The organism is Synechococcus sp. W65.1 (genome assembly GCF_047461615.1).
In the GTDB taxonomy this organism is placed as follows: domain Bacteria; phylum Cyanobacteriota; class Cyanobacteriia; order Thermostichales; family Thermostichaceae; genus Thermostichus.
In genome coordinates, this window is sequence record NZ_JANSHI010000009.1 from 57,282 (window position 1) to 103,227 (window position 45,946).

The window sequence follows — 45,946 nt, forward strand, 5'->3', positions numbered from 1 at the left end:
CCCTGAAGAAGGGATCCCAGCCCCAGGCAAACCAGGTGGCTGCCCCGCCCTCCTAGGGCGAAGCGGTGGGGGTTGGCGTTCCTTCCTCTGCCCCTTTCTCCTCCAGAAGACGCTTGACTTCTGTTTCAATGCTGTTGAAGGTGCTAAGGTCAAGCACGGCGATATCGGGCTGGCGGCTGCTGCGAGCGTAGGCCCGCAGGCCAGCAGAGCTTAGGCTCAGGGTCAAAGGCTCCTGCTCCGTCTCAGGCTTGGGTGCAATGTCAAGGGTAAGGTCGGGAGCAGCTAGGGCCTTTTGAGCCTCGGGATCGGTTGCGGGCACGAACTCCTTGGCGCGGGCAGCGTTGAGGCTGGCAAAGAGGGAGCTGAGGTTGACTACCTGGCCGGGCCGTTCTGGGTTTTCCCAGCGCACCTCCAGGGATCCCTTCTCCTGGGGCAGAGGGTTGAGGGTAACTCGCTCCTCCAGCAACTCCAGGGTAACTTGACCTACCTGGTTGGGGTTGAGGCGGGCGAGGCGGTGATCCCGCAGCTCCTCTAGGTCAGCGCGGAGGATGTCGGCAGTGCTGGTGAGAAGGGTAGCCACCGCCGGGTGCTCAGAGGTGATGACGTACACTTGGCCCTCTTTTTCCGAGCCCAAGGCTACGCTCAGGGTTTTGCCGTCCTTAAGCTCAACGGTTAGCTGGGCAGAAGGCTGCTCCAGACCATAGGAAGCTAGCTCCGTCTTGGTTTCAGCCGGAAACTCCACCGCTTGCAGGCGAGACAGCGTACTGAGCAGACGGTCGACATTGAGGTCATCAGCAGGCAGCACCCGGGGCTCGACGATCTGCCAAGTCTCTTCCTGCCGCTGCAAACGGACAACCTCTGCCTCGGCTAGTTGCACTTGGAGAGACTTCACCGCTGCCCTATCAAAGCTCAGCAGGGTTTTGTCCCGCAAAGCCAAGAGGGAAGGCAGCAGGGATCCCTTTTGGCTGCTGGCAAGAAGCACTACTTTTCCCCCTTCGGGCTGGGCGTAGAAGCCGGAGCCGTCGAAGTTGTCATTGCCGATGGCCAGCCGGTAGGGCTCCCCTTCTTTGGGGAAGAGGGCAATCTGCTGGCGCGGCTGATCCAGGCCAAAAGCAGCTAGATCGTTAGCTTCCTCCAAGGTTAGCTGAGGCGTGAGGCGGGAGAAGGTGTTGAGCAACTGCTCCACCGGGAAGTCCAGCGCCGCTGACTGGATAGGCTGGCGGATGCGCCAACGGGATCCCTTTTCTCCTTCCGGGGTCCGCTCCAGGAGGATAACTTCTGGCTGGCTGTCTTTCTGCTGGCGGATCTCGATGCGGGCAATGGTGTCGGGGGCAAAGTGGAAGAGCCGCGCCCGCTCCGCCTGCTGCTGCTGGCGCAGTTGCTGAAAGCTGTCAAGGAGGAAATACCCCAGAAGAGCAGCCACTGCCAAGCCCAAGAGAATCCAAGTGCTGCGCTTGAACATGCTTGTCCTCCTCCCGCTCTACCGCCTTTGCCACCAGAGCACAGCTCCCGATCCCAACGCCACCAGCGGCAGCAGCACTGTTGATCCCAGGATCAGCCAGCGGAAGTTTTGTTCCGTCAACGTGAGACGGCGGTCGGTAATGGACTTGGGGCGGATGGAGATTTGTTCCGTTCGCTCAGCAAGCCAGTTGAGGGTGTTGAGGAAAAGATCGCGGTTGCCCTGCTGCCGCAAGTTGCCGTTGAGGGCAAAGTTGACATTGCCAACCACCACCAAGCGGGCCTCTGGCGGCGCCCCCTGGGATTCTGACTCCTTCTTCTCGCTATCTAGGCGGCGGGTCAAGGCTACGCCCAAGGTAAGGGGGCCGGGCTTGTCTTGATCTGGCTCAAACTGCAGCGGGCCGCCTTCCAGATTGGGGCTGGTTTCCCCCCAACTCTGGGGGCTGCTGCGCAGCAGAGGGGTGGCTTGGATCCCTTGCCGCTCCTGGGTTTCCACCGAGCGAGCTAGAGGGAAAAGGGTCATCAGCCGCTGGGCAGCTAGCGGGGCAGTGATGGGGTGATCCCCGTAGTCCGTAACCAAGGCTACAGCTGGCCCTGTCCCCAGAAGCTGGCTGATGCTGCTGACCTCCAGGATGAGGTCATCCTTTAGAACCACGCCCCACTCTTGCAGCAAGGGATCCAGGCCGGCATCCACCCGCGGCCCAATCAAGACCAGCAGCCGCCCTCCCTTGGCCAGGTAGTTTTGCAGCTTCTCCACCTCGCCAGGAAACAGAGCCCGCTGCGGCCCCGCCAACACCAGTACATCTGCCTCCTCGGGGATCTCGGCCTGGACAAGGTTCAAGGTCTCTACTCGATAGCCCTCCTGCTTGAGAGCTGCCACCGCCTGGGCCAGGGTTGGGGTGCCCTCTCGAGCTTCCAGGCTTACTTCCCCATGTCCCTGGACAAAATAGGCCACCACCTCGCCGCGGTTGACCACCTTGGCCAGCACCGGGGTGAGCTTACTCTCCAACTCAGGGGCGGGTGGCTGGGGCAGTTGCTGGCGGCTGTTTCCAGCTTCCACCACCAGCGTGTTGTTTTGGGTTACCTGCAGCCGCTGGACGGTGAGAGGATCGCGGTTGGGATCGACAAACTCAAACTGGAAGCGGTCGGGGTTGAGGCGGCGGTAGCGCTCCAGCTGTTCCCGCAGGTTGGGATCGGGAGCGGTGGTTACCGCCCAGACTTTAACAGGTTGCGCCAGTCCCTGCACCAGCTGTCGGGTCTGAGGCGACAGGGTAAACAGGCCTTCCTCGGTGAGATCCAGGCGCAGGTCGTAGCGCACCGCCACCACATTCACCAGCACCAGAATGACGGCCATAGCCGTCACCGCCACCAGGATGTTGGCGTTGGTTTGAGTAGAGCGCAGGCCCAGGAAGACGCCGACTTCCCGTTGGTGGGTGAGGCCCCACACCACCACTAGGGCCAGGCCTGCTACCAGCAGGCTCAGCGGCACAGCCGTCCAGCCCGTGAGGATAGCCCCCACCACTAGCCCAATGGCGATGACGCCCAGCCCAAGGATCCCCGTCCAATCTGCAAGTACCCGCCAATCCTTCATCAGCACACGTCTCCCACGACAACCCTAGCCTTGCTGCCAGCGCAGGCTTTCCACCGCTTGCACCGTGGCAAACAACCCCAGCAGGATGATGCTGAGGAAAAGGACGATGCTACTGCTGCTGAGGATCCCTTGCACCCAGTTGCTGTACTGCTGCAGCAGCGAGACATGCCGCAGGGTAGCGGCAATCCACGTGTTTTCCTGGCCCGCTGCAGCGTCGATGACCCAGAGCAGCAGGATGAGCCCAAAGGTGGCCACTGCAGCAATGAGGGTGCTGTCGGTTAGGGAAGAGATGAACAACCCCAAAGCCATGACGCTGCCGGCCAGCAAAGCAAGCCCCACATAGCCCATCAGGGTTAGGCGGTAGTCCACTGCTGGGTTAGAACTGCTCAGCACCAGCACGTGGTAAACCAGCGGCGGCAGCAGCAAGGTAATGAAGAACACCCACACCGCCAGCCACTTGCCCAGGGCCACCTCCAGGTTGGTAATGGGGGAAGTGGCCAGCAGCTCCATGGTGCCCCGCCGCCGCTCTTCGGCATAGGAGCTCATGGTGAAGATGGGCAATAGAAATAAGGAAAGGGTGCCCAGCAGATTGAGAAACTGCTGCGACAGGATGGTGGCAGCATCAAAAGGGTTCTCCTGGCCAAACTGGGCAAACAGATCCACCTGCTGGGAAAAATTGATGACCCGCACCAAGATGTTGACAAAGAAAAACCCCGCCAGCCCCCAAAACACTGCCGCCACCACATAGGCAATGGGGGAGGTGAAGTAGCCGCGCAGCTCTTTGCGGAAAATGGCAACCACGCCGTTCATGCCGCTTCCTCCAACGCGCCTGCTGCTTCCTCTTGGGTGGTGAGCTGCAGGAAAATTTCTTCCAGAGAAGCCTGAGGACGGCCAATCTCGTAGAGGTCGATCCCTGCCTGCACCAGAGCCCTGGCCACCTCTGGGATCCAGCCCTCTGCGGAAGCATTGCTCTTGAGCTGCAGCTGCCAGCGAGGGGGATCCGCGGCCAAGGGCTGTACACTTACCACCTCCACGTGCAGCAGGTTCTGCAGAGCTGCTCGAATGGCCGCTTCCTCGGCTGCCCCCACCACCAGCTTTGCCTGCTGCCGATCCTGCAGCTGAGCCGTCAGCTCAGCGGGCGTGCCGACAGCTGCCACCTGGCCGCGGTTGATAATCACCACCCGGTCGCAGGTCATGCTTACCTCCGGCAGGATGTGGGTGGAGAGGATAATGGTGTGCTCTCCTGCCAGGCTTTTGATTAGGTTGCGCACTTCGATAATCTGCTTGGGATCCAGCCCAATGGTGGGCTCGTCGAGGATGATCACCGGCGGGTCGTGCACCAGAGCTTGGGCCAGGCCCACCCGCTGCTTGTACCCCTTGGAGAGCTTGCGGATAAGGGTGTGGCGCCTGTCTTCCAGACTGCAGCGGCGGATGACCTCGTCTACTCGCCTAGGTCGGTCACCGGCACTGACCCGCTTGATCTGGGCCACAAAGTGCAGATAGGCCTCCACCGTCATATCGGGGTAGAGGGGCGGGTTTTCCGGCAAATATCCAATGCGCTGCCGCACCGCCATCGGGTTTTCGTGCACATCAAACCCAGCCACCCGCGCCGTTCCTTCCGTAGCAGGTAGATACCCTGCCAAAATGCGCATCGAGGTGGTCTTGCCGGCGCCGTTGGGCCCCAAAAACCCCATGATCTCGCCGGCATTGACCTGGAAAGAAATATCGCGGATGGCGGTAAAGCGGCCGTAGGTTTTGCTGAGGTGCTCCACTTCAATGGCAGCTCTGGCTACTGGAGCCGTGGGTAAACTGGTCATTGGCGCTTCCTCGCCTAGAGAGTTAGCGGCAGTTGCTGGCCTAGAAGGCCTAAGGCAGACGCCGAGGCCATCTGCAAACTTAGCATAGCGACGCTCAGCAGGAGCACAGGGGATCCCCATCCCCCTTTTGGTGGGGACTCAAGGCGCTAGGGATCCCCACTCCTCCAGCCCCAAGACCCGGCTCTCCCCAGGGCGGGCCGCTACCACCTCCCCAATGGGGAAGGCTTCGGGGAGCAAGGATCTCACCCGATTCTCCTCCTCAGGAGGGATCACCAGCACGTAGCCCACCCCCAAGTTGAAGGTGTTGAACATCTCCAAGGTTTCCACCTGGCCCTGTTCCTGCAGCCAGAGAAACTCCGGCGGAACTTGCCAACTGTGGGGCTCTATCCGCGCCGCCTGGTCAGGAGCCAAACAACGGGGCAGGTTTTCCGGGATGCCGCCGCCGGTGATGTGGGCCATGCCGTGGAGCTTGACCCCTGCTGCCTGGAGTTTCTGCACTGCCTGGACATAGATGCGGGTGGGGGTGAGAAACACCTCTGCCAACGGTCGATCCCAGCCAGGGGGTTGGTAATCCCAAGGCCAGCGCCGCTCGGCCACAATGTGCCGCACCAGGCTAAAGCCGTTGCTGTGGAGGCCGCTGCTGGGCAAGGCCCACAGCCGATCCCCCAACTGCACCCGCGCCGTGTCTAGGATATCTGCCTTGTCCACGATCCCGACACAAAATCCTGCCAGGTCGTACTTTCCAGGCAGGTAAAATCCCGGCATCTCCGCCGTCTCCCCTCCCAGCAGTTGGCATCCGGCTTCCTGGCAGCCCGCTAAGATGCCATCGATGACTTGCCAAAGGGCTTCCAGCTCCAGCTTGCCAGTGGCAATGTAGTCCAGGAAAAACAGCGGCCTGGCTCCCACCGTCAGCACATCGTTGACACACATGGCCACCAGGTCGATGCCGACGCCGCGGTGCTGCCCCCACTGCTGGGCAATCTCCAGCTTGGTCCCCACTCCATCGGCAGCGGCAACCAGCACCGGAGCAAGGTAGCTCTTTGGCAACTCAAACAAGCCGGCAAAGCCGCCAATGCCCCCCAAAAGTCCTGGGGAACCTGCACCAAACCGCTCAACGCGCTCCCGAATCCCTTGGACAAAAGCGCGTCCGCGAGCGATGTCAACCCCTGCTGAGCGGTAGTCCAAGATGCCGAAAGGCCTTGTGATAACTGGGCTTGGGCTTTTGCGCCTGGGCGGGCAAACCCGTCACCTCAAAAATCCATGGTACATTAACTTCCGTTGTTTTAACCCTCGCGTTGGAAGTTGGACGAGTTGAAGAGGAGCGCGGCCTCATGCGAACTCAAAAATGGCTCGGACAGGGACTGGCTCCTGCCCCCAAGCTGGGCTTGGTTAGCTGTCTCTGTGTCACAGCCTTGAGCTGGCCCGTGGGCCTGCTGAGTGAGGCAAGGGCCCAAGCGGCAGCCCGCAGGGGATCCGCCCCCACCCACGCAACAGAGTTACCGCTGGAAAATCCTTCGCTCTCTCCTGCCGCCGATCTGGTCTTTGCTCCCCAGTCCAAGTCTTCCCTTCCCGCAAAACTTGGCACCTTGAACGTGCAGGACTTTTCCCCTCAGGCAAGTTTCTCCCCGCTACCTGCAGAGCCTATCCTCAAGATTGGCGAACAGCGGCAGTCTGCTCTTCAACCCATTGCCACCCTCTACTCCTACGCAATGGACGGGCGGCAGGCAGTAACCGTCTATGTGCGGGACTTGCCCATCGTCACCTTTATCGAGCACCCTCGCTTGGAGCCGCCGCTGCTCCGGGCCAGTTCTCTTGTGGCCCAGCTCAACCAAATGGCGCAGGGATCCTTGAAAGACACCACCATCACCCTAGCTTGGACGGAGTTCCAAGGCGGGGATCCCCTCTATGCCGTTCAGGTCAACGACCAGGAACTGTTGCGCATTGACGAGGGCGTGCTGCTGGTGGATAGCCAACGCCCAGTGGATACCGCCCTTTTGGCCGCCAATAGGCTGCGCCGGCTGTTGCTGGATGCCCCTCCTCTCCCCGCTCCCGCCTTGCCGCAGCTTGCCACTCTACCTGCCAAGGCCGCTGCTCAGCCGCCGCAAAGGACAGCTCAGCAGGGTCCCCTTTTCACGGTCGAGCGAGTGCAGGAAGGGATCGCCTCCTGGTACGACCTGCACCCCACTCGGCAGGAGATGACGGCAGCCCACCCTACTCTGCCCTTCGGGACCGAGGTGCGGGTAACCAACCTGAAAAATGGCCGCCAGGCAGTGGTGCGCATCAACGATCGCGGCCCCTTTATCCCAGGTCGGATCATCGACCTCTCCTTGCGGGCGGCAGAAGCCCTAGGCATGGTCCGCGCAGGACTTGCCCCAGTGCGCCTGGAAGTGCTACGGCGCCGCTAGTTAGTGGAACATGCTGCTGACGGAGCTATCTTCGTGGATACGCCAGATGGCTTCCCCTAGGACACTGGCCACCGAAAGGATGGTGAGGCCGGGAAACTGCTTCTCTGGAGGAACAGGAATGGTGTTGGTGACAATCACCTCTTCAAAGAGGCCACCCCGCAGGCGTTCAATAGCGGGATCGGAAAAGACGGGATGGATGGCACAGGCGTAAACTGCCTTGGCTCCTGCCTTGCGCAGCAACTTTGCCCCTTCAGAGATAGTGCCCGCCGTGTCGATCATGTCATCCACAAGGATGGCAATCTTGCCCCGCACGTCGCCGATGAGGTTCATGACCTCCACATCGTTGTGGGCCTGGCGGCGCTTGTCAATGATGGCTAGCGGAGCTTCCTTGAGTTTTTTGGCAAAAGCCCGAGCCCGGGCTACGCCGCCCACGTCAGGAGACACAACCACAATGTCTTCCTCCAGCAGGCCCTTTTCCTTGAGGTAGGCCTGAAGAACCGGCTGGGCATAGACGTGGTCAAGGGGGATGTCGAAGTAGCCCTGGATCTGGGCCGAGTGCAGATCCATGGCCAGCACCCGGTGGGCTCCCGCCTGAGTAATCATGTTGGCCACCAGCTTGGCGGTGATGGCTTCCCGCCCTGCAGTCTTGCGGTCGGCGCGGGCGTAGCCGTAGTAGGGCAAAACGGCAGTGATCTGGCGGGCAGAGGCGCGGCGGCAGGCGTCAATGATCACCAACAGCTCCATGAGGTGATCGTTGACTGGGCGGCAGGTGGGTTGGATTAAGTAAACATCAGCGCCGCGAATTGACTCCTGGATTTGAATGTACAGCTCGCCATCGGCAAAGCGCTTGCGCAGGATTGGCCCCAGATCCAAGCCCAAATATCGAGCTACCTCCTGGGCCAGGGCTGGATTGGCACTGCCGGAAAATATCTTCAGTCGGTTGCTCTCAGAAACAGGCGGCAGCGGGGAGGGACGAAGAAAGGGGGCAGAGCGAACCACAGATCGGTGTTGAACTCGTCCGTAGTAGCGCCCGAAGGCATGCTTCGCTATCGTAGCATCAGCTTTTCCCCCCTCAGCAACTAGGTTGAAGTCCCTCTAGGATGGAGAAAGTTTGCAGGGAGGAAAGCCATGCCTTCACTTGCCAATCAGGTGGTGCTGATTACGGGGGCCTCTGCCGGCATTGGGAAGGCCGTCGCCCTGGAAGCAGCCAAACGCGGAGCTTGCCTGGTGCTAGCGGCCCGCCGCGCGAAGCTGCTGCAAGAGGTCAAAACCTTGGTGGAGAAGTACGGAGTAGAGGCGCTGGCAGTGCCCACCGACATGGCCGATACCGCCCAGGTGGAGGCGCTGGCCCAAAAGGCCCTAGAGCACTTTGGCCGAGTGGACATCTTGATCAACAACGCCGGCTACGGCCAAATGGGGCCCGTGGAAGAGGTGGATGTGGCGGCGATGCGGCGCCAGTTTGAGGTCAATGTGTTTGGCCTGCACGCCCTTACCCGCGCCCTCTTGCCCCAAATGCGGGAACGGGGCAGCGGCCGCATCCTTAACCTCAGCTCCGTGGCTGGCCGGATCTCAATGCCCTTCAGCGGCGTCTACAACGCCACCAAGTTTGCCGTGGAGGCCCTCAGCGATGCCTTGCGGGTGGAAGTAGCTCCCTTCGGCATCAAGGTTATCGTGATCGAGCCGGGGCCGGTGGCCACCGAGTTTAGCCGCGTGGCCGAAGAGACCTTTGCTGCCGTTGTCAATCCCAACGGCCCCTACAAGACCATCTTGGGCAAAGCTGCCGAGCTGGCCCGCTCTTTTAACAGAATGGCCTGGCCAGTGGAAAAGGTGGTAGAGCCGATCCTACGGGCCATGACCGACCCTCATCCTTCCGACCGCTACACTGCTTTTACAGGCGGCAAGTTGGCTCTGGGGCTGATGCGGCTAATGCCGGCCGCTCTGGCTGACGCTATGTGGCGGCGCGTCTATGGCCTCCCTATCTCGGCCCCGGTGCCCGCTAGGGCAAAGGAACCTACTGCCGCCGGGATCCCCTAGCCTCTGTGGGGTTGTGCCTGGTAGGAGCAAGAGGTTAAGTTTGTTAAAGGACTTTTAATGATGGGGTGTCCTTCTTCCTTATGAACAAGCTGCTTTCCCCCCAGCGCTGGTTGATGGCTCTTGTGCTGGGCTTTTGTCTCTGGCAGGGCTTTAGCCTAGATCCTGCTCACGCCGCCTTGGCCTCTGCCCTTACCTACGACCGCTTCTTGCGCTATGTCGAGGAGGGGCGCGTTACCGATGTGCGCCTTCTAGACAACAACCTGGTGGCAGAAGTTACGGCTATTGATCCCCAGACGCAGCACTCCACCCGCTATCGGGTCAACCTACTGCCTACTACTGTGCCGCAACTGGTAGACCGCCTTACTGAGAAGGGGATCGAGGTGACGGTGGTGCCTAGCCGCGATGGCAGCGCCTTCTGGGCCATTCTAGGCAACCTGGTGATTCCCCTGATGCTTCTAGGGGGCCTGTTCTTACTCCTGCGCCGGGCAGGTGGGGGAGTGGGTGGCCCTGGGCAGGCCATCAACTTTGGCAAGTCGCGGGCACGCTTCCAAATGGAAGCCAAAACTGGCGTTACGTTCGACGACGTAGCCGGGATCGATGAGGCCAAAGAGGAGCTGCAGGAGGTGGTCACCTTCCTGAAGAAGCCGGAGCGCTTCACGGCCGTGGGGGCAAAGATCCCCAAAGGCGTGTTGTTGGTGGGGCCCCCGGGGACGGGGAAGACCCTCTTGGCCAAGGCGATTGCCGGCGAGGCAGGAGTGCCCTTTTTCAGCCTTTCCGGCTCCGAGTTTGTGGAGATGTTCGTCGGCGTGGGGGCCTCGCGGGTGCGAGATCTCTTCAGGAAAGCCAAGGAAAACGCCCCCTGCATCGTTTTCATTGACGAGATCGACGCCGTGGGTCGGCAGCGGGGAGCTGGCATTGGTGGCGGCAACGACGAGCGCGAGCAAACCCTTAACCAGTTGCTGACGGAAATGGATGGGTTTGAGGGCAACTCGGGTGTCATCGTTATTGCCGCAACCAACCGTCCGGATGTGCTGGATGCGGCTCTCCTGCGGCCTGGACGCTTCGACCGCCAGATCACCGTGGATCGACCCAGCTTTAAGGGCCGCTACGAGATCTTGCGCGTGCATGCCCGCAACAAGAAGCTGGCGGAAGAGGTCAGCCTCGAAGCTATTGCCCGCCGTACCCCTGGTTTTGCCGGCGCTGATCTGGCCAACCTGCTCAACGAGGCGGCCATCCTGGCGGCCCGTCGCCAGCATAAGGCCATCACCAACCAGGACATCGACGACGCCTTCGACCGCATCACCATCGGCCTGACCAAGCCGCCGCTGTTGGACGGGAAGAGCAAGCGCCTGATTGCTTACCACGAGTGCGGCCACGCCCTGTTGATGACCCTCTTGCCCCATGCGGATCCGTTGAACAAGGTGACCATCATCCCTCGTTCTGGGGGTGCCGGCGGTTTTGCCCAGCAACTGCCCAACGAGGAGCAGATTGACTCCGGCATGTACAGCCGCGCCTGGCTGTTGGATCGGGTGGTGGTCGGTTTTGGCGGTCGGGCAGCGGAGGAGATTGTCTTTGGCTACTCGGAAGTGACGACGGGGGCCAGCAACGACCTGCAGCAAAACACCAACCTGGTGCGGCAAATGGTGACCCGCTTTGGGATGTCCGAGTTGGGGCCGCTGATGTGGGATCCACCCAACAACGAAGTCTTTTTGGGCGGCGGCTGGATGAACCGCGTCGAGTACTCCGAAGATGTGGCGGCTAAGATCGATCGGCAGGTGCGGCAAATCCTGGAAAGCTGCTACCAGAAAGCCAAGCAGATCCTGCTCGAGCACCGCGCCCTGCTGGATCGTCTGGCCGACACCTTGGTGGAGCGGGAAACCCTGGATGGAGACGAGTTTCGGGCCATTGTGGCAGAGTACGTTCCCATTCCCGAGAAGATTGGCTTGCCCAGCCCAAAGACAGCCTAGGGATCCCCTCTGACTGCCGAATGGACTAGCTTAAGGGGGTAGTTGTCGGGGTCGTGGCCTGGCAACTGCCCTTTTGAGTCGGGTTCTCTCATGCGCTCTTTTCCGTCTGCTCTGCCAGCTCATCTTTACCGCTGCCTCAGCTGTGGTCAGGAAGGGCTGAGCCTACCGCCAGCGCGGGAGCCAGGATTTGCTGTGGATCGGGTTTACTGTCCTCGCTGTGGCCAGGTTTACCCCATCCTCCCTTCCGGGGCAGTGGATTTTCTAGCCACCTCGCCAGCGCTGTCCCTCACTCCAGCCCAAGCCATTGCCCATCTGCCCGGCTTTGCCTGGGGCTACGACCGCCTCTGGCGGCCCTGGGCCCTGTCGCTGTTGTCGGGGGAAAGCTTTGGCAGCGAGCGAGAAGGCCAATTGCTGGCCGAGCTGGTGGGAGAGGCAGATCCGGTCTTGGACCTAGGCACGGCAGGAGGGTACTGGAGCCGCCTCCTCCTAGCCAGGGATCCGCAGCGGACGGTGATTGGTCTGGACAATGCGGCGGGGGTGCTGGCAGAGGCAGCCCAACAAGCCCAGCCCCAATGGCAGCACTACAGCCTGGTGCGGGCGCGGGCGGAGCAGCTTCCCCTGGCCTCTGGAGCCTTTGGGGCAGTAATTAGCGGCGCCACCTTAAACGAGGTGCCGTTGGATCCCTGTCTGGAGGAAGTGGCTCGCATCTTGCGTCCCGGAGGCGTCCTGGTGTCCATGCACAGTCAGCAGGTTCAGGGGTGGGGGCAGGTGGTGCAGCGCTGGCTGGAGACGACAGGACTCCGCTTTTTCTCTGCCGATGAGCTGCGCCAGCACCTGGAAGCAGCAGGGCTGCAGCTGGAGCGCTATCTCAGTTTTGGCTGGGTGGCTTTTGTGCAGGCGGTGCGCCGCTAAGGGATCCACTCCAGGCCAACTCCAAAGCTGGATTCCCGCGCTAGGGTGGAGTGGCGCAGGCTGTAGCGGGCAGCAAGACGAAAGGAAGGGCTGATAGCGTAGGCAGCTGTAAGCTCCGCCAGGGTGACCTGGACTTCTCCTGGGTCCTGAGGGGTCAGCCAGGTGTAGCTGGCGGTTAAGTCGGCAGCTTGGAGAGCTAGGGACAAGACAACAAAGGCCCCATAGCTCACACCCCTGAGGCGGCGGTTCTCTTGTTCCAATTCCAAGGCGCGGTAGCCCAGTTGGGGGGCTAGATTGAAGCGGGATCCCATAGGGGCAAGAAAGTAGCGCACCTCTAAGCCGTACTGGCGGACTACTGGGTTCTCAGAAGATTGGCGATAGTCGCCGCTGAGGGTGAGGCGATCCCCCAAGCGCAAGTCCTGCAAGGCAATTCGCCACGCAGAAGCCGACTCAAAACCCGCCTGCAAACGGGTGGGCAAAGCGGGAGTATTGCGGATTTCTTCCAGGAGATTGGGCGGGCCTTGCAGCCAGCGGCGCAACACGGGGCTATCGATTTGGCCCTCCAGCCCCAAAGTATCTCCCTGGGCGGTTGAGGTCAAATTGGCCCAGGCTGGCCACCGGGGCATCAGTCCAGCTCCAAGGAGCAACACACCCAAGCAAAGCCCTCTGCCCACTTCCCCCCTCCCTGCCAGCCCCACCTGGCCGAAAACTATTTGTTTCGGCTGTTGGCCATGATCCGCAGCCGCTGCGACAGGTTTTGCAGTTGCCGCTCAAGTTGCAAATCTTCCCGCTGCAACTGACTAATTTTTTCACAGCTATAGAGAACGGTGGTGTGATCTTTTCCACCAAAGTAGTCGCCAATTTTGGGCAAGCTGAGACGGGTATGTTGGCGCATCAAAAACATGGCGATTTGACGTGCATGACTGACGTCCCGCCTGCGGGAAGATCCCAATAAGCTCTCTCGGTCGATGCCAAATTCCTCACAGACTACATCAACAATCATATCGGGAGTAATTTCCTTGGGTTCGCTGGGAGGGTTGAGGATGGGCCGAATCGTCTCTACACTCATCGGCAAGCCAGAAATGGAGACGTAGGCAACGGCCCGGATGAGGGCACCCTCCAGCTCGCGGATGTTGCTGGTGTAGGTGGTGGCAATATATTCGATGACCTCCAGCGGCAAGCTCATCCCCTCATACTCAGCTTTTTTCTTGAGGATGGCCATACGGGTCTCGATGTCGGGCGGCTGAATTTCTGCAATCAAGCCCATTGAAAACCGAGAACAGAGCCGCTCCTGCAGCCGCGGGATTAGATGAGGGGAGCGGTCGGCGGCCAGCACAATCTGCTTGCCCGATTCATGGAGGGTATTAAAGGTGTGAAAAAACTCCTCCTGGGTGTACTCTTTGCCCTCAATAAATTGGATGTCGTCCACCAACAAAATATCCACATCTCGGTACTGCTCCCGAAAAGACTGCATACTGTCTCGCCGGATGGCGTCGATGAGATCGTTGGTAAAGCGCTCGGTGGACACGTAGAAGACCTTAGCCCGGGGATTGGCCTCTAGCTGGTAGTGGCCGATTGCCTGCATCAGGTGAGTTTTGCCTAGCCCTACGCCACCGCAGAGAAACAGAGGGTTGTAGGCCCGCCCCGGCTTGTCAGCCACGGCCAGGGCTGCAGCATGGGCCATGCGGTTGTTGGGGCCGACCACAAACTGCGAGAAGGAATACTTGGGGTTGAGCTCTGGTGCCCGCATAGGTAAGCTGCTGCCCCCCTCCAGCCCCCGAGGAACAGAATCCGGGAAACTGCCAGCGCAGTAGGAGCTTGGCCTCTCAACTGTCGAAGGAGGCTCTTCCGCAGCCAAGGCTTGGGGAGCAACGGAAAACTCTACCTGCAAAGGGATCCCTGCTACCCGCTGCACCACCTCGGTGATGGTAGAGGCATAGTGCTTCTGCAGCCAGCCTCGTGCCCATTCGCTGGGAGTGGAGATGGTGAGGCGGTTGCCCACTAACGACTCAGGCCGTGCTGTTTTGATCCAAGCCTCAAAGGTTGGCCGGCTGAGCTGCACTTGTAGATGGCCCAGAGCCTGATCCCAGAGCTGATCTAGGGAGATATCCACGCCACACACCCAGAGCGACACACCACAAACCCCGAGAGCTAAGCAGTGCCTCCACTCTCGGGATTCCCAATTTAACTGCTTGGCGTGGGGCCTCCAATCTACCCATTTTCCGATAGGTTTGCTAGCATGGCTTCTCAGTGACTGTCTTTAGGTGAACTGGATTGCCCCCTCGCCAGCCGCGGTGGGCTGTGTTGAAGTTGGGAGTTAGTTTCTCACCATGCCTCAGCGTACCCTTCGTGGCACCAATCGCAGACGCATTCGTGTTTCTGGGTTTCGAGCCAGAATGCGCACCCCAGGTGGGCGGCGAGTCTTGAAGCGGCGGCGGGCCAAGGGGCGTTATCGCCTGGCTGCTTGCTGAGGCACCCAACTCCCCTGCTAGAGGCACAAGCAAGTGTTAACTTGGGGTGGGATCTGGGAGCCGCCACTATGCTACCTGCTCCTTATCGCTTGCGGGATCGGCGGGCATTTCAGGCACTTTACCAGGCAGGTCAGCGGCGTTCCACGGCGGGCTTGACCCTGCTGTTTCAGCCAATGCCGGCAGGAGGTGAAGGGATCCCTAGCCAGGTGGGGCTGGCGGTTAGCAAAAAGGTAGACAAGTCGGCGGTACGGCGAAATCGGCTGCGACGTCGCTTACGGGAGGCCATACGGCTTCTCTGTCCCCAGCTAAAGCCCGGCTATCAGCTGCTGTTTATCCCCAAGCCCAATTTGCTTACCTACAAGTGGCCGGAGCTGCAAGCAGAGGTGCGCTACCTTCTCCTGAAGGCCGATTTACTCGCTAGCCCAGAGGCGAATTCCTAGGGGCTTGGGTGGGCAGGCTGGGCTACCCATGCTAGCCTGAGGTCATCCTTTGCTTGCTATCGAGGAAGTCGGGCCACACCAGCGCTAATTCCCGGCTCGATGCTACACTCTGAGGGTTGCCAAAAGCGGTGGGCAATGGGCAGAAACAGGCCCTGGTTATCGCCGTACAGTTCTACTCGTTTGGGCACTTCTGCAAAAAACTTCGCTTCAAGTGTAGATTCCAGAAACTTGGCAGGGCAAACCATTTCCAGGAGACTTTGGGGAAAATGCAAGCTCTTCTATTGCAAAGTTGCCGACCGGGCCTGAGGAAAGTCTCATCAGCATTGTCGATAGCACCAACGCTACTACTTTTGGGCGGCAATGTCTTTTCTCCAACAGCGCAATTCCTGGACAAGGGTGGATCCAAGGCAGAAGCTCCTACAGCTTCCCTTCAAGTTTTGTCGGCTTTGCCAGCTGCCACAGCGAGAACTTGGGTCGCGCAAACCTTGCCAAACCCCGGCAGCTCTGGTGATCGCACTGCCATAAGGCAAGCTGTGCTCACCGACCCATTGATCAACGAGTATCTCCGACAAGCAGCAGCTCGATCTCCCGGTGTGCCGGTTCATCCTCTGGAAACCGGAGCAATCGCCATTGCCGAAAACTATGCTCTGGTTGAAGTCTCTGCCGGAGTTGGCGACCTTCCGGTAATTGATGGCTGCTATTTGCTTAAAAAACACAGTGGTCAGTGGGTAGTGGTGGCTCAGGCGGGCTGGGAGCCAGGGCTAAGCATTAATCAAAGTTGGCTCTCGACAGTGCTAGATGTGCCCAAAGATGTTGTCAGTCGGCTAATTGATACACTTCGCAGTGCCGGCAAGGAGGTTGAGATCGACGACACCTTGTACACAGATGTCCCCCTGCCCTGCATTACTCAGATAGAGGATCCCAATCCGCCGACTAATGTACGATCGACACCCGCTGTAGCCGCAGGCAATGTTATCGGTCAACTGCCCAATGGAACCGAAGTGCGGGTCATGGAAGTACTCAACGGCTGGCTCAAGATTCGGCAGCCATTGGTGGTCTGGGTATCGATGGGTCTGACACGGGTATCCTGTGGCAACTCCCTGGCAGAAGTGGAAAAGAATCTAGAAGCTCTGCATTCTCTGGAGGGGGAATTGGCCAGAGAGGCCGCCGATACCCTGGTGCGATACCTCTATCGGGGTGCAGAGGGATCCCTTGCCGAAGCAGCGCTGGCCCACTTCAACAAGCTTGCCATCAACCGGTTTTATGCTCTGAAAATGGTGCTTGACAGGCACACTGAAGAGGTGCGTCGTCAGGTATTGCAGCAAGCCATCGCAGCAGGGATCCATCCTCAAGCCCGGACACACTTCGAGCAGGAAATTGCCCAGAGCAAGACTCTCTCCCCTACTCTCAAGACCTGGAAAACGTTGAATCAGAGCCAAACCAGACTGAGACTTTATAAACTAGAGCCAGGGCTCCCAATTGCTTCCTATTGCCCTTCAGCAGGGGGTTATTCTGGAATCCAGTTTTGCATGGGAATGTCCAGTTCATGCCATGACGGCCTTGACGCTCAATCTCAGCCCCTTGATGACTCTGACGCGAGAGGATTTCATCCGGCTATGTGCGGCCAATCCTGAGCTAAAGCTAGAGCGCACTGCCCGAGGAGAGCTGGTGATCATGTCCCCCACTGGCGGTGAAGTTGGCCACTGGAATGCAGAGATCACCACAGAGCTAACCCTCTGGAATCGCCAATCAGGCCGAGGCAAAACCTTTGATTCTTCCACGGGGTTTTCTCTGCCTTCAGGCAGCGACCGCTCTCCTGACCTGGCCTGGATCCCGCTGGAAAAGTGGGAGGCTCTGGATCCCCAGACCCGCCGGGGATTCTTGCCCCTGTGTCCTGACTTTGTGGTGGAGATCCTCTCGCCCACCGATTCTTGGGTTCAAGCCCAGGCCAAGATGCAGGAGTACTTGGACAACGGCTGTCGCTTGGGGTGGCTTTTGGATCCCAAGGCCAAGCGGGTGATGATCTACCGGGCAGGACAGGCGCCGGAGCTAGTGGAAGACCCAGAAACCTTGTCGGGAGAAGACGTGCTCCCCGGCTTCACCCTGCCCATCCGCAAAATTTGGTCTGCCGAGAGCTAAGGGATCCGCAAAAGGGGAAACAACTGGTAGTGTCTTAATGGCTTAAAAAACAAGCATTTGGCCCTGCCGACAGGGTGGAGCAGATTGCCCAGGGTTTATCCTATTCACAGCATCTGCAAACAAGGGCAGGCCACCATGAAGGGGTTTACGCGGGCAATTCGGGTGTGGGGCACGGTCGTGGCGCTCAGCGGAGCCCTTCCTGGCAAAGTGATGGGACAGCCAGGCTTGCCGCCGGTGCCGGTCGTCCCCTCTGTTGAGGAGCCGAGAGTCGATCCAGTTCCTCCGTCCCCAGAGGTGTCCCCTGCTTCCAGGATCCCGGCCGCTTCCCCGCCAATGGGCCAGGATCTGCGCTACCTGGTGAAGTTGTTCATCAACGAGTCTTGGCAAGCGGGCAAGCAAGCTGCTGCGGTCAACTACAACGACCTCTACAGCCGCCTGTTGACCCGCACCTACAGGGATCCCCGCCCGCCTATCGAAGTCGAGTACGAGCTGATTCGAGAGATCCTGCGCGAATACGGGGATCCCGCCGATCGCTTCTGGGATCCGCAAAGCTTTAGGGACCTGCTCAGCCGTCCTCGCCCACCTCTCCAGGCACGTCAGATTGGCCCGCGCCAGGTTTACTTAGCGGTGCCGGAGCTCACCCCTGCCACTGCCCAGCAGATCCGCCAAGCCCTCTACACTCAGGATTACAGCCAGGGCATTGTCCTCGACCTGCGCGGGTCGGTGGGCTATGACCCGCAAGTGATAGCGGATGTGGCGCGCCTATTTTTGCCTCGCTCCGTGCAACCGCTGCTGGTTACTGAAGACCGCTTTGGTCAGTCCACCCGCTGGAACAGCGAAAACCTGCCGCTAGCTGCCGGGATCCCCTTGGTCGTTCTTGTCGACGGCAACACCCGCCAGGGGGCCACCCTCCTGGCAGCTCAGTTGGGAGCTAGCGGCAACACCGTTATTGTGGGACAGACCGCCCAAGGCAGCGAGCGCCAGACCCGCTTCTTTGCCCTTCCTTCCGGCGCAGCGGTGGAGCTGGCCGTGGCCACCTGGAAGACCGGCGATGGACGCTCCTTAGCCCAGGGCTTGGTGCCCCTGCAAAAGGTAGAGGGAGATGAGGACGCTTGGCTAAAGGCCGCTCTAGAGGCCCTGGCCCTACCCCCCCGCCAGCCCAGCCCCCCGCCCCGCCCCACCGTCCTGGTTCAAGAGGGCCGCGTCGGTCGCTTTGTCCTGGGCATGGATACCCGCAACGTCGACACCCACCTTTTGGGCAACGTGGATCTCATCCCCGCCGAGTCACGGGCCAACGTCTTTCAGCCCAACAGCGACCTGAAGATCTTCTACTTGCAGGACTACATCCTCTTTGCCTACCGCCGTCCGGGCGTCCTCAATAGCTTTTTTGCCGACCGCATCTACACCACCCACCCCGAAGCCATGACTGGCGAAGGGATCCGCATCGGCTCCACCTACTCGGAAGTCATTGCCACCTACGGCGGCCCCGGGGAAAATGGCTACAACGAGGTCGTGCCCTATCCCAAAGGGAGCCGGGAATACCTGCGCGACGACCGCTACTATGTCAACTACGACGCCCTCGGCCTGTCTTTTGCCTTTGCGGTGGGCTCTAACCGGGTTACCGCCATTGGCCTGTTCAAGCCGGGGAGTTGAGAGAGCAAAAAGTTAATCGATTGTTAACCTTTTTGTCAAAGGCCCTCAACACCAGCCGGAGCAATGGGGTAAATTAGTGCAGCGGCCCCGGAAGAGGGGTTTTTGTGCTGTTTACATTACCGACTGGGGGAGAAGCCTTTGGCAAACGTTGTAGTTGTTGGTGCCCAGTGGGGCGACGAGGGAAAAGGGAAAATTACCGACCTCCTCAGTGAAAAAGCTCATGTAGTCGTCCGCTACCAAGGCGGCGTCAACGCCGGTCACACCGTGGTGGTGGGGGGCCAGACCTTTAAGTTGCACCTCATTCCCTCTGGCATTCTCTATCCCGATAAGCGCTGTGTCATCGCCAGCGGCACAGTGATCGATCCCGAAGTCTTGCTGGCCGAGATCGACCAGCTGCACCAATTGGGGATCTCCACCCACAACCTCTACATTGCCGAAACGGCCCACGTAACCTTGCCCTACCACCGCCTCATCGACGTGGCCGAAGAAGAGCGGCGCGGCATCTACAAGCTGGGCACCACCGGGCGAGGCATTGGCCCCACCTATGCCGACAAGGCCGAGCGCATGGGCATCCGCGTCGTGGACTTGATGTACCCCGACCAACTGCGGGAGCGCCTCAGTTGGGCCATTCCCTACAAGAATGTTTTGCTGGAGAAGATCTACAACCTGCCCCCCTTAGATCCCGAGCCGATTATCGAGCAATACCTGGCCTATGCCGAGCGGCTGCGCCCCTATGTTACCGACGCCGCCCTGCTTCTCACCCAAGCCATCGAGGAGCGGCAGAACATCCTCTTTGAAGGGGCGCAGGGTACGCTGCTGGACATTGACTATGGCACCTACCCCTACGTCACCTCCTCCCATCCCATTGCCGGCGGCGCCTGCGTGGGGGCTGGAGTTGGCCCCACCAGCATCGACCGGGTGATCGGGGTAGCCAAGGCTTACACCACCCGCGTCGGCGAAGGCCCCTTCCCCACCGAACTGAAAGACGAGATTGGCGCCTATTTGCAATCTGCCGGCGGCGAAGTCGGCACCACTACCGGGCGGCAGCGGCGCTGTGGGTGGTTTGATGGCGTCATCGGGCGCTACGCTGTGCGCATCAACGGCCTCGACTGCCTGGCCATCACCAAGCTGGATGTCCTGGATGCTCTGGACGAAATCAAGGTGTGTGTGGCCTACGAGTACCAGGGCCGTGAGATCCACCACTTTCCCAGTGACGCTCGGGTCTTTGCCCAGTGCAAACCCATCTACAAAACCCTGCCCGGCTGGAGGTGCTCCACCAAAGGCTGCCGCTCCGTTGAGGACTTGCCCCCCGAAGCCTACGACTACCTGAAGTTTTTGGCCCAGTTGATGCAGGTGCCGATTGCCATTGTCTCGCTGGGGGCCAGCCGCGACGAGACCATCATTGTCGAGGATCCCATCCACGGCCCTAAGCGCGCCCTGCTCTACCCCAACGGCAGCAAGCAGGTTCACGCCCTCATGCCGGACTGAGGCTCGGCGGCTAGTCCCCTGGGGAGCACTGCTTTGGCAAAGCCAGCCCCAGCTTGGGCCGCCCCGAGGGGTCGAGGGAACCCTTGGAGTTGCCGCTACTGCCCCACCAGGATCCGCTAAGCTCAAAGGTAGAGATTGCTTGCCCTGTCTTCCGGTCTTCCCATGGCTGCTCCCACCTACTCCATCATCACCTTTGGCTGTCAAATGAACCGGGCTGACAGCGAGCGCATGGCCGGGATCCTGGAGTCGCTGGGGTATGTGCGCGCCGAAGACGCGCTGCAGGCGGACTTGGTTCTCTTTAATACTTGCACCATCCGCGACAACGCTGAGCAAAAGGTGTATTCCTACCTAGGCATCCAGGCGCAGCGCAAGCGGAAAAACCCCGCTATCAAGCTCATCGTGGCCGGCTGCGTGGCCCAGCAGGAGGGAGAGCGGCTGCTGCGCCGCGTCCCCGAGCTCGATCTAGTCATGGGCCCTCAGTACGTCAACCGCCTTGGGGATCTGCTGGCCCAGGTGGAGGCCGGCAACCAAGTGGTGGCCACTGAGCCCGTCGAGATCCCAGAAGACATCACCAAACCCCGCCGCGACAGCCGGGTAACAGCCTGGATTAACGTTATCTACGGCTGCAACGAGCGCTGCACCTACTGCATTGTGCCGCTGGTGCGGGGACGGGAGCAATCGCGCCAACCCCAGGCCATCCGCGCCGAGATGGAGGACGTAGCCCGAGCTGGCTACCGCGAGGTAACCCTACTGGGGCAAAACATCGACGCCTACGGGCGGGATCTGGATCCCAAGACCAACTTGGCCAGCTTGCTGCGCTTTGTCCACTCAGTGGAAGGGATCGAGCGGATCCGCTTTGCCACCAGCCACCCGCGCTACTTCACGGAAGAGCTCATTGCCACCTGTGCCGAGCTGCCTAAGGTGTGCGAGCACTTCCACATTCCCTTCCAGGCCGGCAGCGACGAAGTCCTCAGGCGGATGCGGCGCGGCTATACCCAGGAGCGCTACCGCCAGCTCATCCAGCTCATCCGCCAGTACATACCTGAAGCCACCATTAGCGCCGATGCCATCGTTGGCTTCCCCGGCGAAACAGAGGCCCAGTTCCAGGAAACCCTGCAACTGGTGAAGGATATCGGCTTCGATTTCCTCAATACCGCTGCCTACTCCCCCCGCCCTGGCACGCCAGCAGCCGAGTGGCCCGACCAAGTGCCGGAAGAGGAAAAAAGCGATCGCCTGCAACGACTCAACCGCCTGGTAGCCGAGGTGGCTGCCGCCCGCAGCGCTCGCCTGCTGGGCCAGGTGCAGGAGGTGCTGGTGGAGGGCCCCAACCCCAAAAATCCTCGCCAAGCTATGGGACGTACCCGCGGCAACCGCATCGTTTTCTTCGACGGCGATCCTGAACAACTGCTGGGATCCCTGGTGCCAGTGCGCATCACCGCCACGCGGGCCTTTTCCCTCAGCGGCGAGATTGCCAAGCCTGGGGAAGAGAAACCCCAAGCCGCAGAACTTGGGGCTTGCGCCTAAGCCCACGACGAGGATTGAACTCGTGACCTCCCCCTTACCAAGGGGGTGCTCTGCCACTGAGCTACGTGGGCGGCATGGTGGGCCGAGTTGGATTCGAACCAACGTAGGCGTAAGCCAGCGGATTTACAGTCCGCCCCCTTTAACCACTCGGGCATCGACCCATAGACGCTGGTCCTCCATGGTAGCAGAAAAAAGAGACTAATGCCCAGGAGCAATCTCTGCCCAGGGGGGTAGAGGGGATCTCCCCGAGGCCAAACTGGAGAGAAAACTTGGTAGGGTGGAAGACAGTCTTTTAGCTGGCAACTATGGTTTCAACCCTCGGCACGCCCCCTTCTGTGGTTTCTCCCAACCAGTCGCTGCAGCCGTTAACCAGCCGCGTCAACAGCCAGGGCCACCTGGAAATTGGCGGCTGTGACGTGGTGGAGCTCGTGCGCCAGTTTGGCTCCCCCCTCTACATCCTGGACGAATGGACCCTGCGGCAGGCCTGCCGTCTCTATCGCGACAGCTGGGCCCGCTGCTACGCCGGCAGCTATCGGGTGTTGTATGCCACCAAAGCCTGGAGCTGCCTGGCCATCTGCGCCTTGGCGCTGCAAGAAGGGCTAGGTCTGGACGTGGCCTCTGGCGGCGAGCTGTACACCGCCCTGCAAGCAGGGGCCAAGGGGGAAGATCTCTACCTGCACGGCAACGCCAAGTCGGCAGAGGAGCTAGCCATGGCCCTTGAGGTAGGCTGCACTCTGGTGGCAGATAGCCTCCACGAGCTGCAGCAGCTGGCCGCTCTGGCCACCCCTGACCGGCCGGCCCGTCTGTTGGTGCGGGTTAACCCTGGTATTGACGTCCACACCCACGAGTACATCCGCACCGGCCAAACCGACAGCAAATTCGGCATTGGCCAATGGCAACTGCCGGAGGTGTTTGATTTTCTGGCAGCCCATCCCCAACTGCACTGCGTCGGGCTCCACGCCCACATTGGGTCTCAGATTTTTGACCTGCAAGGACACCGGGATCTGGCAGGCGTGCTGGCCCGCATTTGGCAGCAAGGGCTAGACAGAGGTCTGCCCCTTCAGGAGCTCAATGTGGGCGGCGGCCTGGGGATCCGCTACGTCGAGTCCGACGATCCCCCATCCATCTCCGAGTGGGTGGAAGCGGTGGCCACGGCAGTGCAGCAGAGTTTCACCGCCGCCGGGATCCCACTGCCCAAGGTGCTCTGCGAGCCTGGGCGCTCTGTGGTTGGGCCAGCGGCGGTAACCGCCTATACCTTGGGGGGCAAGAAGTGGATCCCGCCCAGCGACGACCTTCCCGAAGGCCGCCTCTACGTCACCATCGACGGCGGCATGTCCGACAACCCTCGGCCTATCACCTACGGGGCCCGCTACACCGCCCTCTTGGCCAACCGCCCCGAGGCCGAGGCCACCCAGCGGGTGACAGTGGCCGGCAAACACTGCGAGTCGGGAGATGTGCTCTTGAAAGATGTGCTTTTGCCCAACCCAGCGCCCGGCGAAGTCCTAGTTGTGTTGGCCACTGGGGCCTACAACTACAGCATGGCCTCCAACTACAACCGCTTTCCTCGGCCAGCAGCGGTGCTGGTTAACCAAGGGAAGGCCCAGTTAATCCTGCGGCGGGAAACTTATGCCGATTTAATCCGTCTGGATATCCTACCAGAGCAGTTACGGCGCTAGGGGGCTGCCCCAACCTGCCAAGGGGGATCTAGGCCGCTGGTCTCAACAGGGAAGAGCTGGAGGCCAGGGAGGAGAGCAATGGTAGGCTGGTCAGGGAACCAAAGTCCAGCAAGATTCTCACTGCAGGACAGCGCAGGCAGAAGGTCTGGAGCACGAGGGGAGCGTGAACGGGGTTTTTCGGCATGCGGGCGGCCTTATGGGCTTGGCTACAGCAATTTAACCCTCTCAGCCTCTTGGACGGGGCTCTGGCTGTCCTGCTCTTGGCTTTGGCCCTCTATTCCACCCGCAAGAGCCGGGCTGGTGTCCTACTGCGGGGATTTACGGTACTGTTGGTACTTTACCTGGCCTCAGCCTCGCTGCCGCTGGTGCACCTCATCTTGGATCGCCTGCTCCTGGCTGCAGCCGTGGCCATGGGGGTGCTCTTTCAGCCGGAGCTTCGGCAGCTCTTGGAGCAGTTGGCAAAGACCATTCCCCTGGAGTGGTCAGATTCGCCAGACGAGGAGGAGGAAGATTCTGAGGAGGGCTTGGTGGAGGAGGTGGTGCAAGCGGTGCGGGAGCTCTCCCAAAGTCGAACGGGGGCTCTGATTGTGATTGAGCCGGATCAGCCCATTGACTCGCGGGTGTTTACGGACAAGGGGGTCTCCCTTCAGGCACGAGTATCGCGGGAACTCTTGCAGACGATTTTTCAGACCTCGACCTTGCTCCACGACGGGGCAGTTCTTATCCATCGGGATCGCATTCGGGCAGCAGGGGTAATCCTGCCAGTCTCAGAGCGGCCTGCTGGGAGGCACCTGGGCACACGACACCGCGCCGCCATGGGGATTACCGAGCAAGCCAATTGCTTGTGTATCGTGGTTTCAGAGGAAACTGGCTCCATTTCTCTAGCAGAGGGTGGACGCATCGAGCGCCCCCTGACCAGTGCCAGGTTACAGGAGCTGCTGCTGGAGCGGCTGCGCCATTCCCGCCAAGCCAAAAAACGAGAGGCTCCTCTGGGGAAACTGGGAATCCACCCTTGGGTTTGTAACGGACTGTTGGGCTGGGGGAGATCCCTGATTGAACTGGCAAAACGCTTTCGCAAACCTAAGAAAACGCTTCCCAAAGGATAACCTCCATGACCCTTTCTCCTGCTCATCTTCTGCAGTTGCCTGCCGATCTCGATCCGCAGTTGTTACCCCGCCACGTGGCCGTGGTGATGGATGGCAACGGGCGGTGGGCGCAAAAGCGAGGGCTTCCTCGCAGCGTCGGCCATCAGCGGGGGGTAGCGGCCTTGAAGGAGCTGGTTCGCTGCTGCCACGACTGGGGGATCCCCCTTCTGACCGTCTACGCCTTCTCCACCGAGAACTGGGGCCGCGCCCGCGAAGAGGTGGATTTTCTCATGACCTTGTTCGAGCAGGTGCTGTGGCAAGAGCTCGAGGAAATGATGGAGCAAGGGGTGCGCATCCAGTTTGCTGGCCAGCTATCAGCCCTGCCCCCCTCTTTGCAGGAGGCCATTGGGCAGGCAGTGGAGTGTACCCAGCACAACGAGAGCCTTTGCTTGACGGTGGCTCTCAACTACGGAGGAAGGCAAGAGATTCTGGAGGCTTGCCGCTCCATTGCCACCCTGGTTCAGCAGGGACTGCTGCAGCCGGATCAGATCGACGAGGCCCTTTTCTCCCAGTTTCTCTACACCAACGGCCTCTCGGATCCTGACTTGTTAATCCGCACCAGTGGCGAGATGCGCCTCAGTAACTTCTTGCTCTGGCAGATGGCCTACACTGAGCAGTACTTCACCCCCATCCTTTGGCCAGATTTTGACCGCGCTGCTTTTCACCAGGCTCTGCTCAGCTACCAGTCGCGCCAGCGACGATTTGGCAAATGAGAAAACCCCCACTTCTGGAAAAAGGTGAGGGATGAGAGCTCCTTTAGGCGGCACTAGCGCAAAAAGCTGGTTACCAGCCACATCAACCCAAACGTCATCCCCACTAACAGGATGCCAGGAGCATCGCCGCCAGTAAGGGGCAAAGCAAGGGCATAGGCCAACGCCAGCCCCAGGATCAAGGCTGCCAGCGCTAGGAGGAAAGAGCGAAGGAAGCGGCGTTCCTTGCGGTACAGGAAATAGGTAGAGGTCATCAGCCCCAGCGCTAGTTGTAGGGAGGGATACTCTTCAGGGGAGAGGACAACCCAACCCAACAACCCTCCCAAAATCGCTGCCGGCCAAAGGACAGCGGCTACCGAAGGAGTGTCCAGCCAGCGACTCTTCTGGACGGGGCGGGGTAAATTCAACGCTGGCTCGGGAGGAGCAGGACGCTGTTCAGCGTAGCGAATGCGATCCGGGACAGGGATCTTGCCCTCTTTGCGCAGGCGCAGGCGCTGCATCAGAATGGCGTCGTAGGCTTGTTCCACCCGCTCTTGCTGCTCTTCATCGGCAGCCAAGCTGGCCAGAAGCCGTGCCCGCGCCGACTGGATCTCCTCAAAAGAGGCTTCTTCACTGACCCCCAGCACTTGATAGGGACTCATCTCAGCCATGGCGACCAGTCTTGTAACTCTCTATCACCTTAACCTAGCCGCCAATTCAGGAAGGGGTTGGGGAGCTGGCTCGGAAACAGAAAGGAGCACCGCCCGCAGCGATTGGGCCACTTGCTCAACTGCTGCTTGAGTGGTGGCTCTGCCAAGGCTAAGGCGGATAGATCCTAGGGCCTCGGCTTCGGAATAGCCCATGGCTAGGAGAATGCGGCTAGGGATCTGTTGGCCGCTGCTGCAGGCAGAGCCAGCACTGATAGCGATCCCCTGGCGGCTCATCTCCCGCACCAGCACGTTCCCCGAAATCGCGGTAGTGCAGTAACTGAGGTGGTGGGGCAGTCGTTGCTCCAGCTCCGCAGGGCCAGTTAGCCGCAAACTGGGCACGGCAGCTAGTAACCGAGCTAAGTGCCGTTGCAGCTGTCGCAGGCGGGCCGTCTCCTGCTGCAGCTCTTGGGCTGCCAAGGCCGCCGCCACCCCTAGACCGACAATGGCAGGGATCCCTTGGGTGCCAGGCCGCAGCCGCCGTTCTTGCCCGCCCCCCCCTAGCAGCGGCTGCAGCTCTACCCCTGGCCGGACATAGAGCGCTCCCACCCCTTGAGGGCCGTAGAGCTTGTGCCCAGAAAGGGAGAGCAGATCCACCGGCAGCTGCGCCAGATCCAAGGGGATCCGCCCCACCGTCTGCACCGCGTCGGTGTGGAACAGGACCCCCGCTTGGCGGCAGATCTGCCCCAGCTCGGCAATGGGCTGCAGGGATCCCACCTCGTTCTGACCATGGACAACGGAGACCAAAACGGTGTTGGGCTGGAGTGCCTGGAGCAACGCTTGGGGATCCACCTGGCCGGCAGCATTTACCGGCAGGCGGGTCACCTGCCAGCCCTGGGCCTGCAAGCGGCGGGCGGCATTCTCCACCGAGGCATGCTCAACGCTGGAGATGATTAGGTGCTGCGGCTGGGAGTAGCGCTGCGCCACCCCAAATAAGGCCAAGTTGTTAGACTCCGTCCCGCCGGAAGTAAACACCAATGCCTCCGGCTCACAGTTGAGCAGCCCAGCCACCTGCTGCCGCGCCCGTTCCATGGCCATGGCAGCCCGTTCTCCCCACCCGTGCAAGCTGGAGGGGTTGCCCCAACTTTCCTGCATCGCCAGCCGCATGGCCTCGATCACCTCCGGACGCGGCGGGGTAGTGGCGCTGTGATCGAAGTACAGGGCGGGATCCAGATTGGGCATGGGCAGCTCAGCTTCTAGGATTTGCTGTCCCCATCTTAGTGTTGGCAGCAGCTTACTGGGGCTTTGTCCTCCCTCGCGACGGCTAGGTTACTTTTTCCTGAAAAGGCTAGGGGGTTGGCGGTGCAGAACCACCGATTCCACCAGGCCAATGGCCAGAAAGTTGGCTAGCAAAGCCGAGCGGCCATAGCTCAAAAAAGGCAAAGGCAACCCCGTAATGGGAGCTAGGCCAACGGTCATGCCGATGTTGATCACTGCTTGAAAGAGGATCATCGCTAGCACCCCAATGGCGATCAGAGACCCGAAGTTGTCCTTAGCTCCTTGGGCAATCCAAATTAGCCGTGCACACAGAATCCAAAGCAGGATCAACACCGTCAAGGTGCCGACAAAGCCCATCTCTTCCCCGATGGCGGAGAAAATGAAGTCGGTGTGTTGCTCGGGGATGAAGTCCAGTTGGGTTTGGGTGCCCTGGTGGAGGCCGCGGCCCCAGAGCCCGCCAGCGCCAATGGCAATGCGAGACTGGATGAGGTGGTAGCCAGATCCCCAGGGCTCTTGGGTGGGGTCGAGGAAGATCTCCAGCCGCCGCCGCTGGTAGGGCTTGAGGAGGTTCCAGGCCACCTGGCCTAGCTGCCCCGAGAGCAGGTTAATGACACCAAAGGTCACTGCCCCTGTCCACCGCCAAGGCAGCTTCCAAGCGGCTAGGCTTGCCATGCCCAGACACCAGAGTAACCAAACCCAGATCATCCAACTCAGCTCGGGGCGGGTGTGCAGGCCGTAGAGAATGGCTCCCACCCCTGGCGACACCAGCAAGAGGATCCAACTGCCCTTGGCTCCAGCCCAGTAGAGCATGGCTAGCAAGATAGCCACAAACACCAGGGCCGTACCCAAATTGGGCTGAAGAAAGATCAAAATCCAAGGAGGGGCGACGACGGCAACAGCTACCCAAATCTGGCTGAAGTACCTGATTGGCCAGTGATGCAAAATGGCCGCCAGGGTAATAATAACCCCCACCTTGGCAAACTCGGACGGTTGCACCTGAACGCCGGCAATGGAGATCCACCGCTCGGCTCCCCCTGCTGCTGTGCCGAAAAAAAGCACCGCAATCAAGCCCGCCAAGCTTAGGAAGTAGGTCAACCAGTGCCAGCGCAACAACCGCTCATAGGGGATCCGGGCCACCATCCCCAAGAGCACCAGGCCGATGCCAGCCATGATCAACTGCTGCAGCCAGTAATGGCTGACGGGGCGCCCCCAAACCGCGCTGCGGATGGCAATGATGCCGATGCCCGTCAAGGTCAGCACCGTAGCTAGCAAAATGCCGTCAAACTCCTGCCAAGGCGACAAGATTTGCTGCAGGCGCTGTTTCCAGCTTGCCCGGGGGGGCACTTTCGGCTCAGCGCTGTGCAGGAAGCGGGTCATACCTAGGGAGCAACGCCGGCACCAGTTTAGTTGTCCCCACCAGGCAGCAGCAAGTAATCGGCATCGACAGCCATCCCTGACCCAGGACGCTAGGCCACAACCTCGCTCCCAGTTGCCCGTAGGTTTCGGTATCCAGGCGGGTACTGAAGCCGATAACGGCTTTATTCACACCATCACACGGTACTCCTCGTGCGGCCGCCCTGGTTTTGACCAATTTTTAGCGGGGGCCAGCTAGTGCCCACTGAGGCGATAGACCGGCAGGGTGAAATGAAAACTGCTGCCCTTACCTGGGATAGATTCCACCCAAATCTGGCCGTAGTGGGCACGCACGATGCGACGGCAGAGGGAAAGGCCAATGCCGTAGCCCTCCTGCTGCTGATCGCGCTCTAGGCGCACAGCCTCGGAGAAGATCTTCTCTTGCTCAGCTTCAGGGATCCCAGGGCCAGTATCGCTGACCGTCACTTGGATCTTTTGACTGGTGCGGTGAAGGATGGCAAGGCGAATAGATCCCCCGGCAGGGGTGTACTTGATGGCGTTGTCCAGGAGGTTAAAGATCACCTGGCGGATTTTGTCGGGATCCACGTGAACCGTGGGCAGATCCAGGGGAATATCGACTTGAAACTGCAACTGCTTGGCCTGGATACGGGGCTGCAGCTCCTCAATAAGCGGCTGGCATAGGCTAGCCAGTTGGGTTTCTACCGCCCGGATCCTCAGCTCCGAAGCGCTGCCGCGGGCCGATTCAAGAATGTCGGTGATCATGCTGTCCATCTTGCGCAACTGCTGGCGGGCGTGCTCGAACAGTTGCCGCTCCAGAGCCTTGTCCAGGGATCCCTCGCGCGCTTGCTGCAGGGTTTCCACCGCTAGAGCTGTAGCCGTCAGGGGGCTGCGCAAATCGTGAACCAGCATCGCCAGAACGCGGTCTTTAAAATCCAGCTGTTCCCGCAATTGGGCTCGCTCTTGCCGCAGCAAGAACACCTCCTCTGACAGCTGGAGCAGCGCCTCGGTGATGGGAGGAGGGGTGGGATCCTGACCCTCCTTTTGTTGGTGGGAGGCAAGAGCCGCCTGACCCTGCCAGCGAGGCCACCACACTTCCAGTTGCGTCGCCAAGTCCTCCCCCGCCAAAACCTGGGCTGGCAAGGGCTCTGCCTTCACCAAAGCGGGGGTCACCACCAGCTTGTAGTGCTCCGCCAGGTAGGGGTGCTCTTCTAGCGGCACCACTTTTAGATGGGCAGGGTATTGGCCAGGTAAGCTCTGGATGTGCCGACGGAGTTGCTCTGCCAGTTCTTCGACGTTGGCTCGGCCTTGGGCAAACAACAGCAGCCGAATGGTGGAACGGGTAGAAGCGCAATCTAGCGAGGTTTGCATAGGCCAAAGTCCAAAGGGCGGCGGGTACCTTGAGCTCACCCTCCACGCCGTTGAGCTTAGCGAAACAGGTAGGCCAGACCCACCAGCACAGCCACTAGCCCCACCGTGGTCAAGCTGAAGTGCAGGAGAGAGGTTCTGCCTTTGCGCACCATGTTGCGCATGGCCAGGCGAACATAGCTGGGCGAGGATCCCTTCTCGCTCTGCGAGGAGCTAACCGGCGAAGGCTGGGACATTGGGATGTCGGAAACGCGGGCCGATACCTCTAACCTAGCTCAAGCTGCCCCCGTTAATACACCTGCGGCCACCAGCTCATCAGTCAAACCGGCAAGGGATCCCTAGGCACTGCTGCAACAGCTTTCGGTACTCTTGGCCATCCACGAGAAAAGCCCCAAAGCGGGCCAGGTGCGGGTTCATTAGCTGGGCGTCAAAAAGGCGAAAGCCCCGCTCCCGCAGGTGTTCCACCAACTTCACCAGCGCCACTTTGGAGCCATTGGGAATGCGGTAAAACATCGACTCGCCAATGAAAGCCGCCCCCAAGGTAATGCCCAGGATCCCGCCTGCGAGAACTTCTCCCTGCCAGGTCTCAAAGCTGTGAGCAAACCCCGCTTGGTACAGAGCTAGGTAAATCTGCTTTAACTCCGAGCTAATCCAGGTTTTTGGTCGAGCAGCGCAGCCCTCCACCACCTGCTCAAAAGCGCTGTTGATGCGCACCTGAAAGCAACCGCTGCGCACTAGGGGCCTCAGGGAGCGCGGACAGTGAAACCGCTCGTCCAGAGGGATTAGCGCATGCTGCCTACAGCCATACCAACCCAGGGATCCCGTCTCTTCATCGGCCATGAGAAAGTAGCCCTGGGCATAGCCGGCCACAATGGCGGTTATGTCTACCTGCGTACTCATTGCCAGTTTGGCGAGAGGGTGGCGAAATCCCCCGCCTCGACCTTGGGGTGACAATCCACGCAGCCACTTACTCGCACTGGGGTAGGAAAGTCCACCTGCAGGTGCAAAGCCCGGAAGTAGCGAGACTCGGCTAGACGATAGGGCACTGGCTCCCCCTGCCGCAGCGGACGAGAGTTGGGCCGTAAATAGCCCCAAGCCAGTTGGAAAGTCACACCGGTCAAGGGCTGGATCTGCTGGCCGTAGTGGTTGGGATCCTGCAGCAGCCGTTGCCAGGTTTCGGTGGGCAACACCTGAGCAGGCAGCGCCACGTGGCAGGTGCCGCAACTGCGCACGTACTGAGCCTGCGCCAGCTGGGTCGGGGTGAGATCCTGCTGCGCTTGTACCCCAGCTAGCAGGGATCCCATCAAGCCAGCCAGCAGCGCAATCCAGCTGACAAGCCAAAATTGCCGCCGTCGTTTTAAGGAAGCCATGCTCTTGCCTTGAGTTTCAATAGATCCCCTAGTGAGTTTCCAGGATGAGCCTCTCCTGCCAGCCAGTAATCTAGAGCAGCCGGGTGCTGTTTGGCTGGCCTAATCCCGGCAGAGGGATCCAAGACGAGCCCGGCAGATGGCAATTTCCTCGGGAGTGAGGCTATCCCAGCGGACATCGCGGCGCAGAACCAAGCCATTGTGACCGGTGAGGAAGCGAGGGAGCTGGGCCTGGTCAATCACACTTAGATCCCGCATGTCGTAGGTTGTGTAGTGGGTGATCTCTGGGGAGGCGAAGTCAATGTCGATGAGGGTAAGGGTCTTGCGGGGTGGCAGGGGGCTGCCCAACAGGGGGCGGGGCCCAGAGCCGAGAGCGCCACAGTGAAGCAGCTGCAACTGTCCCTTGTAGCCAGGATAGTAGGCGTGGTGGTGGCCACTGATGTAAGTATGGACGCGGTACCTTTCCAGCAGAGCTCGCTTGGCTTCAGCATCCAGCAGCACTTCTCCCGGATTGTCGCGCCCGACGGCAACGGCATAGAGGGGCAGGTGACCAATGACGATGCGCAGCTTGGCCTGTTGAGCCCGCTCGCTGGCTAGCGCTGCTTCTGCCCAAGCCATCTGTTCAGAGGGAATGAAGTTGCAGCTAGCGTCCCAAACTAGGTAGAAAACCCCATCTTTTTCAAAGGTGTAATAGAAGGGGAAATCGCCCCGATCCACAAAATTCAGGCCAGGATCATGGGCGGGATCGTTCCAAAACTCGCGCGCCAGATCCCGTTCCTTTTGAAAGAGAAAACCACCGCGGGCGTTGCGGGCACAGGAAGCATCGTGGTTGCCCAAGGTAAAGCCATAGGGCAGCTGGGCAGCGCGCAGCGGAGCTGCCACATGTTGGTCAAAGGCTGCCCACATGGCGCGGATGCGCTCTTCAGAAAGGCGGGGATCCTGCCCTGCCACCATGTCCCCTCCTCCCAAGACGATATCCGGCTGAAAGTAGGGGATGAGGCGGATGGCCCGATCCACCTCTGGGTCATAGTCCACCGAGCCGTAGAGGCCATTTAGGTCACTAATCACCACGAGGCGCAGATCTCGGCGGGGAGGGATGTAGAAGCCGCGAGGAGCTTCGGGATGGGGGACAGCCGTAGGGGTGGGCTGCGGCAGCAGAGGTGGCGCTTTCCTTGTCGGCTTTGGCTGAGAAGCCAGGGGCTGCCGACTGGCCCAGTAGGCCCCTGCCCATCCGCTGCTAACGGCTAACCCCAACAAGCCTAGGAGCAGCTTGCGCCGCCGCATCCTAACTCCTCCTCCACACCCCAGCGGTATTGTAGAAAATGAACAGGCTGCTGTTGGCGCCACGGCCTGGAGAGGTCGACGGCCAGTTTTTTGAAGGCTTTGGGGTGGCTTCTAGAAGCCAAATCGCGGATGCTAGGCTAAGTTGGATTGGCAATTCGCTATCTCGAACTCGGTATGGCTTGAGGTTTTCCCATGCCTCGCCCTGTGGATTCCTTGGAAGCTGCGCTAGAGCGATGCCGGGAGTGCAATCTTCGTCTTAGCCGGCAGCGCCGCTACATTTTGGAACTCTTGTGGCAATGTGGCGAGCACCTCTCGGCGCGAGAAATCTACGACCGTCTTAATCGGCAAGGCAAGCCCATTGGCCACACTTCCGTCTATCAAAACCTAGAGGCTCTGGCTAGGCACAACATCATTGAGTGCCTGGATCGCGCTGATGGGCGCCGCTACGGCAGGTGTACCCACCCCCACAGCCATGTCAATTGTCTAGATAGCAACCGCATTCTCGACGTAGAGGTAGAGTTGCCGCCGGAGTTGCTGGCTGAGGTGGAGCAAAAGACCGGCACCCGCATCCACAGCTATCGCATCGAGTTCTTTGGTGTAGAAAATCCAGGAAGAAGCTAAGTCAGTAGGAGCGGTTTTGTCCCCTGTTGATCTGAGACTGGATTTGTTCCAGCGAGCTAGCCGGAGCCAGGCACTTGCTGCCCCAGCACACTAGGCCCACCGTCCCGGCAGGCAGGGGCTCTGCTTCTGCGGGCAAGCTAAAGACGGCAGTGGGCCAGGAGCGCTGTTGGAAGGTGGGAATGTGCTCAGCTCCTAAGGTCACCTTCACCCAGTTGCTGTACCAGTCTAGCCCAAGGAATAGAGTGGGACAGACCCGCGGCTGGGTGCTCATGAGATGGGCAAAAGTTTTCAGGGCCTGCTCTGCTCGCTCCAGATAGTCCAGATCGCCCGTGAGGGCAGCCAGACGCACCAGGTTGGCGATGGCCACACCATTGGCTGACGGCATGGCGCTGTCCTGGAAGTCTTTCTCCCGCACCAGGAGTTCAGCGGCGCTCTGGGCATCACTGACAAAGTAGCCTCCCCTGGCCGTATCCCACAGTTGCGCGTCCATCTCCTGCTGCAACTGGATGGCAGCCTCCAGCCAGTGCTGGGAACTGGGATCCCCTGCTCGACCTAGGCAGGCCTGGTGCAGATCCAACAGGGCCTTGATGAAGAGGGCGTAGTCTTCGGATTTGGCAGGCACCTGGGGTGTGCCGTCGTAGTTCAACCGCAGCAGGGATCCCGTGTCGGGATGGCGCTGGCGGCTAAGGATGAACTGGGCAGCCCCCAGAGCCAACTGCAGGTACTCCTCGTCGCCAAACACTTGGTAGGCCCGTGCCAGCCCCGAGATCATCAGGCCGTTCCAGGAGACGATCATCTTGGTGTCCGTAACAGGCGGGATCCGCCCTGGCCAAGGGTGTTGGCGGGCCGATTGGGCATCTACTGCCGGCGGGAAGGGGATCCTGCGCTCGGTGGAGCCGTAGCGAGCCCGAAACAGATGAGTGGTCAAGGCGGTCTCGACTTCCGGCGGCAGCTCTCCCCCCTGTTGGCGCTGGAGGACAATGCAGCCGGGCCGGTCGGGGAAATTGCCCCCTGGCAACAGGAAGAAAGCCTGCTGCAGAGCGCGGAAGGTTTCTTCATCGAGCAAATCTTGCAGCTCCTGCCAGCGCCAGACATAGAACTCCCCCTCCTCGGGCTCCGCATCTTCTCGCCGGGCAAAACTATCGGCATCCTGGGCCGCATAGAAATACCCAGCAGGAGCTGTCATCTCCCGCGCCACCCACTCCACCGTCAGGCGCACCGCCCGCTCGATGGCAGCGTCCCGGATGCCGTGGGCCCACAGCTCTGCCAAGAACTCCAAGATCTGCCCGTTGTCGTAGAGCATCTTTTCAAAGTGGGGCACCGTCCAGGTGGGATCCACGGTGTAGCGGTGAAAGCCACCGGCCACATGGTCGAAGATCCCGCCTAACACCAGGGCCATGGCCCGCTCCTTGGCCCGTTCCAGAGCTGTTGGCAAGCCGTCGATCCCTTCCGGCGGCTCGAAGCGGGCCGAGCGCAGCACCAACTGGGCATAGGGCATCATGGGGAACTGCTGCACCGCCCCAGCGTTGGTGAGCAAGGGCTGGATCTTGGCGATCCCGGAGCGCAGTAAGTCGGGTGGAATATGGTCTTCTGGCACTAGGTCGCTGAGGGTGGTCAGGGCCGTCAAAATCTGGCCCTTCATCTCCGCAATTTTTTCTTTTTCCTGCCGGTAAAACTGCAGGACGCGCTGCAGCACCGTTAGAAACCCTGGCCGGCCAAAGCGGGGCTTCACGGGAAAATAGGTGCCTGCATAAAACGGCACCAGGTCATTGGGTGTGAGAAAGACATTGAGAGGCCACCCTCCCTGCCCGCTCATGAGTTGCAGCGCCTGCATGTAGATGCTGTCCAGATCGGGCCGCTCCTCGCGATCGACCTTGATGGGCAAAAAGTGGGCATTCAAGAAAGCGGCAATCTCGGGGTCGGAAAAGGCCTCTCCCTCCATGACCGTGCACCAGTGACAACTGGAGTAGCCAATGGACAGAAAAATTGGCTTATCCTCAGCCCGGGCTTTCTCCAGGGCCTCCGGGATCCAAGGCCACCAATCCACTGGATTATTGGCGTGCTTGCGCAGGTAGAGGCTGGAACACGTGGCGAGGCGATTGGCCATAGGTAAACCCTCTCACCTTTTTTGCTCAGGCTAGCGCGTCCTCCCCTCGAGGCCAAGCCAGACCCCTGTCCCCCCTTGCCCCGGGGGTTAGACCTGCTCCTGTTTGGCGGCTGGGATTAAAAACTCCAGCGATCGCCCATAGAGAACCAAAGTGGTGCTGGGGTTTTCCACAAAACCAATCCGCTCGTAAAAGCCGCGCTGATGGGTGGTGAACACGTAGATGCGCTCCACCGACTGCAGGTGGGGATGGCTAATTAGGGTTTCCACCAGCTTGCGCCCAATGCCTTGGCGGCGGTAGTCGGAGTCCACCACGATATCCCAGAGGACGGCCCGGTAAACTCCATCGGAGGTGGCGCGGCCAAAGCCAATCAGGCGCTCCCCGTCCCAGGCGCTGACCACCGGATGGCTGTGGGCAATGGCCCGCTCCATCTCGTCCCGACGGCGGTTTTGCGCCCAAAAGGCATTGCGGTTCAATAGCAGCAGAAGCTGCTCCAAGTCCAGCTCGCCCCGCTCTAGGGAGAAGCGAATGTTGCGGTTGTCAACAGGCTGAGAAGAAGAGGCAACAAGAGGCTGAGGAGGGGGATCGGGCATGTTCAAATCTTTGCCGCAGCGAGAGTGGTCAAGCAAGAAGCCGAGAAGACAGCTCGCCCAACCAGGCGGAGCTATCTGGCCGAGGCGCTGTCAGAACTTAGCCTCGCCTGCTCCAAGGCATAGGCTTTGAAGCGCTCCAAGTCCGCCTGGATGGTGCTTTCCACTACCTTACCCACGAACAGGCCATCTAGAATTTTGCCCAGAATGCCTGGAATCTTGTAGGCCACTGACAGCTTCACAATGGTACTACCCTTGCGATCATAAAACCGCAGCGCCCCCCGATTGGGCAGCCCTTCCACCGATTGCCAGGCGATGCGTTGGTGTTTCACCACCGTGTGGGTGCGGGAGATCCAACTGAAGGTAAAGCCGCGCGTAGCAAGCGTCCACCGCGATAGGTCGTGATCCAGCAATTCCACCGAGCGAATCCACGGCATCCAACGCGGCATGAGGGCCAGGTTGGACCACAGCTCCCAAACCTGTTCAATGGGAACCGGCACCTCCACCTGACAGGTGTGCTCTAACCAATCTGACTCCGCCATGGCGCCTCCCACACAAGATGCAGCAGAAAGGAGAAGCCACCCTCAGCCCTGGCCACCAAGCCGCTGGGGGATCCCTGCCTTTACAAAATTTTATATCGGCCTAAGATAGCATTATCAGCCCAAGGCAAGATCGGGGGCTTTGCGCCTTTGGCCAGCAAAGTGCGGTCGATGCCTATTATGAGGTGAGGCAGAAGGGGGGTATCATGATTGCCACCTGCAAGCTTCACCTGCATTGGCCCGCTGCACTCAGCTGTTTGACTTGACGGGACGACCTCACCATGATTTCTCAGTGGAAACAGCATCTTAAAAACTACTTCGTGGCGGGATTGCTGGTGGTGATTCCTCTAGCAACCACCATTTGGCTGATGGTGGAAGTGGCCACCTGGAGCATCGGTTTTCTGACCAGCATTCCTAAGCCGTTTAACCCCATCCAAGGGCTGCACCCCATCCTGGTTAACCTCATCAACCTGGCGGTGGGCTTGCTGACGCCAATCTTGCTTATTTTGCTGATTGGCTTCATGGCCCGCAACATTGTCGGCCAGTGGCTGCTCAACCTAAGCGAGCAGCTGCTCCATGCCATCCCAGTGGCGGGGCTGGTGTACAAGACCCTAAAGCAATTGCTCAGTGTCTTATTTGCTCCCAACAACCAGGGGTTTCGGCGGGTGGTGCTGGTAGAATACCCCCGGCCAGGGATCTGGGCTTTGGCTTTTGTAACGGGCAGCATTCAAACTCCCATCCGACTGGGCGGGCCCCAGCGTTCCCTTAGCGTGTTTATCCCCACCACTCCCAACCCAACCACTGGCTGGTACGCGATCGTGCCAGAAGATCAGGTGGTGGAGGTGTTCATGCCGGTGGAGGATGCTTTTAAGATGCTCATCTCCGGTGGGATCGTGACCCCGGAAACCTTTGAGGCTGGGTTGCAGCGGCGCGAGGGAGCTCTGGCGGTAACCATGCCCAGCTTGCGGGAGCTGGTGGAACAAGAGCGGGCGGCAGCCTCTGCTAGGACGGACTCAACGGAGGTGGGCTTTGAGGCTTCTTAGCTGGCCGGTTCCTCTCCTAGGAGGTTGGGCTGCCAGAGCTGGTATTCTTTGGCTTGCTCCAGGCGCACGTAGAAGGGCTGCATCTGCCGATCCAAGGCTTCCGCTCGCTCTGGGGGGAAAGCTTTCCAGGCGGCGCGGCTAGCCCAGCGAATGATGAGGTGAACCAGTTCGGGATCCTCGGCGTCAAGCCAGACTTCCTTGCCCAGAAAACCCGGCTGTTGGCGCAGGGCCGCTCCCCAGATCCGTTCGTCTTCCCGAAGGAAAGCCAGCTGGCCGCCGGGGGGGACTCGAAAGCAGAGGTGTTCGATGGCAATAGGCTGGTCGGACATCGGCAAAAGTTGTCTTAAGACGCTAATGAAGCGTTGGTCAGCCGCTGCAGGGTGGGAATGAAGTCGGGGTAGGAGATGCGGGCGCAGTCGGCACCGCTGAGGGTGGTGGATCCCTGGGCGGCCAGGGCAGCTACCATCAAGCTCATGGCGATGCGGTGGTCGGCGTGGCTGTCCACCTCTGCTCCCTGCAAGGGGATCCCTCCTTTGATTTCCAGGCCGTCGGGATATTCGGTTACCTGGGCACCCATGCGGCTAAGTTCCTGAGCGATGGCCGCCAAGCGGTCACTTTCTTTTACCCGCAATTCCGCTGCATCGCGAATGACCGTAGTTCCTTCGGCAAAGGCTGCTGCCACCGCCAAAACCGGGATCTCGTCGATTAGGGTGGGAATCAGCTCGCCGCCGATGCTACAGCCTCGCAAACGGGCCGAGCGCACGCGCAGATCCCCCAGAGGCTCGCCGGTCACTTCCCGCTGGTTCTCCACTTGAATGTCGGCCCCCATCTCCTGCAGCACCTGCAGCAGCCCGGTGCGGGTGGGGTTGAGGCCCACACCCTCTAGCAGCAATTCGCTCTCGGGCACAATCGAGCCCGCCACCAACCAGAAGGCTGCCGAGCTGATGTCCCCGGGCACCTGCACCGTCTGGCCCACCAGGCGGGATCCCCCCACCACCGCCACGGTTTTTGTCGCCACATCGACCTGGATCTCGGCTCCGAAGGCCCGCAACATCCGCTCCGAGTGGTCGCGGGAAAGGGCCGGCTCCGTAACCTGAGTGGTGCCTTCTGCCAACAGGCCCGCCAGCAGCAGGCAGGACTTTACCTGGGCCGAGGCCACAGGCGAGTGGTAGTGGATCCCCTTTAAGGATCCCCCCTGCACAGCCAGAGGTGCCAGGTTGCCCCCCGCCCGCCCCCAGATCTGAGCCCCCATCTGCCGCAGCGGCTCCACCACCCGCCCCATAGGCCGCGAGCGCAGGGAGCGATCCCCAGTGACGGCAAAAAAGCGCCCCCGCTGGCCAGCCAGGATCCCCAACATCAGGCGCAAGGTGGTGCCGGAATTGCCGGCATCCAAGACATCTGCCGGCTCCTGTAGGCGATCCAAACCCACTCCCCGGATGCGCACACACTCGCTGTTGAGCTCAGGGATCTCGACTCCCAAAGCCCGAAAGCAAGCCGCTGTGCTGCGGGGGTCTTCCCCTAATGACAGACCCTGGATAACCGTTTCCCCTTCCGCCAGGGATCCCAGCATCAGAGCACGGTGGGAGATGGACTTGTCCCCTGGAACCTTAATCTGGCCGCGTAGGCCCCGGGCAGGGGAGAGCGTCAGGACGTTGGGAGAAGCAGCAGTGGTTAGCACGGCAGCCGTAAGGAGGGAGAGACTAGGAGCAGTCTCAATAATACTCAGGGTTGAACCTACACTGCTCTTGCCGGCAGTTGGACTTGGGAAAGACAGCCTGTATTTTGACGTGGTGTAGTGCAGAGCCTCCAAATTAACACATCGTGAGGCTTGGCTAGGTCGACTGCCCTTGTCTGGGCTGCTCAGCTGCGCGGTAGCAAGGATTGCCTGCAGATTCCCGATGGCCTGGTGGCCCGGGAAAAAGCCTGGATAGAATCATCGAGGTTGCCCCTCTGCAGCCACTGACCTCATGGACTTGCCGGAAACTCGGCTCGGGGAGAGCTCTCCGTATCACCACGAGTCCGTTTTGACCGAGGAGGTGATGGCCTACCTGCAGCCCCAGCAGGGCGGCACGTTTTTGGACGTAACCTTGGGAGGAGGCGGACACACCTTGGCCCTACTGCAGGGGGGAGCAGAACGGGTGGTGGGGCTGGATCGGGATCCGCTGGCTTTGCAGGCAGCTCGGGCGCGCTTGGCAGCAGCAGGGATCCCCCAGGAGCGCATCCAGCTTTGGCACCTCAACTTCGCCAATTTCGATCCGCAGCGGCACGGCTGGCGCGACGAGGAAGGGCGGCCTATCCTCTTCGATGGCATCGTGGCCGACCTGGGGGTGAGCTCGCCCCAGCTAGACTGCCCTGAGCGCGGATTTAGCTTTCGCGCCGAGGGGCCGCTAGATATGCGCATGGATCCCACTGCCGATCAGGAAACCGCTGCTGATTGGGTTAACCGCCGCCCTGCCGAGGACTTGTTCGACATTTTCGTTCGCTATGGAGAGGAGCGCTTTGCCCGCCGCATTGCCCATCACATCGAACGCTCCCGCCCCCTTTTTACCACTACCCAACTGGCTCAGGTAGTCTGGCAGGCAGTACCGCCGGCAGCAAGGCGGGGCCGCATCCACCCAGCTACGCGGGTCTTTCAGGCCCTGCGCATTGCCGTGAACCGAGAACTGGAAGCCCTAGAAACCCTGCTGGCCCAGGCTCCTGCTTGGCTAAAGCCCGGCGGTAGGTTGGCTGTAATCAGCTTCCACAGTCTGGAAGATCGCCTAGTGAAATGGGCCTTCCGTACCGATCCCCGCTGGCAGGTGCTCACCCCTAAACCTCTGCGCCCTTCCAAGCAGGAGCAGCAACGCAATCCCCGGGCCCGCTCTGCCAAACTGCGAGTAGCTGCCCGCCTCGGATAGAGTGGAACCCAGTTGGCAGCAAGTGCTTGCTGGGTGAGGCGTATGGTTAGCCAAAACACAAGCCGTGGTCGCAGCTTTCTCCCTATCCAGCCCAGAACTGCAACTTTGGCTCCCTCTCCTCACTCTGAAACGGCTCTGTCTCCTGCAGCTTGCAAAGGCAGCCCCCCTCAACCTTTGAAATCCGCCCATCCCCGCCGTTGGGATCCCACCTGGAGAGAGCATCTCATCTGGTGGCACCAGGTCTCCACCGGCCTCGCCATCGTCTCGGGGTTAGCGGTGCTAAGTGTCTATAGTTGGACAGTGCGTACCCAAAGCCAATGGAGCCAGCACTACCAGGTTTGGCAGCGGCTGCAACGCCATGAGCAGCAGTTTCTCCTCACTCAAGAATCCATCATCAACTCTCTGCGAGAGATTGCCGAGCGCTCTGACATGGTTTCTCTGGTGCCGGAGCGGACGATCGAGGTTCCCATTGCTCCCCCCCGCCGAGTTTCGGGGCAGGGTCAAAACACCCCCCAGCAAGCCAAAGCTAGCCCCTTTTATCCAGTTGGGTATTGAGCAGCCAGTTGCAACAGCCACAGCTAGTCACCTAAGGCGCCCCTTGATTTACTGGAAACTGCTGCCATTCCTGGCGGACTCGCTGCAGCTTCTGGAGCAGCTCTTGCCACTGTTCGCCCTCGATTAGCTGCTCTAGTACCTTCAACTCAGCTTGGTAGCCGCGCAGAGCAGCTAGCAGCGCTTGCCGGTTGTAACGAGCCATCTCTAGCCCTAACTGCGGGATCCCACCGCCAACCCGACTTGTATCTCGAAAGCCACTGCTGGCCAAAGTGCGGGCCAGTGCCAGAATATCGGGGTTTCCCTCCTGGCTAACGGCGGCAATTAAGCCAGCTCCCACCATGACCGGCAGATGGCTAACCCAAGCTACTGCCTGATCGTGACGGACAGGATCGGCAAGGACAACTTCGGCACCCACTGCTGCCACTAGCTCCTGCATCACCGCGAGGGCTTGGGGTTGCGTCTGGGGAATGGGAGTGAGCACATAGGGTCGCCCCAGAAACAAGTTAGCTTCCGCTCCCTGGATCCCTTGTAACGTCTTGCCGGCCATGGGGTGCCCCCCCACGAATAGGGGCCATAGCGCTGTTGCCGGCCCAACAATTGGCTGCTTGACGGAGCCGACATCGCTTACCACTGTCTGGGGCGACAGATAGGGCACCAGGGCTGCCAGGGTGGCCAACACCTGCTCCAGGGGAGTACAGATCACCACCACCTGAGGGTTGAAAAGCGTCAACTGGGCCAACTCGGTTCCGCAGCCCTGAACCGCTCCACGTTCTAGGGCCTCTTGACAGGTAGCCGGATTGCGGCTGATCCCCCAGACGGAGTACCCTGCTTCGGTAAGCTTAAGAGCCAGGGATCCGCCGATCAACCCCAACCCGACAATAGCGATGCGCATACTGTCTCCTTGAAGATCAGGGCTTTGCCAAAGCCGGCGGCAGAGGGAGACTGCCTTTTGGGATTTCTTCCAGTCCAGATTAGAAAGTTAATTCTGCCCCATGAAGGGCATACAGGGGAGGGATCCAGCCGCTAAGATGGAAGGGTGAACTGGGTAACCCCCACAACAGTTCGCCCGGATCTTTTATCGCAGGAGGGAACCGTGCTTCACCGTAGGATCTATCAACTCAGCCGCGAAGGCAAGGAGGTGTGGATCTACCTGCGCGATCAGGGACGCTGGCTGGAACGAGCCAAGATCCTCGATATCGAGGGGGACACCATCCTGGTTCGCTACGAAACAGAGGATGAAGAGGAGATTTGCTCCTGGGAGGAGATGATTCGTCTGGAGAGCATTGGGGCTGTTGCCCAGCGCCTCTCTTCCATCCCAAAAGGAGTGCTTAGCACTTCCGACCTGCCCACAGCCGAGGATTGCCCTCCTGCTGAACTCCTCCGTTTACCATCCTCCCCTCGCGCCACAGAGCCCCTCAACGGAGAGCGTGCCAGCAGCGAGCGCCTTGGGGAAGAGCTGGAGCGGGAGGCCTCTGCCCTTCGCGAGAGCGGAATGGAGTCCCTGAGGCCGCTGCTCCCGAACGGAGAGGAGCTCAAACGGGTAGATCGGTTCCGGAACGACCCAGAAGGCCAGCGGGAGGGTAACCACGACTAGGTTGAAGTTTTCCGGAGATCGACAGGAAGGCATCCCAACATCGTCCTGGACAGGGGCAAATGGCAAGGAGGCCGTAGAACTCCTCTGCGTAGAGCTCTAGCTGACAAGGGGAGGTCACTTGCCCATCGCGCGGGTCGATCTCGGCCTGTAGAGCAACTGCTTCTCCGCCCAGCCAAGGGCTTTAGTCCTCGTTTGCAACAGCGGTGCGGAGCACCTTTCTTGTCCAGTGGTGTAGCAGCAGTGGTACAATAGAGGCTAGCTTTAGTAAACCCTAGAAAGGGCGGTTAGCGCAGCGGTAGCGCACTTCCTTCACACGGAAGGGGCCACAAGTTCGAATCTTGTACCGCCCATAAATTTCGGCCTTTGGCGGGCAAGCTTTCCCTGCAAGGTGTTGCTTCTATCTACAGGCTCCCTTGAGGAGGGGCCACTGGTTGTCTGACGGGCAACTTCTGACACACCCGCCTTTGCGCAAGTGCTTCGAGCTGGGTGGACTATGCAGCTACGGGAATCCCACTGCTGTAACCAGAAGCTAGAAGATATCGATTCATGAAACCCTTTGCCAATCCTCCTCAGCCATTGACTGCCAGCGAGTTTTTATCCCACTTAGAGGAGATAACGAGAGCTTACGAAGTCAAGACATCTATCATCACCTTCTACAGCAGAATTTGGAGTCAGGTATTCGACCTCAAATTTTCTAGGGGCCAATGGATTTTTGGGAACAGCCCCCACTGGAGAGCGCTTCTGGAAGCTAAGCTCCGGAAAAGTGAATACTATCCAATATCTTGCGTTGTCAGAACCTTCACTGACGAAAAGCACAAGCGCGGGGCTCCAAACAGCAAAACTATCTTGATCCCAACCAAAGAGCTGAGAATGTTTTTTCTTCCGGCTCCAGGTCAGGTTATTAAGCTAACTCCGGAGGAGTGCTTTGCCTGCCACAACACAGGTGCCCGAACAGGAGAGCCACTCCCCATCGAGCAAGATGTTAAGTTCTTGTAGTGGCAGCAGTGGGAGTTGGGAAACCCTGTTGGGGCTAATCCTACAGGACCAGGGCTATTTGACCTCAATCAAGAGCTTGGCTCCAAGCGCAACAGGGATCCGTTGGGGGCGTCAGTCAACAAGTAGAGCAAGCCATCCGGCCCCTGACGCACATCCCGGATACGGCCGACAGCTCCCTCTAGGAGACGCTCCTCAGCCACCACCCGATTCCCTTCCAAAACCAGCCGTGCCAAATGCTGGCCAGCCAGTGCTCCCACAAAGAGGTTGCCCCGCCATTCGGGAAAGGCGTCTCCCATGTAAAAGGTCATGCCAGAGGGAGCAATGGAGGGGGTCCAGTGAAGCAGCGGCGAAGCCAATCCAGGAGCTGCTGCTAGTCCCTTGCCAACTGGTTCGCCGCTGTACTCGCGGCCATGGGTGATTAAAGGCCAGCCGTAGTTCACGCCGGGAGCGAGGATGTTGATCTCATCTCCCCCTTTGGGCCCATGTTCGTGTATCCAAATAGCCCCTGTTTCCGGGTGGCGGGCCATTCCCTGAATGTTGCGGTGGCCATAGGTGAAAATTGCTGGCAGAGCCCCTGCTTGCCCAACAAAGGGGTTGTCTTTCGGGATCCCGCCCGTGTCGGTAAGGCGCAACACCTTGCCTGCTGCATCCCCCAGATCCTGAGCCCGATTCCGTTCTCCGCGATCCCCAGTACTGATGTAGAGAAACCCTTCTTCGTCAAAGACCAAGCGGGAGCCGAAGTGCTGCTGGGCAGGCGTCTTGCGCTCCATGTCAAAAATCACTTCCAGGTCCTGGAGTCCCTTTTTCCCTAGGCGGGCCCGCGCCACTCGTGTCCCCCCTCCACCCGGCCCGGGAGCCGCGTAGGACAAGTAGATCCAGCCGTTCTCCGCGTAGTTGGGGTGCAAAGCGATATCCAGCAGTCCCCCTTGGCCGCGGGCAAACACCTCCGGCACCCCGGCTATGGGCTGGGGATCCAACCCTCGGTCGGTAACCCGCCGCAGGCGGCCCGGACGTTCGGTAACCAAAATGGTTCCATCTGGCAGAAAAGCCATCCCCCACGGATGCTCCAGGCCGGTTGCCAAGGTTACCACCTGAAAGCGTTGCTTCGTTTTGGCTCTGGGCAGCGCTTGAGCGTGATCCCCCCGTTGCAGAGACATGACCGTTTTGGGGCTGACCGGATAGGCCCCTACGGCAACAGGGGCGGACAGCCCTCCCAAAAGCAGCAGTGAGGAGAGAAGCTTTGTCACCGAGATCCTCATGGCGATTGCCGCCTCGTTTTCGCAATAGAGCTAAGGGCAGGCGTTGTTCTCTCCCGGCTTTAGGTTAGCCTTGAGGGCGGCAATCTGTCCCTAAACCATTAGACCTGTGGATCCCTCTCGAGACTTCCCAAAGCTCCTCCGAAGAGTGCATAACCTCTACGGTCTCCTGAGGGCCCACGCCTCCCGCAAGGGTCTACAACAGCTCGACTCCGACCAGTGCCCCTTTGTCCTTACTCGCTCCGGCTTTGCCAGGATCTTGCGCTGGGCTGCCGTCTGGACGGGCGACAACCAGGCTGGATAAGAGCCCCTCGGTCCAAGCCCCCCTCTTCTTGCTCGACAGCGGCCAGGCACACCAGATCTATCTGTCCAGCCCAGTGAGGATCCTGCCCCTAGTCAATTGCCCTCACTACCTCCAGCAGCTCGCGGTTGTCACGCTTGAAGATGGGCAGCCACTCCACATGCTGGTAGCGTAGGATCCCTTGGCTGTCCACTACAAAATAGGCCCGCCGTATCCCCAGCAAGCTATCCACCCCGTACTGCTGGCTTACCCTCCTGTCCACGTCACTCAGCAGAGGGAACTCCAGCTTGAGCTGCTCGGCAAAGGCTTCGTGTCGAGAGATGGGGTCGCTGCTGATCCCCAAGATCTCACACCCTGCCGCCCGAAAAGCTCCCCAGTCCTCCCGAAAACAGCGCATCTCACTCGTACACACCGGCGAAAAGTCTGCGGGGTAAAAAGCCAGCAGCACCTTGCTCTTGCCCCGATAGGCCCCCAGCGAAATCTGGGCCCCCTTGGGAACCCCTTTCCCAACCGCAGGCAGGCTAAAGTCGGGAGCTGGCATCCCAATCTCAATCCCCATTTGTCCGAATCCCCTCCGAACTCACTTTCTCAGTCTAGCGGTGGCCTGTTCCCAAAAACCCCTTATGGGTCTTGACGATGTGGGGGAGGGTGGGATAGGGTAGTGAAGCGCTGACAAGGCCACCAGGCCCAGCGCCCCAGAACCTTGACAAGCGCATACCAGTCAA

The 45,946-nt window shown here is 60.1% G+C and carries 45 protein-coding genes, 3 tRNA genes and 1 pseudogene (1 of these 49 running past the window's edge); 23 read left to right on the plus strand and 26 right to left on the minus strand.

The annotated features are described in order from the left end of the window. A protein-coding gene (locus NW806_RS06665) for a universal stress protein (RefSeq protein WP_414410487.1) crosses the window boundary here: on the plus strand, window positions 1–56 show its 3' end. Its footprint begins 478 nt before the window's first position; 56 of the gene's 534 nt are visible here — the last part of the coding sequence; its start codon lies off the left edge, out of view; it ends in the stop codon at window positions 54–56. On the opposite strand, the gene NW806_RS06670 is transcribed toward NW806_RS06665, so the two are convergent. The 5 genes from NW806_RS06670 to purM all read right to left on the minus strand — a co-directional run bounded on the left by NW806_RS06670 (window position 53) and on the right by purM (window position 6,051). After that, window positions 53–1,462: a DUF4340 domain-containing protein gene (locus NW806_RS06670; RefSeq protein WP_414410488.1), complete on the minus strand. Its 1,410-nt coding sequence runs from the start codon at window positions 1,460–1,462 to the stop codon at window positions 53–55. The genes NW806_RS06665 and NW806_RS06670 overlap by 4 nt on opposite strands. A gap of 18 nt (window positions 1,463–1,480) precedes the next feature. Beyond that, window positions 1,481–3,049 (minus strand): GldG family protein, encoded by a 1,569-nt coding sequence (locus NW806_RS06675; protein ID WP_414410489.1) that lies wholly within the window; start codon window positions 3,047–3,049, stop codon window positions 1,481–1,483. Window positions 3,050–3,073: 24 nt separating this feature from the next. Continuing rightward, complete coding sequence (locus NW806_RS06680; RefSeq protein WP_414393689.1) at window positions 3,074–3,859, minus strand: ABC transporter permease; 786 nt, start codon at window positions 3,857–3,859, stop codon at window positions 3,074–3,076. Beyond that, a complete protein-coding gene (locus NW806_RS06685) occupies window positions 3,856–4,866 on the minus strand; it encodes an ABC transporter ATP-binding protein (protein ID WP_414410490.1) in 1,011 nt (336 codons plus the stop codon). Before NW806_RS06685 ends, NW806_RS06680 begins: the two co-directional genes overlap by 4 nt. A gap of 138 nt (window positions 4,867–5,004) precedes the next feature. Further along, complete coding sequence (gene purM / locus NW806_RS06690; protein WP_414410491.1) at window positions 5,005–6,051, minus strand: phosphoribosylformylglycinamidine cyclo-ligase; 1,047 nt, start codon at window positions 6,049–6,051, stop codon at window positions 5,005–5,007. Between the two features lie 146 nt (window positions 6,052–6,197). Between purM and NW806_RS06695 the strand changes: the two genes are divergently transcribed. Further along, window positions 6,198–7,271 carry a septal ring lytic transglycosylase RlpA family protein gene (locus NW806_RS06695; RefSeq protein ID WP_414410492.1) on the plus strand — a complete coding sequence of 358 codons (1,074 nt, stop codon included), beginning with the start codon at window positions 6,198–6,200 and terminating at the stop codon, window positions 7,269–7,271. Here NW806_RS06695 and NW806_RS06700 read toward each other — a convergent pair whose 3' ends face one another. Next, window positions 7,272–8,270, minus strand: coding sequence for a ribose-phosphate pyrophosphokinase (locus NW806_RS06700; protein WP_414393698.1), 999 nt, complete (start codon window positions 8,268–8,270; stop codon window positions 7,272–7,274). A gap of 129 nt (window positions 8,271–8,399) precedes the next feature. On the opposite strand from NW806_RS06700, the gene NW806_RS06705 reads away from it, so the two are divergent. From NW806_RS06705 to NW806_RS06715, 3 genes are all read left to right on the plus strand, one after another. Further along, window positions 8,400–9,305, plus strand: a complete 906-nt coding sequence (locus NW806_RS06705) for an SDR family NAD(P)-dependent oxidoreductase (protein WP_414410493.1) — start codon at window positions 8,400–8,402, stop codon at window positions 9,303–9,305. Window positions 9,306–9,385: 80 nt separating this feature from the next. Further along, window positions 9,386–11,272, plus strand: coding sequence for an ATP-dependent zinc metalloprotease FtsH (gene ftsH / locus NW806_RS06710; protein WP_414410494.1), 1,887 nt, complete (start codon window positions 9,386–9,388; stop codon window positions 11,270–11,272). Between the two features lie 90 nt (window positions 11,273–11,362). Then, the gene (locus NW806_RS06715; RefSeq protein WP_414410495.1) at window positions 11,363–12,184 is read left to right on the plus strand and encodes a class I SAM-dependent methyltransferase; all 822 of its coding nucleotides are present in this window, start codon (window positions 11,363–11,365) and stop codon (window positions 12,182–12,184) included. On the opposite strand, the gene NW806_RS06720 is transcribed toward NW806_RS06715, so the two are convergent. Both NW806_RS06720 and dnaA read right to left on the minus strand, forming a co-directional pair. Continuing rightward, complete coding sequence (locus NW806_RS06720) at window positions 12,181–12,810, minus strand: hypothetical protein (RefSeq protein ID WP_414410496.1); 630 nt, start codon at window positions 12,808–12,810, stop codon at window positions 12,181–12,183. The two genes, NW806_RS06715 and NW806_RS06720, sit on opposite strands and share 4 nt — an antisense overlap. An 83-nt stretch (window positions 12,811–12,893) precedes the next feature. Continuing rightward, complete coding sequence (dnaA, locus tag NW806_RS06725) at window positions 12,894–14,297, minus strand: chromosomal replication initiator protein DnaA (RefSeq protein ID WP_414410519.1); 1,404 nt, start codon at window positions 14,295–14,297, stop codon at window positions 12,894–12,896. A 217-nt stretch (window positions 14,298–14,514) separates the two neighbouring features. Here dnaA and rpmH point away from each other — a divergent pair, with 217 nt between their 5' ends. The 7 genes from rpmH to miaB all read left to right on the plus strand — a co-directional run bounded on the left by rpmH (window position 14,515) and on the right by miaB (window position 21,899). Then, the gene (gene rpmH, locus NW806_RS06730) at window positions 14,515–14,655 is read left to right on the plus strand and encodes a 50S ribosomal protein L34 (RefSeq protein ID WP_414393711.1); all 141 of its coding nucleotides are present in this window, start codon (window positions 14,515–14,517) and stop codon (window positions 14,653–14,655) included. A gap of 68 nt (window positions 14,656–14,723) precedes the next feature. Continuing rightward, a complete protein-coding gene (gene rnpA, locus NW806_RS06735) occupies window positions 14,724–15,095 on the plus strand; it encodes a ribonuclease P protein component (RefSeq protein WP_414410497.1) in 372 nt (123 codons plus the stop codon). 116 nt (window positions 15,096–15,211) lie between these two features. Continuing rightward, window positions 15,212–16,729, plus strand: a complete 1,518-nt coding sequence (locus tag NW806_RS06740) for an SH3 domain-containing protein (RefSeq protein ID WP_414410498.1) — start codon at window positions 15,212–15,214, stop codon at window positions 16,727–16,729. After that, on the plus strand, window positions 16,647–17,234 hold the full coding sequence (locus NW806_RS06745) for a Uma2 family endonuclease (RefSeq protein ID WP_414401362.1): 588 nt from the start codon (window positions 16,647–16,649) through the stop codon (window positions 17,232–17,234). Before NW806_RS06740 ends, NW806_RS06745 begins: the two co-directional genes overlap by 83 nt. Before the next feature lie 135 nt (window positions 17,235–17,369). Next, window positions 17,370–18,887: a S41 family peptidase gene (locus NW806_RS06750; protein WP_414410499.1), complete on the plus strand. Its 1,518-nt coding sequence runs from the start codon at window positions 17,370–17,372 to the stop codon at window positions 18,885–18,887. 138 nt (window positions 18,888–19,025) lie between these two features. Beyond that, a complete protein-coding gene (locus NW806_RS06755; protein ID WP_414393723.1) occupies window positions 19,026–20,375 on the plus strand; it encodes an adenylosuccinate synthase in 1,350 nt (449 codons plus the stop codon). A 162-nt stretch (window positions 20,376–20,537) separates the two neighbouring features. Then, a complete protein-coding gene (miaB, locus tag NW806_RS06760) occupies window positions 20,538–21,899 on the plus strand; it encodes a tRNA (N6-isopentenyl adenosine(37)-C2)-methylthiotransferase MiaB (RefSeq protein ID WP_414393726.1) in 1,362 nt (453 codons plus the stop codon). Here the strand turns inward: miaB and NW806_RS06765 are convergent. Both NW806_RS06765 and NW806_RS06770 read right to left on the minus strand, forming a co-directional pair. Continuing rightward, window positions 21,899–21,970, minus strand: a tRNA-Thr gene (locus NW806_RS06765). The genes miaB and NW806_RS06765 overlap by 1 nt on opposite strands. 4 nt (window positions 21,971–21,974) lie before the next feature. Further along, window positions 21,975–22,060 (minus strand) — tRNA-Tyr (locus NW806_RS06770). Between the two features lie 144 nt (window positions 22,061–22,204). Between NW806_RS06770 and lysA the strand changes: the two genes are divergently transcribed. From lysA to NW806_RS06785, 3 genes are all read left to right on the plus strand, one after another. Next, complete coding sequence (gene lysA, locus NW806_RS06775; RefSeq protein WP_414393729.1) at window positions 22,205–23,575, plus strand: diaminopimelate decarboxylase; 1,371 nt, start codon at window positions 22,205–22,207, stop codon at window positions 23,573–23,575. 182 nt (window positions 23,576–23,757) lie between these two features. Beyond that, the gene (cdaA, locus tag NW806_RS06780) at window positions 23,758–24,681 is read left to right on the plus strand and encodes a diadenylate cyclase CdaA (RefSeq protein WP_414393732.1); all 924 of its coding nucleotides are present in this window, start codon (window positions 23,758–23,760) and stop codon (window positions 24,679–24,681) included. 5 nt (window positions 24,682–24,686) lie between these two features. After that, complete coding sequence (locus NW806_RS06785) at window positions 24,687–25,433, plus strand: isoprenyl transferase (protein WP_414410500.1); 747 nt, start codon at window positions 24,687–24,689, stop codon at window positions 25,431–25,433. 53 nt (window positions 25,434–25,486) lie between these two features. Here the strand turns inward: NW806_RS06785 and NW806_RS06790 are convergent, their stop codons facing one another. From NW806_RS06790 to NW806_RS06825, 8 genes are all read right to left on the minus strand, one after another. After that, complete coding sequence (locus NW806_RS06790; RefSeq protein ID WP_414405324.1) at window positions 25,487–26,071, minus strand: CPP1-like family protein; 585 nt, start codon at window positions 26,069–26,071, stop codon at window positions 25,487–25,489. Between the two features lie 33 nt (window positions 26,072–26,104). Next, window positions 26,105–27,298: a cysteine desulfurase family protein gene (locus tag NW806_RS06795; protein WP_414410501.1), complete on the minus strand. Its 1,194-nt coding sequence runs from the start codon at window positions 27,296–27,298 to the stop codon at window positions 26,105–26,107. Between the two features lie 87 nt (window positions 27,299–27,385). Beyond that, window positions 27,386–28,711 carry a rod shape-determining protein RodA gene (gene rodA / locus NW806_RS06800; protein ID WP_414410502.1) on the minus strand — a complete coding sequence of 442 codons (1,326 nt, stop codon included), beginning with the start codon at window positions 28,709–28,711 and terminating at the stop codon, window positions 27,386–27,388. A gap of 231 nt (window positions 28,712–28,942) precedes the next feature. Then, window positions 28,943–30,076, minus strand: coding sequence for a histidine kinase (locus NW806_RS06805; protein ID WP_414393744.1), 1,134 nt, complete (start codon window positions 30,074–30,076; stop codon window positions 28,943–28,945). A gap of 56 nt (window positions 30,077–30,132) precedes the next feature. After that, window positions 30,133–30,309 carry a DUF3285 domain-containing protein gene (locus NW806_RS06810; protein WP_414393745.1) on the minus strand — a complete coding sequence of 59 codons (177 nt, stop codon included), beginning with the start codon at window positions 30,307–30,309 and terminating at the stop codon, window positions 30,133–30,135. A gap of 79 nt (window positions 30,310–30,388) precedes the next feature. Next, window positions 30,389–30,973 (minus strand): leucyl/phenylalanyl-tRNA--protein transferase, encoded by a 585-nt coding sequence (gene aat / locus NW806_RS06815; RefSeq protein ID WP_414410503.1) that lies wholly within the window; start codon window positions 30,971–30,973, stop codon window positions 30,389–30,391. Further along, a complete protein-coding gene (locus NW806_RS06820) occupies window positions 30,970–31,443 on the minus strand; it encodes a hypothetical protein (protein ID WP_414410504.1) in 474 nt (157 codons plus the stop codon). Before NW806_RS06820 ends, aat begins: the two co-directional genes overlap by 4 nt. Before the next feature lie 99 nt (window positions 31,444–31,542). Next, entirely contained in the window at window positions 31,543–32,724 is a 1,182-nt protein-coding gene (locus NW806_RS06825) for a metallophosphoesterase family protein (protein ID WP_414410505.1), read from the minus strand. Between the two features lie 192 nt (window positions 32,725–32,916). Between NW806_RS06825 and NW806_RS06830 the strand changes: the two genes are divergently transcribed. Next, window positions 32,917–33,345: a Fur family transcriptional regulator gene (locus NW806_RS06830; protein WP_414405319.1), complete on the plus strand. Its 429-nt coding sequence runs from the start codon at window positions 32,917–32,919 to the stop codon at window positions 33,343–33,345. Between the two features lies 1 nt (window position 33,346). On the opposite strand, the gene NW806_RS06835 is transcribed toward NW806_RS06830, so the two are convergent. From NW806_RS06835 to NW806_RS06845, 3 genes are all read right to left on the minus strand, one after another. Continuing rightward, a complete protein-coding gene (locus tag NW806_RS06835) occupies window positions 33,347–35,452 on the minus strand; it encodes a thioredoxin domain-containing protein (protein WP_414410506.1) in 2,106 nt (701 codons plus the stop codon). A gap of 87 nt (window positions 35,453–35,539) precedes the next feature. Continuing rightward, window positions 35,540–36,043, minus strand: a complete 504-nt coding sequence (locus NW806_RS06840) for a GNAT family N-acetyltransferase (RefSeq protein ID WP_414410507.1) — start codon at window positions 36,041–36,043, stop codon at window positions 35,540–35,542. Window positions 36,044–36,114: 71 nt separating this feature from the next. Then, window positions 36,115–36,582: an SRPBCC family protein gene (locus tag NW806_RS06845; protein ID WP_414410508.1), complete on the minus strand. Its 468-nt coding sequence runs from the start codon at window positions 36,580–36,582 to the stop codon at window positions 36,115–36,117. Between the two features lie 278 nt (window positions 36,583–36,860). On the opposite strand from NW806_RS06845, the gene NW806_RS06850 reads away from it, so the two are divergent. Beyond that, entirely contained in the window at window positions 36,861–37,622 is a 762-nt protein-coding gene (locus NW806_RS06850; protein WP_414410509.1) for a DUF502 domain-containing protein, read from the plus strand. Here NW806_RS06850 and NW806_RS06855 read toward each other — a convergent pair. Together NW806_RS06855 and aroA are read right to left on the minus strand one after the other, a co-directional pair. Then, window positions 37,619–37,951 (minus strand): TIGR03792 family protein, encoded by a 333-nt coding sequence (locus NW806_RS06855; protein WP_414410510.1) that lies wholly within the window; start codon window positions 37,949–37,951, stop codon window positions 37,619–37,621. The two genes, NW806_RS06850 and NW806_RS06855, sit on opposite strands and share 4 nt — an antisense overlap. A gap of 14 nt (window positions 37,952–37,965) precedes the next feature. Next, the gene (gene aroA, locus NW806_RS06860) at window positions 37,966–39,300 is read right to left on the minus strand and encodes a 3-phosphoshikimate 1-carboxyvinyltransferase (RefSeq protein WP_414410511.1); all 1,335 of its coding nucleotides are present in this window, start codon (window positions 39,298–39,300) and stop codon (window positions 37,966–37,968) included. 289 nt (window positions 39,301–39,589) lie between these two features. Between aroA and rsmH the strand changes: the two genes are divergently transcribed. Beyond that, window positions 39,590–40,519 (plus strand): 16S rRNA (cytosine(1402)-N(4))-methyltransferase RsmH, encoded by a 930-nt coding sequence (gene rsmH, locus NW806_RS06865; RefSeq protein WP_414410512.1) that lies wholly within the window; start codon window positions 39,590–39,592, stop codon window positions 40,517–40,519. A 174-nt stretch (window positions 40,520–40,693) separates the two neighbouring features. Beyond that, the gene (locus NW806_RS06870) at window positions 40,694–41,074 is read left to right on the plus strand and encodes a hypothetical protein (RefSeq protein ID WP_414410513.1); all 381 of its coding nucleotides are present in this window, start codon (window positions 40,694–40,696) and stop codon (window positions 41,072–41,074) included. A gap of 31 nt (window positions 41,075–41,105) precedes the next feature. Here NW806_RS06870 and NW806_RS06875 read toward each other — a convergent pair whose 3' ends face one another. After that, complete coding sequence (locus NW806_RS06875; protein ID WP_414410514.1) at window positions 41,106–41,966, minus strand: prephenate/arogenate dehydrogenase; 861 nt, start codon at window positions 41,964–41,966, stop codon at window positions 41,106–41,108. A 201-nt stretch (window positions 41,967–42,167) separates the two neighbouring features. Here NW806_RS06875 and NW806_RS06880 point away from each other — a divergent pair. The 3 genes and pseudogenes from NW806_RS06880 to NW806_RS06890 all read left to right on the plus strand — a co-directional run. Next, window positions 42,168–42,458 (plus strand): annotated as a pseudogene (locus NW806_RS06880) (DUF6679 family protein); the annotation flags it as partial. A gap of 488 nt (window positions 42,459–42,946) precedes the next feature. Next, window positions 42,947–43,018 (plus strand) — tRNA-Val (locus NW806_RS06885). Between the two features lie 196 nt (window positions 43,019–43,214). Next, window positions 43,215–43,664: a hypothetical protein gene (locus tag NW806_RS06890; protein WP_414410515.1), complete on the plus strand. Its 450-nt coding sequence runs from the start codon at window positions 43,215–43,217 to the stop codon at window positions 43,662–43,664. Between the two features lie 68 nt (window positions 43,665–43,732). Here the strand turns inward: NW806_RS06890 and NW806_RS06895 are convergent, their stop codons facing one another. Next, a complete protein-coding gene (locus tag NW806_RS06895; protein ID WP_414410516.1) occupies window positions 43,733–44,923 on the minus strand; it encodes a PQQ-dependent sugar dehydrogenase in 1,191 nt (396 codons plus the stop codon). Window positions 44,924–45,068: 145 nt separating this feature from the next. Between NW806_RS06895 and NW806_RS06900 the strand changes: the two genes are divergently transcribed. Then, window positions 45,069–45,224 (plus strand): TIM-barrel domain-containing protein, encoded by a 156-nt coding sequence (locus tag NW806_RS06900; RefSeq protein ID WP_414410517.1) that lies wholly within the window; start codon window positions 45,069–45,071, stop codon window positions 45,222–45,224. 88 nt (window positions 45,225–45,312) lie between these two features. Here NW806_RS06900 and NW806_RS06905 read toward each other — a convergent pair whose 3' ends face one another. Then, entirely contained in the window at window positions 45,313–45,780 is a 468-nt protein-coding gene (locus NW806_RS06905) for a peroxiredoxin family protein (protein ID WP_414393776.1), read from the minus strand. Window positions 45,781–45,946 lie beyond the last annotated feature (166 nt).

Excerpts from the sequence above, each read along its gene's own strand:
- rsmH (WP_414410512.1), top strand. The coding sequence starts at position 39,590 with ATGGACTTGCCGGAAACTCGGCTCGGGGAGAGCTCTCCGTATCACCAC.
- ftsH (WP_414410494.1), top strand. The coding sequence starts at position 9,386 with ATGAACAAGCTGCTTTCCCCCCAGCGCTGGTTGATGGCTCTTGTGCTG.
- NW806_RS06670 (WP_414410488.1), bottom strand. The coding sequence starts at position 1,462 with ATGTTCAAGCGCAGCACTTGGATTCTCTTGGGCTTGGCAGTGGCTGCT.
- aat (WP_414410503.1), bottom strand. The coding sequence starts at position 30,973 with ATGAGTACGCAGGTAGACATAACCGCCATTGTGGCCGGCTATGCCCAG.
- NW806_RS06895 (WP_414410516.1), bottom strand. The coding sequence starts at position 44,923 with ATGAGGATCTCGGTGACAAAGCTTCTCTCCTCACTGCTGCTTTTGGGA.
- NW806_RS06835 (WP_414410506.1), bottom strand. The coding sequence starts at position 35,452 with ATGGCCAATCGCCTCGCCACGTGTTCCAGCCTCTACCTGCGCAAGCAC.
- NW806_RS06785 (WP_414410500.1), top strand. The coding sequence starts at position 24,687 with ATGACCCTTTCTCCTGCTCATCTTCTGCAGTTGCCTGCCGATCTCGAT.
- NW806_RS06875 (WP_414410514.1), bottom strand. The coding sequence starts at position 41,966 with ATGCGCATCGCTATTGTCGGGTTGGGGTTGATCGGCGGATCCCTGGCT.
- NW806_RS06890 (WP_414410515.1), top strand. The coding sequence starts at position 43,215 with ATGAAACCCTTTGCCAATCCTCCTCAGCCATTGACTGCCAGCGAGTTT.
- NW806_RS06715 (WP_414410495.1), top strand. The coding sequence starts at position 11,363 with ATGCGCTCTTTTCCGTCTGCTCTGCCAGCTCATCTTTACCGCTGCCTC.
- NW806_RS06720 (WP_414410496.1), bottom strand. The coding sequence starts at position 12,810 with ATGCCCCGGTGGCCAGCCTGGGCCAATTTGACCTCAACCGCCCAGGGA.
- rpmH (WP_414393711.1), top strand. The coding sequence starts at position 14,515 with ATGCCTCAGCGTACCCTTCGTGGCACCAATCGCAGACGCATTCGTGTT.
- NW806_RS06745 (WP_414401362.1), top strand. The coding sequence starts at position 16,647 with ATGACGGCCTTGACGCTCAATCTCAGCCCCTTGATGACTCTGACGCGA.
- NW806_RS06810 (WP_414393745.1), bottom strand. The coding sequence starts at position 30,309 with ATGTCCCAGCCTTCGCCGGTTAGCTCCTCGCAGAGCGAGAAGGGATCC.
- NW806_RS06750 (WP_414410499.1), top strand. The coding sequence starts at position 17,370 with ATGAAGGGGTTTACGCGGGCAATTCGGGTGTGGGGCACGGTCGTGGCG.
- rodA (WP_414410502.1), bottom strand. The coding sequence starts at position 28,711 with ATGACCCGCTTCCTGCACAGCGCTGAGCCGAAAGTGCCCCCCCGGGCA.
- NW806_RS06790 (WP_414405324.1), bottom strand. The coding sequence starts at position 26,071 with ATGAGTCCCTATCAAGTGCTGGGGGTCAGTGAAGAAGCCTCTTTTGAG.
- cdaA (WP_414393732.1), top strand. The coding sequence starts at position 23,758 with ATGCGGGCGGCCTTATGGGCTTGGCTACAGCAATTTAACCCTCTCAGC.
- NW806_RS06795 (WP_414410501.1), bottom strand. The coding sequence starts at position 27,298 with ATGCCCAATCTGGATCCCGCCCTGTACTTCGATCACAGCGCCACTACC.
- NW806_RS06850 (WP_414410509.1), top strand. The coding sequence starts at position 36,861 with ATGATTTCTCAGTGGAAACAGCATCTTAAAAACTACTTCGTGGCGGGA.
- NW806_RS06820 (WP_414410504.1), bottom strand. The coding sequence starts at position 31,443 with ATGGCTTCCTTAAAACGACGGCGGCAATTTTGGCTTGTCAGCTGGATT.
- NW806_RS06840 (WP_414410507.1), bottom strand. The coding sequence starts at position 36,043 with ATGCCCGATCCCCCTCCTCAGCCTCTTGTTGCCTCTTCTTCTCAGCCT.
- NW806_RS06680 (WP_414393689.1), bottom strand. The coding sequence starts at position 3,859 with ATGAACGGCGTGGTTGCCATTTTCCGCAAAGAGCTGCGCGGCTACTTC.
- miaB (WP_414393726.1), top strand. The coding sequence starts at position 20,538 with ATGGCTGCTCCCACCTACTCCATCATCACCTTTGGCTGTCAAATGAAC.
- NW806_RS06685 (WP_414410490.1), bottom strand. The coding sequence starts at position 4,866 with ATGACCAGTTTACCCACGGCTCCAGTAGCCAGAGCTGCCATTGAAGTG.
- NW806_RS06830 (WP_414405319.1), top strand. The coding sequence starts at position 32,917 with ATGCCTCGCCCTGTGGATTCCTTGGAAGCTGCGCTAGAGCGATGCCGG.
- NW806_RS06825 (WP_414410505.1), bottom strand. The coding sequence starts at position 32,724 with ATGCGGCGGCGCAAGCTGCTCCTAGGCTTGTTGGGGTTAGCCGTTAGC.
- NW806_RS06705 (WP_414410493.1), top strand. The coding sequence starts at position 8,400 with ATGCCTTCACTTGCCAATCAGGTGGTGCTGATTACGGGGGCCTCTGCC.
- NW806_RS06805 (WP_414393744.1), bottom strand. The coding sequence starts at position 30,076 with ATGCAAACCTCGCTAGATTGCGCTTCTACCCGTTCCACCATTCGGCTG.
- NW806_RS06695 (WP_414410492.1), top strand. The coding sequence starts at position 6,198 with ATGCGAACTCAAAAATGGCTCGGACAGGGACTGGCTCCTGCCCCCAAG.
- NW806_RS06675 (WP_414410489.1), bottom strand. The coding sequence starts at position 3,049 with ATGAAGGATTGGCGGGTACTTGCAGATTGGACGGGGATCCTTGGGCTG.
- NW806_RS06845 (WP_414410508.1), bottom strand. The coding sequence starts at position 36,582 with ATGGCGGAGTCAGATTGGTTAGAGCACACCTGTCAGGTGGAGGTGCCG.
- NW806_RS06905 (WP_414393776.1), bottom strand. The coding sequence starts at position 45,780 with ATGGGGATTGAGATTGGGATGCCAGCTCCCGACTTTAGCCTGCCTGCG.
- lysA (WP_414393729.1), top strand. The coding sequence starts at position 22,205 with ATGGTTTCAACCCTCGGCACGCCCCCTTCTGTGGTTTCTCCCAACCAG.
- NW806_RS06855 (WP_414410510.1), bottom strand. The coding sequence starts at position 37,951 with ATGTCCGACCAGCCTATTGCCATCGAACACCTCTGCTTTCGAGTCCCC.
- rnpA (WP_414410497.1), top strand. The coding sequence starts at position 14,724 with ATGCTACCTGCTCCTTATCGCTTGCGGGATCGGCGGGCATTTCAGGCA.